We start from the raw sequence: 57,671 nt of genomic DNA, 5'->3' as shown, positions 1-57,671 counted from the left end.
AGGCCCAAGTAAAAAATAATCATCGCCCCATTTTTCGACCATTGCCGGAACCTTGGAGCGGATTACTGTATAAATACCCCCAACCTGATTGCATACTTCCCAGGCTATTTCAATCAGTAGGCGAGGTCGTATCTTGGGCTTAATGGGTTCAACTTCGAAAGCCATAGCCGAGTATTAATGTAAACAATGTGAATTGAAAGTTCTTTGTGCCTAAACTACTTTGAGCTACCAAATATAGAATGGTATTTTTCAAGGGAATTATTCGTCTAAAATAATCTTAAAGTTTTATGCCAAAAGAGTAGGATTTTTTTTGATACACCATACTCTGGCTCATTTTTATTTATTAAAAGGCTATTAATGAACTACGGACGACTAGCTAAAAAAGACTGTAAAATGATAGTAGCCGAAACGCGATCAATAACGCCTTTATCCCGACGATCTTTCTTAGTAGTTCCCATCGCAATTAAAGACTGCATAGCCATGACGGAAGTAAATCGCTCATCGTGTTCATGCACTGGGATTTCCGGAAAGGTTTTCTTCAGAATTCGTAAAAATCCCCGCACATGTGGCGTATTGGAAGTGTCCGAACCATCCAGATTAGTGGGCATTCCTACTACGAAAGCTTCTACCGCTTCCCGCTGGCAGTAGTCTTTCAGAAAAGGGATGACCTGCGTTGAATGCACGGTATCCAGAGCCGTCGCAATGAGTTGCAGAGGATCCGTCACGGCGAGCCCTACGCGTTTGGTTCCATAGTCTATAGCAAGAATTCGTGCCAATAGTTTAAAAAATTAAGGGATTATTTAGTAAACGGTAATGAAAAACCAGATAAAATAACCTCCGGGATTTAACGTAAAAAATTGACTAATAATTAATTAACCCAACAATTCGGATCAGCTAAAATAAATAGCTTCAGGGTTTTTGCTGGGAACCGTTTGAAAGTGTGAAAAGGTAAGAAAGTTTATAAGTATTACAAGTATCTTAAAACCACTATCTCATATCTTTCTTCCAGTCTTTATAACCAACTAGGCAAAGAGCCAGATAAATGGCGTATAAAAGAACCGTCCAGTATAAACTTTTATACGCGTAAACGAAGACGTAGATGCCGTCTACGAACAACCATAACCACCAGTTTTCCAGAAATTTTCGTCCCAGCATCCACTGGGCAATCAAACTGATGGTAGTGGTAAACGAGTCGACCAGGGGCAGACTGGCATCGGTAAACCGACTTAGTAGCCAGTTCAGAAAGGCCGTGCCGCTCAGCGTAATTAGCACCAGCCAGCCGATGAGATTTCGAGGCAAGGTGCGAACCTGGAGTTCCGTATGGCCCTCTCCGCCGTATAGCCACTGGTAAAGTCCATAAACGCTCAGGATGGCAAAAACGATCTGTAAACCCATGTCACCATAGAGCCGGGCTTCCCAGAAAATGACTGCGTAAATCACGACGCTGATGATGCCCCAGAAAAATCCCCATACATTTTGACGGGTATTATACCAGACACAAATGACGCCGGTAATTAAGCCGGCCAGTTCAAGCCAGTTGGTTTTTATGTAGGCTAGAAATACGTCCATTCAGTAGGGCTAATTTGATAAAAATCTGAACTTTGCTCCGGGTCTCAGAGTTTTCTAATAGTCTCCCTGTCGGTACCGAGAAATTCGGCTTACGGCGGGGTTTACTGCGTTCTATTGCGTTTGAAAACCCATGCATACGATTCATAAACGCAGGAACCGGGGGTCCATTTCCAGACAAAGTTGTGTGAAAACCCGGTAGCAAAAAGCGAATTTTTAAAATAAACTCGATGCTAGTTAAAGATTTGTTAACGCTGTATCGCAATGATCCGTTTATCCGTCTCATTAGCGAACGAATTCAAAGTAAACAGCCTAATGATTACCATCTTCAGATCAAAGGATTAGCCGGAAGTCTGGATTCGGTTCTGGTGGCATCCCTCTATCAGCATCAGCCGGCGTCTTCTTTGCTGGTTTTGTCGGATAAAGAAGAAGCGGCCTATTTCTATAATGACCTTCAGAATTTGCTGGGCGAAGACCACGTCCTGTTTTTTCCAATGTCTTATAAAAAGCCCTACGAATACGAAGAGATTGATAATGCGAACGTATTGATGCGGGCCGAAGTTCTGAACCGGTTGAATGAAAAGGGACATCCGTTATTAATCGTTACCTATCCAGAAGCTCTGAGTGAAAAGGTTATCAACCGGAAGTCACTCGTGAAGAATACATTTACGGTTTCGGTGGGCGAAAAAATTGATACTGAATTCCTGACTGAATTTTTAATTAGCCAGGATTTTGAGGGAACCGATTTTGTGTACGAAGCGGGTCAGTTTGCCCTGCGGGGGGGAATTATTGACGTATATAGCTACGCTAACGAATTCCCCTACCGGATTGACCTTTTCGGTGATGAGGTAGAATCCATCCGAACGTTTGATCCCGATACGCAGCTTTCCAAAGAATCCGTTTCCCAGATTAATATCGTTCCCGACGTTCAGACCAAGCTTATTCAGGAGACCCGGGAATCGTTTTTCAGCTTTTTTGGCAAAGAAACCCGACTCTGGTTTAAGGACGTGGAATTAACCCTCGAACTGATCGGAATCTGTTTTGAGAATGTTGAGAAAAGCTTCAACGAAATTGTAGAGCGGAGCGGCGGTATCAAGGTGATTCATGAACCTTCCCAGTTGTTTGAAACCCGTCGCAGTTTCCTCAATCATATCAAGGAATATCCGAGCGTAGAATTTGGGAAACGGTTTTATTTCAAAGCCGCCGATGGGGCAACCGAATCACCAGCAGACCTTCGCGTTAATTATGCTTCGAAACCCCAGCCCAGCTTCAATAAAGATTTCAATCGACTGATTGAAACCCTTCATGAACAACAATACCGGGGGTATACGAACATTATTGTTGCTGAAACCCAGAAGCAACTGGAACGATTAAATACGATCGTAGGAGAATCCAATGACTCGGTTCGTTTTCAGGCCGTGAATGTTTCCCTGCGGGAAGGGTATATTGATGATACCCTGAAAATCGCCTGTTTCACCGATCACCAAATTTTTGATCGGTTTTATCGGTATCGCGTTCGGGATAAGTACAGTAAGTCCAAAGCCCTTACGCTTCGCGAACTCAAAACACTGGCTCCGGGCGATTTTGTTACTCACATTGACCACGGCATTGGCCGTTTCGCTGGACTCGTGAAGATTGATGTAGGTGATCACAAACAGGAAGGAATTCGCCTGGTTTTCAGGGATAATGATACCGTTGTAGTGAACGTGCAGAGTTTGCACAAAATCGCTAAGTATACGGGTAAGGAGGGCACTCAACCCTCGTTGAGTAAGTTAGGGTCACCGGAGTGGGAAAACAAAAAGGCGAAGGTCAAGCGGCAGGTCAAAGACATCGCGGCGGAGCTGATCGAGCTGTACGCCAAGCGGAAATTTGCTCCGGGTTATGCCTATTCGCGGGATAGTTTCTTACAAGTCGAGATGGAGTCGTCGTTCCTTTACGAAGATACCCCCGACCAGGCTTCTTCAACGGCGGCGGTAAAAGAAGATATGGAAAAACCGCACCCTATGGATCGTCTGGTTTGTGGGGATGTTGGGTTTGGTAAGACGGAAGTAGCGATGCGAGCCGCTTTCAAAGCCGCTGCGGATAATAAGCAGGTGGCGGTGCTGGTGCCAACCACGGTATTAGCCATGCAGCATTACCGTACCTTTCGTGACCGTTTTGAGCGTTTTCCGGTGAAAGTCGAATACATTAACCGATTCAAAACCACGCAGCAGATTAAGGAAACGCTGAAGCGGGTGCAGTCTGGCGAAACGAGTATTCTCATCGGAACGCACCGGATTGTAGGAAAGGACGTGAAGTTTAAAGATCTGGGTCTGCTCATCGTTGATGAGGAACAGAAGTTTGGCGTGAAGGTCAAAGATCGGTTGAAGGAATTTAAACTCAATGTGGACGTATTAACCCTCACGGCGACGCCTATTCCCCGAACGCTTCACTTCTCGTTAATGGGAGCCCGTGACTTGTCCGTTATTGCTACGCCACCGCCGAATCGTCAGCCCGTTACGACGCAATTAATGGTATTCGACGAACTAAAAATCCGGGATGCCGTCATGCTTGAACTGAAACGCGGCGGGCAGGTTTTCTTTGTCCATAACCGGATTGGTGATCTGGAAACGCTGGGTAATATGATTCTGAAATTGGTGCCAGACGCTAAAATTGGTATTGCCCACGGCCAGATGGATGGCGATCGTCTGGAAAAGGTAATGATGAAATTTATTGAAGGAGAATATGACGTTCTGATTTCAACGAATATCATCGAAGCCGGACTGGACATCCCGAATGCCAATACGATTCTGATTAATCAGGCCCATTTATTTGGCTTGAGCGATCTTCACCAGATGCGGGGAAGGGTTGGCCGATCCAATAAAAAGGCGTATTGTTACCTGCTGACCCCTGCTCTTTCGTTATTAACCAGTGATTCCCGTAAACGCCTTCAGGCTCTGGAAGAATTCACGGAATTGGGCGATGGATTCAAGGTAGCCATGCGGGATTTGGACATTCGTGGAGCAGGAAATTTGCTTGGAGCTGAACAAAGTGGCTTCATAAACGATTTAGGCTTTGAAACCTATCATAAAATCCTCGACGAAGCCGTCCAGGAGTTGAAGGAAACGAAGTTTAAAGACCTCTTTGCGGACGAATTAGCCAAAGCCGCTAAAAATCTGCGGGTGGAATGTCAGATTGAAACGGATTTGCCCGTCCTGATTCCTGAAAATTACGTATCTAACATATCCGAACGGCTCAGTTTGTATAACCGTCTGGATAATCTGAAAGAGGAAGCCGAGTTACAGAAATTTCAGGCCGAAGTAACGGATCGATTTGGTCCGGCTCCAGAAGAAGTTCGTGATTTGATTGGTTTGGTGAAGGTTCGTTGGAAAGCAGAACAAATTGGTTTTGAAAAATTAACGCTTAAACAAAATACATTGAAAGGAACTTTCGTTTCAGGTGAGCATGAAGCTTACTTCCAATCCGAAAGATTTGGCCGAGTACTTGATTTTGTGAAGGCTCAACCCAAACGCGTTGCTCTGCGGGATGTCAAAGGGAAGTTATTACTACAGGCCGAAAATATCCGGCAGGTAAAAGACCTCGATGAGTTATTGGGCCACATGGTCGCCTCACCCGAAAAAATGAAAGCCTAACGAAGGGCCGATTTGAGTATTTAAACCGATTTTCAAAGATTAGGTAATAGGAATGACTGAACGGTTATCAAGTAATTCCAGCCAATCTTCTATTTTTGTACGATTTTGTAAGCGATTTTAAGTGAACGTCCATCTCTAAAGCAGAATTGGACGTTCACTTAAAACAGAAACCAAAGCGATATTCCAAACCATATACATAGCAATGATGAGAATTGCGTCAGTTTATTATTTGTTGGGGGCGATGGTGCTACTGACAACGGCTTGCAAAAAGAACAAAACGCCTGATAGTGCCCATATCGGGAAGAATAGTACGGCAACAGGCATTGCGTATAACACGAAAGAAGGTTTTTCAACGCCTAAAAGCTTTAAAGGGCAGCCAACGGGTCCTAACCTGGTGTACGTCGAAGGCGGTCGTTTTGTGATGGGTTCGCTGGAAGAAGACGTAGCGGGTGTTCACGATAACGTAGAGCGTACAGTAACGGTACAATCCTTCTTTATGGATGAAACCGAAATTGCTAACGTTCACTACCTCGAATATCTGCACGCCATTCAGAAAGACTCGACTCAGGAGTTTTACGAAGCGGCTTTACCCGATACCACCGTATGGGCGGGCGAAATGGCCTTCAACGATACCTACGTAGATCAATATCTGCGTTACCCTGGTTTCCGCATGTATCCGGTTGTGGGTGTTTCCTGGGTACAGGCACAGGATTACTCAGCCTGGCGTACAGGAGCCGTAAACAATGATCTGGCTCGTAAAGCAACCAGCGGCGGTAAGAAAAAAGGCAAGAAAGGGGAAGAGGCGACAGCAGAAGCTTCTAGCCAACAATATACCGGAGGCCGTGCTGCCATTGAAACGGGCTTCGTCCTGCCGAATTACCGTCTGCCAACAGAGGCTGAATGGGAATACGCAGCGAAAGCTTTGATCGGTACGCAATACCTGGATGAAAACCAGTCGAATCAGCGGATTTATCCCTGGGATGGTTCTTCGATGCGTAAAAGCTCAGGTAAGAAAAAAGGCACGATGTTAGCTAACTACAAACGGGGTCGCGGGGATTATGCGGGTATTGCCGGTAAAACGAACGACGGTGCCATCATCACGGATGAAGTGTATTCATATCCTCCTAACGATTTTGGTCTGTATAACATGGCTGGAAATGTAAATGAGTGGGTATGGGATGTATACCGCCCCACCACCTTCCAGACGTTCAGCGATTTGAACCCTGTTCGTCGGGATGGTTACCTGGATGATGAGAAAAACTACGGTAAAAAAGATAACAACTCCCTGTTGGACAACCGTACGCGGGTGTATAAAGGTGGCTCCTGGGCAGATATTGCCTACTGGTTGGCTCCCGGAACTCGTCGTTACCTAGATCAGGATTCGTCAACGGCTACCATCGGTTTCCGTTGCTCGATGATCGCTTCAGGAAGAAAGAGATAATTTAATTTCCAGTTTAGTTGAAAAGAAGCTGCCCACTTGGGTGGCTTTTTTTTGTTTGAAGTGGTTAGAGAAGGTTTGAGGTGAGAGAATTCTAAAAGCTCAGCAGTCGCTCGGCTCTGCCGAGCGACTGCGGGAGTAGATGCTTTCATTTGAGGAACATTCACGAATGCTAAATAAGGTCCTTCGCTTCGCTCTGAATGACAGGCTGAATAGGTTTGGAATCATTGCTTTTGCAATGACTCCAAACCTATTCAAACGAAAAAAGAGTTGCAAACCCGAAAGTCTGCAACTCTTTTCTTGAGAATATATTCCTCAGAACTATACGCGGAAGTGAGAGAAAGCTTTGTTAGCTTCAGCCATCCGGTGCGTATCGTCTTTCTTCTTCACCGCAGCACCTTCGCCTTTAGCAGCTGCTACGATTTCGCTAGCCAGACGCTCTACCATGGTCTTCTCGTTACGACCACGAGCATATTTAATCAGCCATTTCATGCCTACTGACTGTTTACGCTCGGGACGAACTTCAGTTGGAACCTGGAAGGTAGCACCACCTACACGGCGGCTCTTTACTTCTACCGTAGGCATAACGTTGTTCAACGCCTTTTTGAAAGTCTCCAGACCATTTTCTTTGGTGCGGTTCTCTACTAATTCCAGAGCACCGTAGAAGATGTTATAAGCAGTAGACTTTTTGCCCTCGTACATGAGGTTGTTTACAAATTTCGTTACGAGCGTCTCCTTGAATTTAGGATCTGGTAATACGTACCGTTTTTTTGGTTTTGCCTTACGCATGACTAAGTTACGTTTGAATGTTGATGAGAACGCGTCGCTTCTGCCCGTAACAGTGGCTTACTGCATTCTCGGATGTGTTAAGCCCTCAGTCTTTCGAACTGACGACGATGGATCAGAAAAAGATTACTTCTTCTTACCTTTTGCAGGAGCTGCGGGAGCCTGACCGGGTTTAGGACGTTTCGCACCGTATTTAGAACGAGCTTGCATACGACCTTTAACACCTGCAGTATCCAGAGCACCACGGATGATGTGGTAGCGAACCCCAGGAAGATCTTTCACACGACCACCACGGATCAGTACGATAGAGTGTTCCTGTAAGTTGTGGCCTTCTCCGGGGATATAGGCGTTAACTTCTTTACCATGTGACAAACGCACACGAGCTACTTTACGAAGAGCAGAGTTAGGCTTCTTCGGTGTAGTTGTGTATACACGAGTACACACACCACGTTTTTGAGGGCAAGCGTCAAGAGCTGGAGACTTTGATTTCCAAGTCACACGCTCACGACCCTTACGTACTAGTTGTGAAATAGTTGGCATGATGTAAAAAAATAAAAAATGTTCGTCTTGAAAAACGGACTGCAAAAGTACTCTCTTTTCGTAAAAAAGACAAGCTTGTTTTCGTTTTTTTAGTTCCGGGGCGGATTTAATTAGTCAGACTACCAGACGATTAAGGGTAGTGTTTGGGGTTTTGAGCTTGGAATTTGAAGTTTAGCGTTGAGGGTTTGGGGTTAATTTAGTTAGGGCAGAGAATGATTTTAAAGAAGAAATAAAACCCCAAAGGTGGATCCGTATGAATAACGTGGACATAGCCTAGGGTAACGGTTTCAAATTACGAATCATTAATCCCTTCTAAAGCTGTCTTTCTTTTTTCAAAGATTCCGATCAACTTTGGCTGTACTGTGTTTATTACATCAAATACAATTTCAATAGACCTATGACTTATTTCCTCGAAAATGATTATCTCAAAGTAGCCATCCGCCAGAAAGGGGCGGAATTGGTAAGCCTTTATCATAAAGAAACGCATCTGGAATACCTCTGGAGCGGAGATCCCGCTTTCTGGGCCAAACATTCCCCCATTTTATTTCCAATCGTAGGAGCTTTGAAAAACAACGAGTATCACTACGAAGGGAACTCGTACAAGCTGAGCAGACACGGTTTTGCCCGGGATATGGAGTTTGAACTGGAAGCCGAAGGTGAATCTGACCTGACGTTTTTATTGAAGAGTAATGCCGAAACGATGGCGGTTTATCCCTTTGAATTTCGGCTGCGGGTGATCTATACGTTACGTCAGAATGAATTATCCGTTCAGTACAAGGTAACCAATCACGATTCAAAGGATTTATTTTTCTCCGTGGGTGGACACCCGGCGTTCCGCGTTCCTTTCACCGACGAAACGCAATACACGGATTATTACCTGGAGTTTAATGAAACGGAAGACTTCCATCGTTGGCCGCTGGCCGAAGGGGGCCTGATTGACGTAACCCCCGAACCTGTCGTAGAAAATAGTAACCGCATTGCTTTATCTCATGAGCTTTTTGCGGAAGATGCTTTGGTGTTTAAGCATCTGAAATCTACTTCGGTAACCCTGAAATCAGATCAGGTTCCTTATCAGTTGAAATTTGATTTTGAGGACTTTCCTTACCTCGGCATTTGGGCCGCTCCGAAGGCCCCTTTTGTTTGTATCGAACCTTGGTGCGGTATTGCCGATAGCGTTACACACGATCAGAATTTAGAAACGAAGGAGGGGATTAATCGTCTGGCTGCCGGAGAAGTATTCGAACGCACCTGGAAAGTAACTCTTTCTTAAAAAATGGAGAAGTAAGAGAATCCCAAAAGAATTGAAAATGAATAACTCAGCGTCATGAACCCGGGTTTTCGCAATGGGATGATACAAAAATTGCCAGCCGAGAAGCTGGCAATTTTCATTAAGGGCGTAACTTTAATTCCTTTCCCGCAATGTCCTCCCAGCGGTATAAGTGAAAGGTTCGATCCGTACTCATGACGACAAACAAGCCGTGTTTAAAGTCATTATTCAAAGGCACGGAAACCATTTCAGAGCCATCACTTTCCATGGCCCGCACGTCCACAATTTTAACCAGCTTATGTTCAAAAGGCTTATCCGGCGTTCCTTCGCGGCTGAAAATTTGGAAGCGATTCGCTCCCTGATCCGATACCAGGATATAACCCGTGCTGTCGGTTAGTTCATAAATTGAAATGCCTTCGTGATCGACTTTGAAGTTTTCGGTTGCAAATAAGGCTAACTCTTCGTTACCCTTTTCAGGATCCGCATAGTACTGGCGAACGCCTTTGCCTTCGTCCGAATAATACACATAACCCAGCTTGTCATCCACTACGATGGATTCAATTTCCTTCAGACCGCTATAAGCACCGAATTTCCGAACTAACGTGGCCTTAATTTGGCCCCTTCCGTCATCGTCAAGGCGGTACTGCCAGAGGTAACCTCCCGTAGTAGGACCCGTCTTTCTACCTACGATGGCATAGATTACGCCTGCTTTGTTTTTATACATCGAAATGCCCATTAAATCGCGGTATTCTGGCTGGGTTTCTCCTTCAAAAACTTCGATACCGCCGTTATCCACGGGTTTCAGGTCGGGTAAAGAAAAAATTCGCAGTTGGTGCGTCATGCGTTCGGTGGTAACGGCAATGTCCGTGGCCTTTCCGTTCAGCATCAAACCGTATTCAATGTCAACGTTATTGGGACGCTTCAGTCCTCCTATTTTTTGCTGAATTTTTCCCTGAAGATTGAAGACATACAGTCCTCCCTCTACGTCTTTATCCGTCCCGACAATCAGACTTTTGGCCGGGTCCTGAGGGTTAATCCACACGGCCGGGTCATCAGAATCGTGAGCCAGTTTTTCGGTAATGTACAGCGGTTTTACCGCCTGACGGGAAATCGTATGCCGCTGGCAACTGGTGAACAGAGCCAGTCCGGTTAATAATAACGCACTCGTTTTCAGTAACATCCTTTTATATAGATACAAAAAGTCCCCACGAAAGACCAGCTGACATGGGGACTAGTGATGACTTATTTCGTCCCCAACGCTCCGATGTAAGAACCGGGAGCGGGTGACGTATAGGTTACCCCATTTACACTTAGACCGTTTGCATATAGACGGGTAAAGTCTGTTTTGCCTTTGCCTAACGCTGGAGAGCCCGTTTGTAAGTGAAAATCCCAGGAGGAGTCGTAGCTGGAATTCATGCTGGACGTAGACAGGGGGTAATTCACTAGCTTAGGATCATTTTCTCCCGCTTTCGTACTCAGAATATCATTCGTTCCTTTTACGATTTCGGTTGAAGGCTGAAATTGATCCACGCCCGTCTGCGTGTATCCGTAATAGAAGTTATTTGCAATGACGGAACGGGTATCTTCAGGGGCACCTTTGTCCCGCTTAATACCGAAACGGTCGTTCACCAGTAAGGTATTGTAAACGTCCGCACGAACCGTTTTTTCTAACCAAATAGAACCACCTTTGATGGTTGGACGTCTCCAGCCTGCGTTCACAATCGTGTTGTTGTAAGCCACGATGTAAGCCTGAGGCGTTTTGTCACCCGCGTTGGAAAGCTTCAGAGCATTTGTGTTGGGGCTATAGATGACATTGAAAGCTACCTCAGCCTGTACCCCTGACTTGATGTTAATGGCTTCGCCACCCGAAACGCCGGTAGTGTGGAAGGTGTTGTTCATGATTAACACTTTACCACCTTCGAGGTAAAAACCGTCTTCGTTGAAGTGACGAATGGTGCTGTTGGCCACGACAATTTTAGAGCCTGTGTTTGAAGTATATAATACCGGAACGTGCTCACCCGCTTTCGCTTTGTATAACTGAGCCTTAACCGAAGGAGATTCTTCCGTAGTGACAGCTCCACCGTATTCAAGGACGGTATTTGAAAGGACTAATTCCGTATTGGTGGGGCCGGCAATCAAACCACCCCAAAGGTTACCGAAGTTATTAGCCGCCGTTTTCCAGGCATCAGGCACGGTAAATTTTACGGGGTTGGCCGTCGTTCCCATGCTGTAGAGGTTCCCTCTGATGAGGATCTCAGGCTTCACAATCGAATCGCTCATCAGAACGGTTACGCCTTCTTCAATGGTCAGGGATTTGCCTTCGGCAATCTGGAGGTGTCCCGTCACTTTGTAGGTATTCCCTTTTTTCCAAACGCCTTCCACGTTACCGCTTACGCTTTCTTCGGTAGGGGCTGGGGTAACCTGCGTTTCTTCGGAATTTTTGCTACAACTGGTTAAAAAGGCCATTGCCAGACCGGTTGCAATAAACAGTTTGTTCATGATTGTTTCTGGATAATAAAGATTTTGTAAAAGCTTGAATGCTAGAGTTTAAAGCGTAAACCAAAGACGTAGCTACGCTGGTAATAATCCCGACGGATGAGGGTTTTGCCCGCTTCGGTTTGATAGGGCAATCCTTCGTTAACTGACTCAGCGTTTTTGATGTACACTTCCAGCGGCGTATTGAGCAGGTTATTGGCTTTCGCAAAAACGACCCAACGATGACCCATGGCTTTTTCCAGCGAAGCATCCATTTGAATGAAGGCTTTTTGCCAGAGGTCATTATTGAGGAATTGAGAAACCGTATTAATTCGCTCGCCGGTGTAACTACCCGCTACCTGAGCGTCCCAGCCATCATTTCTGTACAGCACAGTCACGTTACCAATGTGGGCAGACTGACCATACAGAGGACGCGTTTGGTTGACGTACATGGGTACCAAATCCCCGTTTTCGTCACGGGTTCGGATAAATTTGGCGGAGGTAATTCGGGACAGCGTATAGGTATAATTGGCCTTGATTCCCCACTTGCTGAAGTATTTGATGTAGTCTAGTTCAAGCCCGGCGTTCTGAGCATTCCCGAAGTTACCCGGCGTGTAAATGATAGACTGCCCACGAACGGGATCACGTTGTAACGTATACTCGATGGGATTTTGAAGGTATTTGTAGAACAGTCCCACCATGAACTGATCGGTGTGAGTGGGAAAGTGTTCATAACGCAAGTCGATGTTATCCGCAATTGCCCGCTTCAAATCGGGGTTACCCCGCTCCTGATATTCTTCCTGAACGACGTTATAGGGAACGATCTCGAAGAAGCCCGGACGGTTCAGCGAACGGAAGTACGAGGCCCGCCAGTTGGTCTGTCCATTCGGCATGTATTTCAGGTGCAGGCTGGGTAATACATCCGTGTAAATCTGATGACCCGTCGGACGATCTTCTCCCACCTGATTTTTCAGTTCATATCCCTGATCCGTATGCTCTACTCGCACGCCGCCCAGAATTTCCCAGTGTAGAGGCGTTGCCTTGGCCTGTACATAACCCGAAGCCGTTTTCTCGGAGGCATCGTAGGTCATTGCACTACCAACCGAACCTCGCGGGTTCTGAATCGTCCAGTTAATCTGATCGTAGGATGTGAAGTCTTCGCCGTAACGGGCAAACAGGTTGGAGGGACGAAGCTGGTAGTTATTATAGAAATTACTCCGGTTTTTCGTGCGATAGAGCCCACCCGCCTTCCATTCCACGGGCGTTTGACCCAAATGAGAACGATAACTAAAGTTCAGGTAAGCCGCCAGATCGGTGTCTGAATTATGCTCCCAGCGACGGTACGCATCCTGCACGGTTGTTCGGGTTTCGATGAAGTTTTTACGTTCGCCTAGTAACGGAACCTGCGTTTGATCGGGCTGTTGGTTCGTTGCCTTCGAATATACTGCTGACCACTGCACCTCAAAAGGATCGCTGATCTGGTGTTTACCCTGCAAGGTGCTCGTCAAAATCTGCTGCTGCGTCAAGCGGCTCCGGGTGTCATACCCCAGCGTCGCATTTCCGGCAATCGGATCGTACCCGCCAATGGTTAACTGTGTTGATTTGGTATCCCGAATCTGGCTGTTGCTCAGGTTAATAAAGGCATTATATAAGGAGAGTTTATGGCGATCATTCAGCCGGTAATCCAGCTTCGTGTGAACTCCGTAGCGTAACTGCTGCTCGGAATACTGACGCTCGCTTAACTTGGTAAGGGTTACTCCTTTTTGAGTGTTAACGGTTTCAGAGTCAAAAAATAAACTATTACTTCCGCGATAGGTGTTTTGGTAACTTCCGGCTACGATAATGCCTAGTTTTTGATTGAAAAAGCGGTTACCCCAGGAGAATCCACCCAGTACATTCGGTGGCGGCAACTGCTTTCTATAGGTCGAAGTAACTTTCGAAAAATCGGCTGGCGTGGCATTGTACTGATTACCGTTGCGTTCGTAAGGCGATTTTTTAGTAACGGACTTCCAGTCATAACTCATGAAGGGCCGATCCATGAACAATTCGCTGTAACCCGTCGAAACGTTAGCGGTGAACAAATGTTGATTCGGAGCGTCTTTCATAACCAGATTGACGGCTCCTCCAATCGCGTCGCCTTCCATCCTTGGGGTGAGGGCTTTGTAAACTTCAAGCCGATCCAAAAGATCGGAAGGAAAAATGTCGAGCGGAACGTAGCGGTAGCGGTTATCCGGGCTTGGAATTTTCACGCCATTGACCAGCGTGTAATTATACCGCTTGTCCATCCCCCGAACGATGGCGTACTGACCGTCGCCGTTGCTATTTCGTTCGATGGATACCCCCGAAACCCGTTGGATAACGTTGGCAACGGTAAGGTCGGGAGATAACTGGATGGATCGTCCCGAAACGATATTCATCACCTGATCCGCCGAACGTTCCAGGTGACGGGCGGTTTGATCCGTTGCTCCTTCACGGCCCGTCTTTACGACTACTTCCTGTAAATTTTGTTTGTGGGAAGGTTCTAGGAATGCATCAAGAACAACGGTTTCAGTGCCGGAAATTTTAACTTCTTTAGTAGTAGATTGAAAGGTGATAAAACTGATGGTAACCCGGTAGGTTCCGGCTGGTAAGTTTTTAATAGTATAGCTGCCATCATATCCCGAAAGATCATGATACATCGTATTTTCTACGCGAATAACGGCTCCAGTAATAGGTTCACCGGAAGATAATTCAGAAACTTTCCCTTTAATAGATCCAGCCCAACTGTAAAATGAAATAAGGCTGATAAAAACAATAATACTATAAATCTTTCCCATCGAATGAGTACTGATTGAGTAAGCAAAATCAGCACGAGAATCAGCTCGGTATTCTTACTGATTTTCGTTTGATGGGACGAAGGTGCAGGATGAAAAATTAGGAGTCAAGGAAATGGAAAGCCGAAAGAAGTTCGGTGACTGGAGCCTCCGTTAGCACGAAAGCAACAGTGTTAACAAAAAGTAGTTAATCTGTTGATTTTTAAATATTTATACCGTTACAAAACCGCCATTAAGTTTGCGTTATGGCAATATTACCAAAATGTTAAGCCCCTAAATTCCCTGAATAAAGGCTGTGAGGCTTTCACCCGCGGCCAGGTTAAGTTTTTTCCGCAGACGATACCGGGTAACGCGTAAACTGTCCTGCGAGATACCTAATAAAGTGGAAATATCAGATGAAGTCAGATTCATTTTCAATAAGGCTACCAATCGTAAATCAGAAATAGATAATTGATCCGAATGGAGCCTTAACTTTTCAAAAAAGATTGATGTACTTGCTCAAAGGTGCTGCTGAATTCGAGCCAGTATTGATCATGGCTAAAACTATCATTAATTTGCTGAACAATTTTCTTAATCTGCTTTTTGTGATCACGTTTATCGTCTTTTATTAGTTTATCTAGGTTACCTTTCAAATCTTCCAATGCCTGATTTTTCTGAATGATATGTAAAATGTGAGTGGATAATTCTTTCGAACGAATAGCAAGTTCATTCTTTAACTGCTCTTCCTGCAACTGCTGATTCCGTAACTCCGATTGCATGAGTTCCCGCTGCGTTTCGTATACCAATTGATTTTGTCGACTGAGGGTCTGCTCATTTCGAACTTTCATTTTTTGCCGATTGTAAGCCAGACTCACCAAACCAATCAGTAGCAAAAGACCGATAATTACCGCGACGGTCATGAGTTGGTTGAACTGACGTTCATTAGTCAGTCGCTCAATCTCATTATTCTTCTTTTCCGTATCAAAAAGCGTTTGGGTCAGGGCCAGTTGCTGGCTACTTTCGAGTGAATAAATTTCGGCTTCGTAAGCCCGACTCAAGGATACGTAATGGTAGGCACTGTCGTTCAGACCCATCAGGTGATAGGCTTTTCCAATGTCATTGGTCGAACCACTCAGGTAATGGCGTTCATGCGTTTGCAGGGCTAGTGCGTAGGCTTTTCGGCTATAAATTAGGCTTTTCTGAAAGTGACCCGTTTTGCGAAGAATGTCGCCGAGGTTATTATAGATTTCAATGCGGAGTAGCGAATCTTTCGTCTGAAGATTAACTTTTAGTGCCCGCTGAAAGTAAACCTGGGCCGAGTCGTAGCGTTCAAGATCCTCAAAAATGCTCCCCATGTTTTCGTAAATCTTGGCCGTTCCCTCCCGATTGTGAGCGGAGAGGTACTGATGGAGTGCCTGCTGCTGATAATAAAAAGCACTGTCGTAGAGTTGTCTTTTTTCGTACAAATGCCCGATGTTTCCGTAGGTAGTCGCTATACCCGAGGCATCCGATACTGTTTTGAAAAGTAGTAAGGCCTGTTCGTATTGAAGTCGGGCCTGCTGGGGTTGCTTGCTGTAGTAGTAAAGTTCACCGAGTGCATTATGATTTTCAGCGAGCCATTTCTTTTCTCCCAACTGCTCTAGTTTTTGACCTGCCTGAGCATAATAACTGAGCGACTGCGGGTATTGTCCGGCGTGAAAATAAAGTCGTCCGAGCGATTGAAGTGCCTTCGCTGCTACCAGTGGTTTTTCGGACTGAAGAGCTATTGCGTATTCTTCCTTCGCCTGGATGAATGTTGAGTCTGATCGGCCTTGATTTGAACGTATATTTTGTCCAAATCCTGAACCATAAGACAACAAAATTAGTAATAAGCCGCTACGCCAAAGGGCTAAAATCATGGGTCATAGGGATCGTTTGAATCTGGAAGTTAAGACTTTTGAATGGTCGTAGAGATTAACAAATTGTTAAGGGATGGAATGCTGGGCGAATAAGAAGTATATTCAAAAAAGGGTAAATCAGAGATTTTTGAATCAATAACAAAGAATTTGTCTATTTTATTTGTATTTGTTAATTCTAGTTGCCATTTTTGATACACGATATGAGTAAAAAATAAAGTCAATCGTTTCCGCCTATTCCAAACGCCACGATTATGCAGAAGAACTTGGTTCGTAGCAAGGAAGATTACCTTCGCCACATTTTATCGACCAGCTTGCAGCACGAGGAAGAAAGCCCAGGGTGTTCGGTGCCCGAATGGTTACCCATTCCTAAACCGGAACAGTATCCCTGTATCGCCATCACCTCCGATCCGGTTCGGGAGGGAACGGCTTTATTCTTCGAAGTAGAGCTGATTTACTTTACTGATTTTCTGAATCAGAATTAATAGGCATTAACCTTTACCTAAGAGCATTTCCCGTACGAAGCCACCATGATCGCAGCCCGTGTTTCTGATGAGACACGGGCTTATTTTTATTTTAACCTGGTTTCTCGCATTCGCTCGGCTTAGCAACTACTGTGGAGTGGGCGAAGGAACTAGTGCTAAGGCTGCCAGCGTGGCCCGACCAGCTTTTTCGCTGGCAGTCTTAAGATAAACTCACTAACTGTCATCCAGAGCGAAGCGAAGGACCTTACTTAGCTTCGTGAAGGCTTCTTGAAGGCAAGCTGTAAACTTCCGCAGTCACTCGGCAGAGCCAAACGACTACGGAGCGGAGTATGAGCTGGATTTGTTTGAGTCCTTTGACAATAATTTGCGAAGGTTTGATAAGTTTGAATTTCTTTGAACGTGGCTTCCTTGATAAAGGATGTGCCGACAAAATCAGATGAATCTGATCAAGTTACTTTAAACCTGACCAAACGAATTCAAACCCCAAATTCAATACATGCAAGACTTACGCTATCCTATTGGCCTGTTCGTTTACGAAGGCCCTTACTCGCCTGAGCAGCGAAGCGAGTTAATCAAGTCCATCCTTCATGTACCGAGTCAATATCGTCAAGCTTTGGAAGGTTTATCGGAACAGCAACTGAATATGCCTTACCGTGAAGGCGGCTGGACGGTTCGGCAAGTGGTGCATCATGTAGCGGATAGTCACATGAACGGCTATGTTCGTACAAAATTGGCTTTGACCGAAGCCAATCCAAGCATCAAGCCTTATGAAGAAGCCCGCTGGGCCGATCTGGGCGATACTTTCGAAACACCACTGGACGTTTCGCTGTCGCTGCTGGAAGCCTTACACGTTCGCTGGGTCAATGTATTCAAAACCATGCAGGAGGCTGATTATCAGAAGACCTTCTTTCATCCCGGCTCACAGCAAAGCGTAACGCTGGACTATCAGTTGGGTAATTACGACTGGCATGGCCGACATCATCTGGCTCATGTTACCCGTCTGAAAGAGCGGATGGGCTGGTAATAAATAAACTGGGGCGGGTCAATTGACCTCGCCTAGTTTAATTAAAACCAAAATGGGCACTGGCTTTAATTGCGAAATTCTGCGAACGAGTGTCCCGGTAGGTTAATCGGTGGAGGGCCGTTATCTTGATGAATTTGAAGATATTGTCAATGCCGTACCCAATTTCCATGTAAGGGATGCTTGGATCCAGAGAGCCATAGTCATAGTGCGTACGGGATGGAAGTTTATGGTGATCGATGAATTCGTGGTTTTGAAGACTTTGCTGACCCACTAAGGCATTGAAAAGCATAAAACTTCTCAGTTTTAACTTCTGGATGACCGGAATACGGTTGGTGAGAAGCCCTTCGAAGGAATGGTTAAACTGTAGAGAAACATAGCGATCGGAGACGAATTCAAAAAAGTCCATCAGGTTAAAGGCATTCCGGTTGAACAGCCAGGTTGGATTGCCCAAATGAGGAAATAGTAACATGGGAGGGACAACCGATGGCGTATAACCCATCGAAAAGGAATAATTAGATCGTCCCCATAATCCCATTTGTAATGTCTGGTAGGCTGATAACTGGAAGCGGTGGTAATTAAAATTGCCATGTACTAAGCCCGCAAAACCCCTTACGTACCGGAACGAAATCACTGGAATTCGTTTAGTGCCCAGTGTGATCCGTTCGTTGCCATCCATTAAGTATTGCTCATTTTTGGCATAACGGGCTTCCAGGGTGACGAAGGTATCGTAGAAGTTGGTTTGGCGGGGTGAATTTTCACCCAGATGCGGGGTAGTTTTATAGAAGAAAGGAAATTGTGGCTCGTACTTACGATTGTCTATGGAACCCGAAAGCGTAAGATTACGAATAACATCGGACTTGAAAAAGAGCTCATAATCGGTTTGCATATAAGAGCCACGGACTTTCCCAAAACGCGTAAATGCATAAAACAGCTTGTTATCGCCAATTTTATCAGGCGTTAAACCGATGCGTTCAAGGTCGTGGTAATAGCGAATTCCGGCAACGGTCCATCTTTTTCGTGAGAACAGATAGTTCACCTCTCCGCTATACTTAAATCGCTGATCGAGCGTACCGTAGGCCAGATGGCCGCGTAAAATCCAGTGCTTACTGAAATCAGAATTGGTGCGGACGCCCATTCGTAACCGCAGGCCTTCAATTCGGTTCCAGGCAGCGGAATACAGGTAAGGGCCAAATTCCACGTAAGGATACTTTTTCCAGCCCGTGGAAATAAGCTCTGCTACATCCACATACGTTCGGACGATGGGCAGATTCTGAAGGGTATCAATCAGTTTTCTAGCGAGGAGATCCTCCGAACTAAGGTTTTCAGGGCGGGTTTTGGCCCAGAATTCAGGCGTCACTTCCTTGAAATCTTCGGCTACTTCCAGATTTGGATTGTAGAAACTGAGCGGATGTTTCTTATTAAGGACAAAATCCTGATTGTACAGATCAAACTTAGCCAGCATCCCCGCGGATTTATTGGTAAGCTGAGCAACGTCAATCATAAAGCGGGTTTTGTTGGGTAACCACGTGGAGTCAGCCCCGTTAACCACCATCGTTAATTCCTGATCTATTTTTAATTTGTCAATAAAATTCAGGTTAGCTTCTTTGCCAATGGTAGCTTCCACTTCCCGCAAGGCATAACGTGTAGTATCAATGTAGATCTTCCCCGTGAAGGCCAGGTCAGAGCTGCGTCGGGGTTTGAACTCAATGGCGTAGCATACTTCATTACCCACCGCCAGGGTATCTTCCAGATAAAAGTCATACGTACTTTTCCAGTGTTCACCCATGGGGGAAAGCAAGTCCTTTCCTAAAAACGTAATGTAGTTATGTGTGAAATTTAAACTCTGAAGAAAGCTCCCGCCGGTGATTTGTGAAATGAAATTTCCGTCCTTAACACCTACCCCTTTCGTAGCTGTTTTAAGGATATGTTCTTTGCGTAACTCCGGCGAATGCAGGTAGTAAAAACGTGAAAAAGTTTCGGAAACAAACATGGGTAAGATGGGCTGACCGTCCTCGCCTGCCAGAAACTCGGCTTGCTCAATTGCCTCAGTCATCTTGCGGACTATTCTACGCTTACGAAACTTCTCGGAGACATTGTCTACATCCAGTTCGATTTTGGTGTAACTGGTATACTCATAAGCTTCAACGGGTTGCCGATGTTTGAACTGACTACGAGCGTTTCGAATGATGGCGTAGGCCGGATTTTCGCCAGCATGAATCACTACTTCTCTTAACTGAGCCGTGCCGGGTTCTAACTGAATATTAATCTCCTGTTCGGTTACCTGAGTTTGTAAAGCTTTCGAACGCATGCGATAGCCGATGTTCGTGGCAATCAGAGAATCACTCAACTGACTGGTTTTGAATGAATAGTAGCCTTCAAAATTGGTAGTTGTACCAATGGCTTTCCCTCGTAGGGCCACATTGGCAAAAGGAATAGGTTCTCCCGAAGAGGCGTCTGTAACCCGACCTTTGATGAGGTACTGCCCAAAAGCAACGGAGGGTACGCAGAAGGCACACAGAATGAATATTCCTTTTGAGAATAAAGAAAACATAAACTCTGATTGATAAAGTAATGGGGTGTCTTATATAGGTAATTTTTACTAAAAATACACTATATAAATGAGCAGCCAATTTACTGATAAATTAACTTGAATGTAGATTTTTAACATTAATTGACAATTAAATACTACCAAGTAGTAGGATTAGGAGGTATGTATTTTATTACGTTTAGCGGATGTATTTCTAAGAATTTTTACTCTTATTCTGCTCAAATAGCTTAGATAGGCAGGGTATAATTAAGACTTTAAAAAATATACGATTTATAGCTTGAATGAATGAGTCGACCCATTAAAATTCGATTGAAAAATCGAGAGCGAAGTGGTGCCTTTAAGGAAGGCTTTGCGGAGGAATATTAGCTTAATCTCGCAGAATTAAGTAACTAGCCGAACCTATTAGACGAAGTAATCAAACTCCTCTGAACACTATGAAAAAATTCCTCTTCCTGGGCTTGCTAGTTCTAACCAGCACTATTGCGATAGCTCAGAAACCCGTTCGCGTGGCCGTAGCGGGTATTACCCACGGACACGTTCCCTGGATTTTAGGCCGAAAACCTGTGGGCGATATTGAACTTGTCGGTATTGCTGAAAGTAATCAGGAGTTATCTCAGCGTTACGCGTCCCGGTATAAGCTCGACCCGAAGCTGTTTTATAAAGACCTGGCAACCATGCTCGATCAGACGAAGCCCGAAGCGGTGGTAGCCTTTGGGTCGATTTATGAACATAAAGTCGTTGTGGAAGCTTGTGCTCCGCGAGGTATTCATGTCATGGTGGAGAAACCGCTTTCAACGAACGTGAAAGATGCTGAGCGAATGGCGGAGTTAGCAAGGAAACACCATACCTTACTACTCACTAATTACGAAACCTCGTGGTACCCAAGCATTGAGAAAACGTATCAACTAGTGATGGACAGCACAGCGGTTGGGAAATTCAAAAAAATGGTGGTGCATACGGGGCACGAAGGGCCCAAAGAAATCAACGTTAATCCAGAGTTTTTTGAATGGCTAACCGACCCCGTGCAAAACGGCGGTGGGGCCCTCATTGATTTTGGTTGTTATGGAGCCAATTTGATGACTTACTTCATGAAGAATGAAAAGCCGCTTTCGGTAACAGCCGTTACGCATCAATTCAAACCTCATATGTATCCCAAAGTAGACGACGATGCCACCATTGTGATTGAATACCCCCATGCCCAATGCATCGTGCAGGCCTCCTGGAACTGGCCGTATAGCCGTAAAGATTTAGAAGTATACGGCGATGGTGGGTATGTAATTACCGAAAATCAGGAGAAATATAAAGTTAGAAGTGGTAAAAAGAAGGAGGAAAAACGGAATATTACCAAGCAGGATCTACCCGTTTACGACGATCCTTTCGCCTACTTTGCGGATTTAATTCGCGGCAAAATAAAGCCTCATCCCTTGTATTCGCTGGAGAATAATCTCATAGTCGTACGCATTCTGGAAGCCGCCCGGGAATCGGCCAAGACAGGGAAAATGGTGAAGTTATGAAATTATCTATCCCCTGTCATTTAGAGCAAAGTGAAGGACCTTACTGGCTTTGCGAACGTAATTGGTCATGCAGCAACTCTACTAACTCTATCATCGTATCATTTTATCAGAAGGTCTCTCGCCTGCCGGTGCGAAATTCCCTCTCGTTTCTACCGCAGTAGCTCGGCTCTGCCGAGTGAGGAAGTGGAATTCAGTGCTAGGTATTTCAAAGTAGGTCAGTCCGTCGTTTTGTATTAGATTTCTTTGCCTGAGACGGCCAGAGGCCTACAACCATGGGGTCACTCGGCAGAGCCGAGCGACTGCGAGTATTGGTTATTAATTTACCCAAAGACGGTGTACCTCCTTTAGTGCGTTTTTAAAACGCGGATACGTGAGAAAAGCGTTTGTAATGCTGAGCGTCGCAGACGCTTTCCTCAGGCATCCGTGACACAGTCTCGGACGAACAGTTGCGATTTACGTTTTCCTGTTTCCATCATTAGTGGTATTTATCGAAATCTCACTATCGAATTTAGGCACATACAAGGCTGACCATTTCAGCCGAATAGCAGGTGAAAATTACTCAAAAGCCAGTGCCGATTGCGTTTTGTGCAATAACAGAGGGTCCGCTGCTGACCTCAATATGGTAGGCATTCATTGCTACATTGCGGGCATTTTGTAGAACTAATCCCGTACGGGCGTTGATGTGCAGGTTTGACAACGTCAGGTTCTGAAGCAGGCTGTTCGTCAATCCCACCAGACTACCCGCGTTTTTGGCACCCGTTACCGTCAATTGGTCAATAGTTAGGCCCGAGACCGATGGTATATCATTGGGATACCCATTATTACTGTTGAGTGAATACGCCAGGTCGATAATCAGCGGATTGGGCACGTCGGTCATGGTAATCTGCTTATAAGACAGGCCCTGAATAGGCCCACCGAGTCCTGACTGCGATTTAATGCGAATACCATTGGTCGTTCCGGTGAACGTACAATTCGTCACCGATACACCCGTTACGCCGCTAGAGGTTTCACTCCCTATTGACAAGCCGTGCCCATGCAGAAACTGACAATTTCGAATCTGAATGTCCTGACTGGGCTGGATGATCTGCCCATTGCTGCGTCCACCTTTGATGGCAATATTGTCGTCACCATTGTCAATAGTACAGTTCTGAATCAGCACATGTGTGCAGTTAGCCGGGTCGATGCCGTCCGTATTGGGTGAGTCAAGCGGAGCGGTGATGGTCAGATTCTGAATCGTTACATACCGACACTGGCTAGGAACCAGGTGAAATGACGGTGAATTAATGAGTGTGAGCCCATCAATCAATAGGTTTGTAGAGCGGGTTATGTAAATCAGACGGGGGCGGCTAAGGGTTTTACCACTGTCCCGAAACCGTTGCCACCAGATGGCCCCGTTCCCGTCGATGGTGCCTCGTCCCTTCAGGCTCACATCGGTCAATGAATCGCCATTGATCAGGTTGGGGAGTTTACTGGTGTAGTCAGCAGCGTTGGTGCTGGCCAGCAGCGTGGCCCCAGATTCAGTTGCAGAGTTACCCGGCTACGTAGAATGATGGGACTGATCAGATACTTTCCGGCGGGCAAAATCAGCGTACCGCCCCCGGTTGCTCCGCAGGAGTCAATGGCCCATTGTAGGGGCTTAGCCTGGTCGGTAACGCCATCGGCTAGCAACTGGAGGGTTACCGATGGGTTCGTGGGATGGGGCTGATCCTGCGGCTTACAGGCCAAGAATACTCTTAACAGACTACTAATGATGAGCGTGAGAAACAGGGCAATTAAACTGTTTCGGTTGTTCATTACTATTTGTTTTTTGAATCCTTCGCAGTGCCCTTATCTAGCAAGGGAAGTAAATAGGGCACGTTTGATGATTGTTCCTCAGGTCGTGGTATGACTCATCAGCTAGTCATTGGTTTAGTAACCATGAACACAGATTTAGAGGGTATGCATTGCTGACCAAAAAGCAAAGAGGAGTTATTAATCTTTGGATGACTTTAGACGGGTCCGGGTATTCATTTCGAAGAGTATTCCATGCCAGGTATCACTCGACATGGTAGATGCATTCAGTTACCAGTTGTAAACGCTCACGGCTCTAAAATTTAAGGGGCTCCTATTTAAAGTTAATACTTGAATTAGATCGGATGTTATATAGACAGTTTTTAAATTTATCTTACTAGCATTTGACTTTACCTGATTTTAATAGCTCTAAAATAGTTCAGCTTGTGTCTCAGTTTTATATAAGACACAAGTTCTAAGTCTTTCGTTATTGGTTAACAACGGGTGCTCAAATTCATATTGTTTTTCTAGCCCTATTTTTACCATAATACGTTCTGATTTTGTATTGATTTTTGGTGTAACTGAATATATGTTTTCAAGTTTTAATTCATTTAAAGCATATTGAAGACATTTCTTCGCCCCTTCTGTTGCGAAACCTTTATTCCATTCACTGCTTGTTATTCTCCAGCCGATGTCAATACAGGGAGTGAATTCAGCTTCATACGTTTGCTCACAAAGTCCTATGAAACCAATAAATTCATTAGTCTCAAGTTTATCCACTGCAAAGTAGCAAAATCCTTTATCGTCAAATTGCTTTTTCATTCGACCAATAAATTCAGTGGTCTGTTCTTTTGTTGGAATACCTGGGAAAAATTCCATTACTTTTTCATCTGAATTTATTTCGTGCATTTTGTCAATGTCTGCCAGTTCCCAATTCCTAAATCCAAGTCGTTCGGATGTGAATAGGTATTTCTTGTCGTGTTCCATTTTTGAGTATAGGTTAGTTTGAAATAAGGTCTAGCTGTTGAACATATACAAGCCCAAACAAATAGCTTTACTGGCTTTGGTGAATAAGTTAACTGTAAGGATTTATTATTTCCTTAGATACGCTAATACTCTATTCTGAATATATTCCCGCTCTGTTGGCCTGGCATCATTATCCATATCATTGTGCTTAATAGGGGTGAACTGAATCCTAATACCGAGTTGTTGAGCTTCTGTATCCGTAGGTAACACTCCATCATCGGCAGGATAATCTGCGGATCGTAAGGTAAATATTTGAGGTTTAGATGTTCTGGGTAATTCCATTCTTCGATTGTCCAGGGTAATAACCTTGCTTACAAAATCAGGATATTGATGAGCAAATAAAGCCGTCATATCGCCTCCATTGGAATGACCCATTAGTGCTAATTTAGCATAATTCAATGTCGGATATTTGGTTTTCATTTCCTGTAAGACGAAATGAATATTCTGAACTCCTCTTTCCCAGTTGGATCGTCTAACTAGTTGCGGTTTTCCAGTGCTCGGTAGAAGACTATCCGTTGGTAATTCATGCTGGATGCTAACGATAAAATATCCCTTTGATGCTAAAAATTCGGTCAGGTACGAATATTCTAAATACGCTCCACCCTTATTCTGTCCATACCCATGACTGAAGATTATAGGAATACCATTTAGGTCACTTTTAGGCTGATATATAGCAATTGGAATACTTCTGTTTCTGCTCGTATCAAATAGAGTTAATGTATCAAATTGAACATTTTTTTTGGTATTAGCTAAGGGCTTTTGTTTGCTGCATTGAGCGAAAATAAAAAGAGCAAGGGCTATGATAAAATATCTCATTTCTAAATAAAGAATCAGGAAAAGTATACGTATTGCCAAAGGTAATAGAGTGGGTAAACTCTTCAAAGCCCGTGAAACCTCAAGCTTACTAAATGATTTAATGATCGTACAAAAATCAGAATAGCTTCATCGAAGATTCATTAACCTGTCCTCTCGAACGAAGACCTTCTGTAGAATCAGGCGACTTCAGCATTACTAAAGTTCCCTCATGATCAAGTACGTTCGAAAAGTAAGTAAGTTCCTTTGCTTCGCTCTGGATGACAGGTACAATAAAAAGCATCTGGGGCAGGAGATCGAAGCAACCTATTCGACAAAACAGACATCTTCGGACAAACTAACAACTTGATAAGCATGAAGTTCATCACCTGTATCTTACTTATGATGAGTCTGGCAACGGTTGAAGGCCTGGCTCAGAGCCATCCTACGGTGAGTGTGGTTCGTATGCAGACTTTACTCCAGCAAACCTCGGATACTGCAAAAGTCTATGTACCTGAAAAGCAGTATGCGGTGCAGATCAACCAGTGGATTATTCCGCTGGATGAAACGACGTTAATGGATTGGAAAAAGCAGGATGGAGCGTATGCTGTCCAGTTTTTTCTGCAAAAAGGGACGGCTATAACAATGGAACAGGACCCGGGCTTTCGACGAGCTTATGGTGAGGTAAAGCTGGCTTCCAAACAAGCGTGTCAGGAATTCATCCGTTTGTTTGATCGACTACGGGTGGAAAGAAAACGATCCTGATAACGTTAATGAGATTTTATAGAAAAGGTCCTTCGCTTTGCTCTGTATACCAACTAGCAGGTCAGGGAAATGAATAGCAACAAAAAAGCTCTTCCATTCGAAGAGCTTTTTTGTTGCTATTGGATGAGTGATTAAGCTAACTCCATCTTTAGGAACTTCGCCGTGTGGCTACCTTTTACTTTGGCTACGGTTTCGGGTGTTCCTTCGGCGATGATCTGGCCGCCGCCGTTACCACCTTCGGGGCCTAAGTCAATCACCCAGTCGGAAACCTTAATTACGTCTAGGTTATGCTCGATAATAAGGACGGTGTTTCCTTTCGTAACCAGCTTTTGAAGCACGTTGAGCAAATGCTCGATGTCTTTAAAGTGCAAGCCCGTGGTAGGTTCGTCGAGGATATACAGCGTCTTGCCCGTGTCTTTTTTCGATAACTCTTCGGCCAGCTTCACTCGTTGAGCTTCACCGCCGGAAAGGGTAGTCGCTTGCTGCCCGAGCGTCAGGTAACCTAAGCCTACTTCGTTCAGGGTCTGAACTTTACGGAGGATCTTGGGCTGGTTTTCAAAAAACTCTACGGCCTGTTCTACGGTCATGTCCAGCACGTCGGAAATGGATTTACCTTTGAAACGTACTTCCAGGGTTTCGCGGTTAAAACGCTTGCCTTTACACACTTCGCAAGGGACGTAAACATCCGGCAGAAACTCCATTTCGATCTTTTTCATCCCGCTCCTTCGCAACCTTCGCAGCGACCGCCTTTGACGTTAAAACTGAAGCGACCGGCTTTGTATCCCCGAATTTTTGCTTCGGGTAACTCCGAAAACAAAGTACGAATGTCGCTGAACATACCTGTATACGTAGCAGGGTTCGAACGCGGTGTACGACCAATCGGCGACTGATCAACTTCGATTACTTTATCCAAATGCTCCAGTCCTTCAACGGATTTGTAAACCATCGGTTCGCGTTTGGAGCGGTAAAAATGTTGATTCAGAATCGGGAATAAGGTTTCGTGAATCAGCGTACTTTTCCCCGAACCCGAAACACCCGTGATGGAAATCATTGTGCCGAGCGGCAACTTGAGGGTTACATTTTTCAGGTTATTACCGTTCGCTCCGCTAATCTTCAGTGTTTTGCCGTTTCCTTTTCGACGTTCCGCCGGAATCTCAATGCTCCGGCGTCCGCTCAGGTAGTCGGAAGTAGTGGAATGATTTTCGAGGAATTGCTGCGGTGTTCCTTGTCCAACGACCGAGCCGCCGTGGCGACCGGCACCGGGTCCAATATCAACCAGATAATCCGATTCGAGCATCATGTCTTTGTCGTGTTCGACGACCAGAACCGTATTACCCAAATCGCGTAAATCTTTAAGCGACTGAATCAGTTTGACGTTATCCCGCTGGTGAAGGCCAATGCTAGGTTCATCCATAATGTACAGAACACCAACGAGTTGAGTGCCGATTTGCGTGGCCAGACGAATCCGCTGAGCCTCGCCACCCGACAAGCTTCGTAGGGGCCGATTAAGCGTCAGGTAATCCAGCCCGATGTTGAGCAGAAAGCCAATTCGTTTGCGAATCTCTTTCAATACTTCTTTACCGATTACCTGCTGACGATCACTGATGCGGTCTTCCAGCCCCATGGTCCAGGACGCCAGCTCTGAAATTTGCATGTTTGCCAGTTCGGCAATGTTTTTGTTATCAATCTTGAACCAAAGGGCTTCTTTCTTCAGTCGGGCACCGTTACATTCAGGGCAGGATTTAATCACCAGAAAGTCTTTGAGCCAGTCCTGAATCTTGTCCGAACCACTTTCCTGTTGACGTTTCAGGAAGTTAATGATTCCTTCGTACTTAGTATTCCACTCGGTTCCTTCGTACTTTTTAGATGGTACGGGTACGGGTTCATCCGTTCCATACATCATCATTTCCAGAGCTTCGGGCGGGAATTTTTCAATGGGTGTCGTCAAACCAACCTTGAAGGGCTTCAGTAACACTTCCAGTTGTTTGAAAATCCAGAGTTCCCGGTATTCGCCAATGGGAGCGATGGCTCCACGACTGATACTCAGTTTTTTATCGGGAATGATCGAATCAATGGTAATTTCTTCAATCACGCCCAAACCCTGACACGTCGGGCACCAGCCGTAAGGGGAGTTAAACGAGAAAGCATTTGGAGCAGGCTCATCATAACTGATGCCTGAAACGGGGTCCATCAGGTTTTTCGAGAACCAGCGGGTTTGATCCTGGTCATCCTGAAGCAACATCAAACCTTTACCCATTTGCAGAGCTTTTCCTACGGACTGACTCAGCCGGAAGCGGTCTTCGTCTTTGGGAATAATGCGGTCAATTACTACTTCAATGTCGTGGATTTTGAAGCGGTCGAGCTGCATTTTCGGTACGATGTCCTGAATTTCGCCATCGACCCGAACTTTGGTATAACCCTGTTTGGCAATCTGAACAAATAGCTCGCGGTAATGTCCTTTCCGGCCCCGAATGACGGGAGCCAGTAAGATCGTTTTACGGTTCTCGTAGTCTCTCAAAATCTGGTCAATGACCTGATCCTGTGAAAACTGCACCATTTTATCGCCCGTTACATAACTAAAGGCTTCACCCGCACGAGCGTAAAGCAGACGCAGAAAATCGTAAATTTCCGTCGTGGTGCCTACCGTTGACCGTGGGTTTTTGGAAGTCGTTTTCTGTTCAATGGAAATAACGGGGGAGAGGCCTTCAATTTTGTCGACATCGGGCCGCTCCATCGAGCCAATAAATCCCCGGGCATAGGCCGAGAAGCTTTCCATGTACCGACGCTGGCCTTCCGCGTAGATGGTATCAAATGCCAGCGAAGATTTTCCCGAACCACTGATGCCCGTAATGACCACCAGTTTGTTTCGGGGAATGGTTAAATCAACGTTTTTGAGATTGTGCTCGCGGGCACCTAAAATTTCGATAAGTTCCTGACCGTTGGATTCGGTGGATATTGTGGGAAGAGTGGTTTCTGCCATGAGGTCCTAACAACGTAAAAACAAGTAAAGTTACCGCTTTTAAGTATTTTTTTCAGTGTCCAAACCGAAACGAATTCGGGTAAATAGATACCTTCGTAGATTAATAAAATTTTTTATTATTGGATAGAGTCTGAAACGCCACCTTTGCTCTTCTAATCATAAAAAAGCGATGCTTCACTGCTTAGCCCACTATTCCTCCAAGAACGAATGAAAAAGCTCGTCATACCTATTCTAGGCTGTTTCTTGAGCCTCAGCAGTCTTGCCCAGCAAGCCCCTAAACCCTACGGAGCCGTCCCTTCTGCCCGTCAATTGAAATGGCATGAGACGGAAGTCTACAACATCGTCCACTTTACGCCCACAACTTTTGAGGACAAAGAATGGGGCTATGGGGATGCCAATCCTACTACCTTTAATCCTACGAATTTCGATGCCGAGCAAATTGTTCGTTCGGCTAAAGCAGGGGGATCTAAAGGAATTGTCTTCGTAGCGAAACACCACGACGGTTTTTGCCTTTGGCCTACCAAAACGACGGACTATAACATCTCAAAAAGTCCGTTCCGCAACGGCAAGGGTGATATGGTGCGGGAAATGATGCTGGCTTGTCAAAAATATGGTATGAAGCTGGGCCTGTATTGCTCGCCCTGGGATCGGAATAATGCGGCTTATGGAACAGATCAATACCTCGCTATTTATCAGGCTCAACTGAAGGAATTATATACGAACTATGGTCCGCTCTTTATGTCCTGGCACGATGGAGCGAACGGGGGGGACGGCTATTACGGCGGTGCCCGCGAATCCCGGAAAATTAATAACCTGACGTATTACGATTGGGATAATACCTGGCAGATTACCCGGAAACTACAGCCTAATGCCAACATTTTCAGCGATGTAGGCTGGGATGTTCGCTGGGTGGGCAACGAAAAAGGTTTTGCCAACGAAACGTCATGGGCAACGTTTACGCCAACTTCTGCCGATGGTAAAAGCAAAGGCGTACCCGGCAACGCTAACGACTACGATGCTCCCACAGGAACGCGGAATGGTGAGAAATGGATTCCGGCTGAATGTGACGTTCCCCTGCGTCCGGGCTGGTTTTATCATGCCAGTCAGGATGGGAAATCCAAAACGCCTCAGCAGTTACTTGAACTGTATTACAAAAGCGTAGGTCGCGGAGCGGCTTTGGATTTAGGGTTATCGCCTGATAAAACCGGACAACTGCATAATGACGATGTAGTCATTCTGAAAGCTTTTGGTGATATACTTCGCAAAACCTTCGCAACAAATCTGGCGAAAACGGCTCAGGTTTCGGCTACAGAAGGTCGCGGAGCGGCTTTCCCTACGAAAAATATTCTCGATAATAACCGTCAGACCTATTGGGCCAGCAAAGACCAGGCAACCACCCCGGGAATCATCCTGACCTGGAAAACACCCGTTACATTCAATATTCTGAGTCTTCGGGAGGCGATTGCTTTAGGGCAGCGAATCGAGGAGTTTAAGCTGGATGTTTGGGAAAACGGACAGTGGAAAGAAATACATACCGGAACAAGCGTGGGTGCTTTACGACTAGTGCGTTTGTCGAAGTATTACTCCACGGAAAAAGTCCGCATTCGTGTGACGAAATCACCCGTTGCCGTAACGATTAGTGAACTAGGCGTTTACGCAGAACCCGAACAGTTAGTAGCTCCGGTCATTCAGCGTAATCAGAAAGGGATGGTGAGTATTGAATCACCCGTTTCGGTGCGTGAAATTCGGTATACGCTGGACGGTTCAGAGCCCAGGGCTAGTTCGGCTTTATACACGGAGAGCTTCTTATTACCGCAGGCGGCAACGGTCAAAGCCCGAGCGTTTGGTAAGGCTCAGAGCGGTCCGGTAGCCTCGATTGATTTTGACATTCCTTCGACGAAATGGAGCATTGATCAAAAAGCAGATCGGGCCATTGATGGAGATGTGAAGACCATCTGGGTTTCGGATAAAAATGAAAAATATCCCCATACCCTAACGCTGAATCTGGGAGAAAAAATGACGCTGAAAGGTTTCACGTACACGCCGGATGCTTCGGATCATCGTCGTGGTACCGTGTATAAATATCAGGTTTTCCTGTCGGATGATGGACAAAACTGGGGGCAGGCGGTAGCGGAAGGACGTTTCGACAATATTCAGAATAACCCGCTGGAACAACGCGTGTTATTTAAAAAAGCTCATTCGGCACAATACCTGCGTTTTGTAGCGGTTGAAGCCACAGATACCAGCGAGACGGTAGCTAACGTAGCTGAACTCGGCGTTATTACTAAGTAGTTAGGAGGGGATCGTTAAGGATCGCCGGGAAATGATCCTTAACGATCTGAGTTTGAAAAGGGGTTTCCGAACTATATTTCCTGAAACTCTAAACGGAAAACAGTCAAATTAATCATGAATCGTAGAGATTTTATACAAAACACGGCTCTGGCCGGAGCGGGTCTGATGCTTCCCCTGTCGGGTATGGCCGCCAGTTTCCCCGAAGTGCGGGTTCCGGCTTCCAAGCGGAATTTCACGAGTAAAGCAGTAGAAGCCACTATTCAACGGGTACAAAAAATGATTGCCGATGAAGAACTGGCCTGGTTGTTCGGCAACTGCTTCCCTAATACGCTGGACACTACGGTTCATTACAGCGAGAAAAACGGCAAGCCCGATACGTTCGTCATCACGGGTGACATCGATGCCATGTGGCTGCGGGATAGTACGGCTCAGGTGTGGCCTTACCTTTCACTGGTGAAAGACGATGAGCCTCTGAAAAAACTGATTGAAGGGGTAGTTCGTCGGCAAACGAAGTGTATCCTGATTGATCCTTACGCGAACGCCTTTTACAACGGTCCTGGGCATAGTGAGTGGTATTCGGATAACACCAAAATGAAGCCCGAACTGCACGAGCGGAAATGGGAAATTGATTCGCTGTGTTACCCCATTCGGCTGGCGTACGGGTATTGGAAAACGACGGGCGATACCAGTCCGTTTGATAATGAGTGGAAACAGGCGATTCGACTGATCGTTCAGACGTTCAAAGAACAGCAACGCAAAGAAAATCGCGGACCTTACAGTTTTACCCGTAAAACGGCCTGGGCTACGGATACTGTTCCTGGAGATGGATGGGGTAACCCAACGAAGCCTGTAGGATTGATTACCAGTATTTTCCGTCCTTCGGATGACGCTACGACGTTTCCTTTCCTGGTGCCTTCTAACTTTTTCGCGGTAGCATCCTTACGTCAGGCAGCCGAAATTAGCCAGAAAATTGGTGACGCGGCCTTGGCAAAAGAATGTAAGACGCTGGCGGATGAAGTGGATCAGGCTCTGAAGAAATATGCTATTGTGGAGCACCCGAAATTCGGTAAGGTGTATCCTTTCGAAGTAGATGGTTTTGGTAACGCCCTGTTCATGGACGACGCAAATGTGCCTAGTTTACTGGCCTTACCTTACCTGGATTCAGTTTCAGTCAAAGATCCGATTTATCAGAATACGCGTAAACTGATTTTAAGCGATTCAAATCCTTACTTCGCGAAAGGGAAAGCAGGTGAAGGAATTGGTAGCCCTCACACGCTAGTAGACAGCATCTGGCCGATTGCGGTAACGATGCGTGCGTTAACTTCAACAAGTGATACGGAGATTCGCGATCAGTTACGCCAACAAAAAGCGACGCATGCCGGAACGGGCTTTATGCACGAATCATTCAATAAAGATGATGCGGCTAAGTTCACCCGGAAGTGGTTTGCCTGGTCAAACACGCTGTTCGGTGAGATGGTATTGAAAGTAGCCAACGAACGCCCTGCGATTTTGAAAGGGAAGTTATAGTGGGTAATGGTGTAATCATTAAACCCTTCCGGAATTAGGCATAGGTCTGATTTTGGGAGGGTTTTTGATTTGGGCATACTAACTACTAACCCTGGAGGGGGTAATTTGGGTAGCCTCGGATGATAATTTGGGGACTCCTATTTCCCCGGGTTAGCACCCGGGGCTATTCGTATTTGACCCCGCTGGGGTCTTTTTCCAAATATGAAGATATAAAAATTGAGTATAATTGCTTATTTTTTTTGATTGATTTTAATATCTTGCGTTAACCTTCAATCAAAAAATAATGCATACTTATACGCAGACCTTATATCAGATTGTATTTTGTACTAAGCATAGAGAACCTACACTTCTTAAAGAAAATCGGCGTAGTCTATTTTCTTATATGTGGGGAGTGCTGAAAAAGTATAACTGCCATGTGTACCGAATCAATGGTGTTGAAGATCATTTACACTTAGCTATTAATCTTCACCCCTCCGTTGCATTAGCAGCATTGGTCAAGAACTTAAAACTCTCCAGTTCAAGCTATATTAAAGAACAAAATCTATTCAAAGATTTTCGGGGCTGGCAGGTGGGTTACGGAGCTTTTACCTATTCTCAAACAGAGAAATGGATTTTAATCGAATACATTAAAAATCAGGAAGAACACCATCAGGGAAAAACTTTCACAGATGAATATAAGGAGTTACTAAAAATCCACGGAATTGACTTTGACGAAAAATACCTGCTATAAAGCCCAGATGGGTGGAATATGAATATCCCCGGTATGGATGGATTTGGATGATACCAAGGGAAAACAGCCACGATATTCAGGATAAACCCATTTAAACTTATTTATGCAACAAGACCCCAGCGGGGTCAAATATAAATAGCCCCGGGTGTTAAGCCGGGGAAATAGGAGTCCCCAAATTATCATCCGGGGCTACCCAAATTCACCCCGCTGGAATTAGCATGTTTCAACCAAAAAAGACTACACAGCTAATCATCAATTCCAGACCAAACTCAATCCACGATCTTCACCCGAATGCTATGCGGAGCGGGGCGATTGCCGCCAAAGTATAAACCCGTCTTATACGCAAACTTCTTGTTATGCGTAAAGCGTACAGGTTCGCCTTCCATGACGCGGTATTCTTTCTTGTGATAATCAATCTTGATACTCAAATGAACGGGCTGGTTAATCGCAGTTTCACCTACTTTGAAAGCCGTCCGTTGGCCGTCTACATAGGCATAGCAGGCAGATCAATTTTCTGCGTTTCCGGATTCCACCGCCAGCCTACGCGAGCTCCATCCACTTGATGGGGGGCTGAACCTAAACTCTGATTTTTAGAACCTACAAAGCCCAACCCAATGACCTTATTCCAGTCGTTTTGATCTACGCTTTGCAAATCATAAATGCAGGAACTATCAAACGTAACCGTAGCAGAAACCTCCCGCGGGCTGATCAAAACCCCCGTTTTTCGCTTGAAAGTAGGTTCATGATTAAAGGCTTCAATCACTACCCAGTCTGGATTAGACAATAGAAAGTCAGGGACGCAGGACTGGAAAAGCAGTCCTATCCCCAGAAAGAAGCTCAAATACAGGGCAAAATATGGAAAACGCATAGAAGGTCGGTTGAAGTAATGTAACGCTAAAAGCGGGAATTTATGTTTTCAAGACCGTAAGCACAAATTCATTCTTTCTCCTTTTCGCAGAAAAAACCTCATTCCTGAAAACGATTAGTCGATAAGTAATGACCAAAATACATCAGCAATTTCTTCGGTTCAGTTTGTTCATCTATGCAAGAATTGTATTTCCGCTAGCTGCTTAGAAATGGTACCCCATTCAATTAGCCAAAGAGAACTGTCATAAAGAATTACCGACCCGACGGCGAAGAATTTGTCATCATAAACGGCACCCGCCAAGGTACATGTGGCCTCCTCTTTTTTCTACCGGAGCCGTCCATTTACCTCGATTGCATCTAAAAACGGTTGGAGTAATGGATGGTGCAAAAGCAGGGGAATTCAATGGAAAGCGGAGCCGCGACGATTCTGGATCTACCGCTAAACCCTGCGAAAACTTTGAAGGAACTGAGATTAACCGCTCTGCGAATGACGTAGTGATTGGGTTAATGAGCATAACATTTGATTAGGGCTGAGTAACCATTCAAAACGGGTTCAGGTACTCGGACCACTGCATGGATTCCGGTAAGGGGCTGTTACTACATTCAATGTGAATGACCCGACGTCGTTGCTGATTCGTTGTTCGGCTGGAGGCGTGTAGTAACAGGGGTTTCATGAACATAACGGCTCCTGCGGAAACCGAACAAACTGCTTCGGTTTCCTGAGTCCAGTCAATGGTATCTGGCCGATAAATTCCTTTCAAATGCGAACCCGGAATTACTTTCAAGGCTCCGTTTTGCTCGTGAGTATCGTCCAGATGAATGCGGATGGTGAAGTTGTTTTCCAGAATAGTCAGGGGCGGTTGTACCGCAAACTGGTTCTGTTTCACCGTCCAGGGGCCAAACCCTTTTTCCTCTACTTTCCGATCTACTGAAATCGTTAAATCCTGATGATAGGCAACAAACCAGTTGGATTGCTCGGGCTTATCAAAGTAAATGGATTTAACGATGAAAAAATCCTTACCGAAAGTTTGTGTTACTAACGTCTTTAATTTTTCATTGAAAACGGTTGCCAGGGTTTCGGGAGCCTCTTTAAAAAACTGACGAATCGCAAATAAATCATTCGTCTTACGAAATGTCGATTTATCGGTGTCTAACTCCGCAATTTGTTCTAAAAGCGTATGAATTTCCGAGGGTTCAAAAATCGGTTCAGTAACGGCAAAGCCCTTATGGGCAATCTGTTTCTGTAAGGCATTCATACGTTTTATTATTTCTGCGAAAGCGTCGTTTTTTCGATGGCTTCGTAAGCCGCATCCATAATCCGCCGACGGATGCGAAGGCTGGTAATGAGGTTATTGTTCGCATTAGGATGCACCCGATTGGAGAGAAATATAACGACTAGTTCCTGAGCCGGATCAGCCCAAACGAGTGTACCCGTAAAACCGGAGTGTCCGAAACTGCGATTGGATGCGTACGAAGAAATATAGGCATTCCCATTCCCATCGGGGTTTCGATCCCAGCCTAGGCCACGGTAACTGCGTAGGGTATAGTTGTAGGAAAACATTGGAACCGTGTTGGGCAGGAAATAGCGGCGACCTCCGTAATACCCATTTTGCAGGTTCATCTGCATCAAAATGGCGAGATCATTGGCGGTACTGAACAAACCCGCGTGACCGGAAACACCGCCCTGAATGGCGGCATTCTGATCGTGAACGGTGCCGCGAAGAAGCGTCTCTCGAAAAACCCGATCATCTTCGGTTGGAGCAATTTTCCAGTCAATGACTCCGTGCATCAACGGACTGAAGAGGGTATTATACATGCCCAGCGGCTCGTAAAAATTCTGCTGTACAAATGCATCAAGGGGCTGATTAGAAATTTTTTCAACCAGACGACGCAGCATAATCAGGCCCAAATCCGAGTAAATGTATTTGTATCGACCACTGCGATCCCGCTGGGTAGTCATGGGGCTTTGTACAACCCATTTCCAGACGGAATCAATGGTGGCGGGTTTGGTCCACAAGTCGCGGGCAACCATTAAGGTATAGTTCAGCGTATCAACCCGTAAATCAAAATCAGGACTAAAAATGCCTTCGGGTTTCGTTTTTTCCCAGAAAGGTAAATACGCCAGCAAGCCTGACTGGTGCATTAATACGTCGCGAACGATGAGGTTTTCTTTTGTCGTCCCTTTCAAATCAGGCAGGTAATACGAAAGTTTTTGATTTAAGTCCAGATCCCCGTTTTCGTTCAGCAGCATAAGGGCTTGCAGGGTTGCCGCCACTTTAGTGACGGACGCGAGATCGTATAGCGTGGTGTCTCGCACGGGTTCGAACGGCGTGAGAGCGTAGGTGAGTTTTCCGTAATTTTTTTCCCAAACGACCCGGCCTTTTCGAGCGATCACCACCTGCCCGCCGGGAAAAGCCCCCTTTCGGATGGACTCGTTCATAATGTTATCTATCGTCTGAAGCTTGCCACTATTCATGCCTACCTCCTCCGGTAGGCCATAGGTAAGTCGACCGATAGCCTGCGTCGTTAATCCATGCCCAACCGGGAAAAGTCCTTCCACCGAAACGGGTAACTTACCCAGGGCGGGTAAAGCTCCGAACACTACTTCTGCGGTGGCTTTCTGAGCGAAGGGATCGCCTTCATAACCGCAGAGTAAGGTAGGCACTTCCGGGAAATTTTTCAGGCTGTAAGGGTTACCAAACGCACAAACTATAACCTGATTACCTCGCTTGACTAGTTTCTTCACAAAGTCAACAGAAGCCCAGGATACGCCGTAATTCTGAGCTACTTTCTGCCGCATTTCGTGCAAACTCACAATCACAACCTCACTGGAATCAAGCTTGCTAAGCATTTCGGCGTAAAAACGTTCGTCGGTTTTGGTGCCATTGGTATAACACTTCACGTTGGCGTATTTACGTAAGGTATTCTGAAAAACGTTGTTTTCGCTTTCACCCACCGCAACCGCACTAATTTTTAAAGTATCTAACTGAACCAGCGGTACCAGCTTTCGGTCATTTTTAACCAGCGTGATGGCATTTTCGTACAAGCGTTCCCGTAGGGCTTCCGACTGCGGCGTTTTCAATTCCTTCACCAGGTTTTTGTCCACAGGAATGGTCTGGAAAGGAACGAGTCCGGCATTGTATTTGGCGTAAAGAATTTTCTGAACGCGGCGATTAATCTCGTCTTCCGTAATCTGTCCGCTGGTAATAGCCTGCTTGATTTTCACAATGGAAGCACCCACACTTTCTGGTTGTAACAAAAGATCATTACCCGCCAGTAGGGCCTGTAAATTGGCATCGGGAGCTGGTTTCCCTTTCGTAACACCCCGCATGTTCATGGCATCGGTAACGACTAAGCCATTGAATTTGAGCTGATTTTTCAGTAAATCAGTTACAATAGGAGCAGAGAGCGTAGAAGCAATAGGCCGGGATTCATACGCTGGAACTTCCAGGTGAGCTACCAGAATGCTGGCAACCCCATCGTCAATCAAAGCTTTAAAAGGCGGTAATTCAAACTGATTCAGACGAGTCTGATCGTGCCCAACCTTGGGTAAGGTGCGGTGCGAATCGGTCTGCGTATCGCCGTGACCAGGAAAGTGTTTGGCACAGGCCAGTACACCTGCCGCTTGCAATCCCCGGGCATACGCTTTCCCTTTTTCGGCAACGTTATTCGGATCTTCTCCGAAGGAACGATACCCGATAATCGGATTAAGGGGGTTAGAATTTACATCTACCACCGGAGCAAAATTCATCTGAACGCCAATGCGTTTGCACTGACGCCCAATTTCCATGCCCATGTCATAGATCAGGTTATTATCCTGAATTGCTCCGAGCGTCATCTGGTGCGGAAAAGAGGTGCCCAGAGCTAATCGCATGCCCAGCCCATTCTCAGCATCCAGAGAGACCAGTAGGGGTACTTTAGAAAGGTTTTGGTAACGATTGCTCAGCTCCGCCTGCGAGTAAGGATCGCCCTGAAAGAAAATGACGCCACCGATATGATAAGCCTTAATCAATCGATCGATGCTGGCATAATACGATTCATAACGATTGGAGTAAGTCCCAATCACAAAAAACTGGCCGATTTTTTCGTCCAGGTTCATGCCGGCAAGCGTACTGTCTACCCACAACTGTGCCGCAGAAACTTTGGTGACATCCGCGTTTGAGCGAACTTCATGGGTAGAGTCGGCAAGCATTACTTCACTAAAACTAGAGGTATCTATCGGAGATTTCCAGGCTGTCAGAGCCAGCAGGCCACACATTCCCAGAAAAACTAACTTATTCTTCAACATCCTGATCATCAATACGTACTACGAGAACGCGAAATTATCTCTAAACAATTGCATCAAAACATATATATTTAAAAAAATAGGCTCGCTTTTCCGGGGGATTTGGGCGAAATTCGCGTTCCTACATTATCCAACACGCCCGGTTTAGAATTTATTCAGATTCTTACCGAAGAAATAAGTTTAAATCGGAATTCGTTTTTATAGACTCCGAACACACTTTCATGCAAGATATTATTCAACTCCTACCCGACTCCATTGCGAATCAGATTGCGGCTGGCGAGGTCGTTCAGCGACCGGCTTCGGTGGTGAAGGAGTTGCTTGAAAATTCCATTGATGCCCAGGGTACGCAGATTCAACTGCTGGTAAAAGACGCAGGGCGAACGCTGATTCAGGTCATTGATAACGGGCTTGGCATGTCAGAAACCGATGCCCGTATGTGTTTTGAGCGACATGCGACTTCTAAAATTCGCACGGCTGAAGACCTTTTCAAAATTCGTACCATGGGTTTTCGCGGTGAAGCTATGGCTTCCATCGCTGCCGTGGCTCAGGTAGAGTTACGGACGCGTCGGGAAGCCGACGAATTGGGAACACACCTGAAAATTGAAGCTTCTGAACTCAAACTTCATGAACTGCCAAACGCTGACGGGGACGAATATTTGCGTAAAGAATTTATTTTTTAACGTTCCAGCTCGACGTAACTTTCTGAAATCCAATCCTGTTGAAATGCGTCATATTCTCGACGAATTTCAACGCGTAGCTCTTTCGTACCCTGATGTAACATTTACGCTGCATCACGGCGAAACGGAAGTGTATAACTTACCTGCCGGGAAAATGTCCCGACGGATTGTTGATTTATTCGGAAAGAATTACCGTGAGCAACTGGCCGATACCCGCGAAGAAACACCCTTTGTGAAGGTGAGCGGATTTATTGGTAAGCCTGAGTTTGCCAAAAAGGTGAGGGGAGAGCAGTTTTTCTTCGTGAACCAGCGGTTCATCCGTCATGCTTATTTACACCACGCCGTTCTGAGTGGTTTTGAAGGACTGATTCCCGATGGAAGCCATCCGTTTTATGTTTTAAATATTGAAATCGATCCGGCCCATATTGATATTAACGTTCACCCCACAAAAACAGAAATTAAGTTTGATGATGAACGTTCGGTCTATGCCATCGTTCGGGCGGCGGTCAAACGGGCGACGGGAGTGTACGGACTTGCTCCAGCAATTGATTTCGAGATGGACGTAAATTTGCTGAGCCCGGCAAAGTCACTTTCGTTTGAGAAAAAAGATTACGCCGTTCATTTCGAAGCCTCTGCTAATGAAAATCGGAAGGTAACTGACGAGGAAAATGAGCATTCTCCCCGTGATACCTACCACGCTCGATCGGCGGCTCCGAAGCGGAATATTAACAGTTGGGAAAAGCTATTTGAAGGACTGGAAGGCCCGGTCAAAAATGAACGTCACAGTATTTTTGACCTTCCCGAAGAGGTATTACCTACGGTGAAACCTTTCACGCCGCCCGTTTCCGAAGAAGCAGAAACATTGCCAGCGACGTCGAGCATTACCTTTCAGAGTAAAGCTAATCGCATCCAGACGGAGGAAACTTTTCCGGAAGAATCGCCTACGCCAGAATCTGAACCGCAGGAAACGGTTAGCTTAGGACAGACGTTTAGTTCGAAAGCCATTCCATCCAAAGCATCAGCGAAACCTTCTTTGCTGGATTACGAACGAATGCTGTTTCAGGTACATAACCGTTACGTACTCTCGCAGGTAAAGTCAGGATTAATGGTCATTGATCAGAAAGCGGCTTATGAACGCATTCTGTACGATAAATACCGGGTTTCGCTGGATAAACGTAATGCGGCCTCCCAGCAGCTATTGTTCCCGAAAACGGTTAGTCTAAATCCCGTTGATTTTCAGTTGGTGCTTGAAATTGAGCACGAGATTAAAGCATTGGGTTTTGACTTTGCGGAGATTGGTAAAGATGCTTTTATTCTTTATGGCATTCCGGCGGATGTCACGGATGAAAACGAAGAGGACTTATTCGAAGGACTGTTGTCTCAGTTTCGTCAGCATTACTCAGAATTGAAATTGGATCGCCCCGAAGCATTGGCTCGTTCGTTTGCCAAACGTTCGGCGGCTCGTTACTTAACCCGACTATCAGCGGAAGAAATGAGTGCTCTGGTTGATCAGTTATTTGCATCTAGTAATCCGTCTTACACACCCAGCGGCGACCCTACTTTTACGATTTTAGGCTTGGATAAAATCGCGGGATTATTACGGTAATACATTGCCTGTCAAATATTTACAAAAGACCTCTTTTGGCAAAGAGGTCTTTTTTTAGGTATATGTAAAAGGTTAAAAGTCCGAAGAGCAGTTTCTGTGAACAATGTAGAGACGCGATGAAGTCGCGTCTAGGTAAGAGGTGATTTTTAGTAGTAGCTAACTCCACCACCCAAATGTTGATCCGCGACGCAATTGTGGATGCTGGAAAAAGTGTTTTTAACGCTTTAGCGTCGCAGACGCTATTTCCAAAATCCGCGTTGAAAACGCGGGCTAACACTAACTATTTCTAAAACTCACAAACCCCAGCAGGGTTGAACTCATGTATTAGCCCCGGGTGACAACCCGGGGATGGCTATGTATTAACTCCGGTCTGGATGGACCCGGTCTGGATGGACCCGTCTGGATGATAACCCAGAGCAGAGCATTTTGATGATAATAATCTGCGAAATTCTCAGAAGTAAGTCTTACAAAGAAAATAGGAAACATTAAATCTTATTATTTGCAACCATGTTGCAAATAATGAATATATTTGTCTTCAGAATTGAGAAGCAACTCCAGAAGGCTGGAGCATCTGTAAAAATGACAAAGGCATGAAACGTACGTATTGGCTTTATCTTCCTTTAGTGGCACTGGTCACTTTATCTTCCTGTAAAAAAGATAACAAAGATCCAGAACCCGATGAAAATGAGTTGATTACTACTGTAGAATTAACGCTAAAGGCAGGTAATGAAACAGCAAAGGTATTTACCTGGAATGATCCCGATGGTGATGGTGGTAATGCTCCGGTTATTACTCCCATCAGTTTAGATAAGGGCAAAACCTATACCTATTCGCTGCGATTCCTGGATGAATCAAAATCACCGATAGAAGATATTACTGAAGAAATTCAGGAGAAAAAAGATGAACACCTGGTGATTTTTACACCTACACCCTCCAGCTTATTAACGGTTACGATTACCGATAAAGACAGCAAAAACCTGAATGTCGGTTTAGCCGGAACGATTCAGACGCAGTCTTCTGCTGGTACTGGAAAACTAAAGATACAATTGCGTCACCAACCCGGAACTAAAGACGGCACTGCTACGCCAGGTTCGGATGATGCAAATATTGATTTTGATGTGGAAATCAAATAATCAGAATGATTGGCACGAACCCTGAAGGTTCTGATTAAAAACGCTAGAAACAGTGGCTTCTCTGGGGCCGCTGTTTTTTTGTTTCGAAGCGTATTCATTAACCGTCAAAACGTACCTTTGTCGAACTTTCTTGTTGAATAGATCGTATACTTTTAGTACCGAAGCCTGTGATTTTCAGGCTCTATAAAATTTTGACTGACGTGGTCTTACCGTATAAAGAAGAACAGAATAGCAGTAAAAAGGAACAGGTTGCCAAAATGTTCGATAACATTTCGCACCGCTATGATTTCCTGAATCACTTTCTGAGCATGGGTATTGATATTCTCTGGCGGAAAAAAGCAATTCGCTTATTGAAAGCCGAGAAACCTCAAACCATTCTTGATATTGCGACCGGAACGGGTGATTTTGCTCTGGAGGCTCTGGCTCTGAAGCCTAAAAAAATTATCGGTGTTGATATTTCGGAAGGAATGTTGGCTCATGGCCGTGAGAAGATCAAGAAGATGGGGCTTGAAGGAATCATTGAGTTGCAGAAGGGCGATTCAGAAAAGCTTCCCTTCTCGGACAATTCCTTTGATGCGGTGATCGTTTCATTCGGAGTACGGAATTTCGAGAATCTTGAAAAAGGCCTGACGGACATGAACCGCGTGTTAAAACCGGGCGGAACCTGCGTGGTTCTGGAGTTTTCTAAACCCCGTGGTTTTTTCTTTAAGCATTTGTATAGTTTTTATTCCAACCGTATTCTGCCGGTAATTGGCTCCTGGTTTTCCAAAGACAATTCAGCGTATACGTATTTACCCGAGTCTGTTCAGGCTTTTCCCGATGGCGATGATTTCCTGGCCGTTTACAAAAAGGCAGGGTTTAGTCAGACCCGGGCGATTCCATTAACCTTCGGCATCAGTTCCATTTATATCGGTAAGAAATAGTAACGTATGAAGCGTAAGCTACAAGCGAATAACTTTTTGAAGTCAACAGATGTCCAATCTGTGGTTTTATACATCAGTAAAGCCGTACCCAATCCTCAGAAGCTTCCGCTCTGGATTGCTCTGCTGGGGTGTACGCTAATGGTTCAGAAAACCTTCGCTCAGAATACGCTTTACAAGCGGAAGCACCTGGAGTTTTATGACGACAAAATGGTGCATTACGGTTTCTTTTTTGGCGTACCGAATACACGTTTTCAAATTAAACATAACGAGGCCTATAATAGCCCTCCTCAGGATTCAATCCGTTCGATGAATACACCCAACTCGATTGGCTTTCGAATGGGTTTCCTGATGAACGTTTACATGAGCCCCCGGCTGGATTTTCGTTTTTCACCCTTAACGATTTCCATTTACAGCCGTCCGGTTGACTATACGTTTGTTAGTGGGAAGGAACAGGAACTCATTCGGGAATCGACTTGGGTTGAGTTTCCGTTTATGTTAAAGTATAAATCCATTCGTCGGGGGAATACACGAATGTATGCGGTAGCCGGGTTTCGGGCGGGGCTGGAAGCCAACGTGCGGAGAAGACAGAATATAAATCGGGGTAATGGACAAATGTCAACGAAGTCGGCTGATTTTGCTGTGGAATATGGAGTAGGGTTGGAACGCTTTTTCGAATACTTCAAATTTACGCCGGAGTTACATTTCTCGCATGGCATTGCCAATATGATTCAGCCCAGTAATTCCATTTATAACGCCGGAATCCGCCGCATGACTACGCATACCGTAACACTTTACCTGATGTTCGAATAAGAGCTGTTAGAAAAAAGCCATATAAAAAAGACCCCTCAGAAAGCTTTCTGAGGGGTCTTTTTTATATGGCTTTTTTCTAACAGCTCTTATTCGAACATCAGGTAAAGTGTTACGGTATGCGTAGTCATGCGGCGGATTCCGGCGTTATAAATGGAATTACTGGGCTGAATCATATTGGCAATGCCATGCGAGAAATGTAACTCCGGCGTAAATTTGAAGTATTCGAAAAAGCGTTCCAACCCTACTCCATATTCCACAGCAAAATCAGCCGACTTCGTTGACATTTGTCCATTACCCCGATTTATATTCTGTCTTCTCCGCACGTTGGCTTCCAGCCCCGCCCGAAACCCGGCTACCGCATACATTCGTGTATTCCCCCGACGAATGGATTTATACTTTAACATAAACGGAAACTCAACCCAAGTCGATTCCCGAATGAGTTCCTGTTCCTTCCCACTAACAAACGTATAGTCAACCGGACGGCTGTAAATGGAAATCGTTAAGGGTGAAAAACGAAAATCCAGCCGGGGGCTCATGTAAACGTTCATCAGGAAACCCATTCGAAAGCCAATCGAGTTGGGTGTATTCATCGAACGGATTGAATCCTGAGGAGGGCTATTATAGGCCTCGTTATGTTTAATTTGAAAACGTGTATTCGGTACGCCAAAAAAGAAACCGTAATGCACCATTTTGTCGTCATAAAACTCCAGGTGCTTCCGCTTGTAAAGCGTATTCTGAGCGAAGGTTTTCTGAACCATTAGCGTACACCCCAGCAGAGCAATCCAGAGCGGAAGCTTCTGAGGATTGGGTACGGCTTTACTGATGTATAAAACCACAGATTGGACATCTGTTGACTTCAAAAAGTTATTCGCTTGTAGCTTACGCTTCATACGTTACTATTTCTTACCGATATAAATGGAACTGATGCCGAAGGTTAATGGAATCGCCCGGGTCTGACTAAACCCTGCCTTTTTGTAAACGGCCAGGAAATCATCGCCATCGGGAAAAGCCTGAACAGACTCGGGTAAATACGTATACGCTGAATTGTCTTTGGAAAACCAGGAGCCAATTACCGGCAGAATACGGTTGGAATAAAAACTATACAAATGCTTAAAGAAAAAACCACGGGGTTTAGAAAACTCCAGAACCACGCAGGTTCCGCCCGGTTTTAACACGCGGTTCATGTCCGTCAGGCCTTTTTCAAGATTCTCGAAATTCCGTACTCCGAATGAAACGATCACCGCATCAAAGGAATTGTCCGAGAAGGGAAGCTTTTCTGAATCGCCCTTCTGCAACTCAATGATTCCTTCAAGCCCCATCTTCTTGATCTTCTCACGGCCATGAGCCAACATTCCTTCCGAAATATCAACACCGATAATTTTTTTAGGCTTCAGAGCCAGAGCCTCCAGAGCAAAATCACCCGTTCCGGTCGCAATATCAAGAATGGTTTGAGGTTTCTCGGCTTTCAATAAGCGAATTGCTTTTTTCCGCCAGAGAATATCAATACCCATGCTCAGAAAGTGATTCAGGAAATCATAGCGGTGCGAAATGTTATCGAACATTTTGGCAACCTGTTCCTTTTTACTGCTATTCTGTTCTTCTTTATACGGTAAGACCACGTCAGTCAAAATTTTATAGAGCCTGAAAATCACAGGCTTCGGTACTAAAAGTATACGATCTATTCAACAAGAAAGTTCGACAAAGGTACGTTTTGACGGTTAATGAATACGCTTCGAAACAAAAAAACAGCGGCCCCAGAGAAGCCACTGTTTCTAGCGTTTTTAATCAGAACCTTCAGGGTTCGTGCCAATCATTCTGATTATTTGATTTCCACATCAAAATCAATATTTGCATCATCCGAACCTGGCGTAGCAGTGCCGTCTTTAGTTCCGGGTTGGTGACGCAATTGTATCTTTAGTTTTCCAGTACCAGCAGAAGACTGCGTCTGAATCGTTCCGGCTAAACCGACATTCAGGTTTTTGCTGTCTTTATCGGTAATCGTAACCGTTAATAAGCTGGAGGGTGTAGGTGTAAAAATCACCAGGTGTTCATCTTTTTTCTCCTGAATTTCTTCAGTAATATCTTCTATCGGTGATTTTGATTCATCCAGGAATCGCAGCGAATAGGTATAGGTTTTGCCCTTATCTAAACTGATGGGAGTAATAACCGGAGCATTACCACCATCACCATCGGGATCATTCCAGGTAAATACCTTTGCTGTTTCATTACCTGCCTTTAGCGTTAATTCTACAGTAGTAATCAACTCATTTTCATCGGGTTCTGGATCTTTGTTATCTTTTTTACAGGAAGATAAAGTGACCAGTGCCACTAAAGGAAGATAAAGCCAATACGTACGTTTCATGCCTTTGTCATTTTTACAGATGCTCCAGCCTTCTGGAGTTGCTTCTCAATTCTGAAGACAAATATATTCATTATTTGCAACATGGTTGCAAATAATAAGATTTAATGTTTCCTATTTTCTTTGTAAGACTTACTTCTGAGAATTTCGCAGATTATTATCATCAAAATGCTCTGCTCTGGGTTATCATCCAGACGGGTCCATCCAGACCGGGTCCATCCAGACCGGAGTTAATACATAGCCATCCCCGGGTTGTCACCCGGGGCTAATACATGAGTTCAACCCTGCTGGGGTTTGTGAGTTTTAGAAATAGTTAGTGTTAGCCCGCGTTTTCAACGCGGATTTTGGAAATAGCGTCTGCGACGCTAAAGCGTTAAAAACACTTTTTCCAGCATCCACAATTGCGTCGCGGATCAACATTTGGGTGGTGGAGTTAGCTACTACTAAAAATCACCTCTTACCTAGACGCGACTTCATCGCGTCTCTACATTGTTCACAGAAACTGCTCTTCGGACTTTTAACCTTTTACATATACCTAAAAAAAGACCTCTTTGCCAAAAGAGGTCTTTTGTAAATATTTGACAGGCAATGTATTACCGTAATAATCCCGCGATTTTATCCAAGCCTAAAATCGTAAAAGTAGGGTCGCCGCTGGGTGTGTAAGACGGATTACTAGATGCAAATAACTGATCAACCAGAGCACTCATTTCTTCCGCTGATAGTCGGGTTAAGTAACGAGCCGCCGAACGTTTGGCAAACGAACGAGCCAATGCTTCGGGGCGATCCAATTTCAATTCTGAGTAATGCTGACGAAACTGAGACAACAGTCCTTCGAATAAGTCCTCTTCGTTTTCATCCGTGACATCCGCCGGAATGCCATAAAGAATAAAAGCATCTTTACCAATCTCCGCAAAGTCAAAACCCAATGCTTTAATCTCGTGCTCAATTTCAAGCACCAACTGAAAATCAACGGGATTTAGACTAACCGTTTTCGGGAACAATAGCTGCTGGGAGGCCGCATTACGTTTATCCAGCGAAACCCGGTATTTATCGTACAGAATGCGTTCATAAGCCGCTTTCTGATCAATGACCATTAATCCTGACTTTACCTGCGAGAGTACGTAACGGTTATGTACCTGAAACAGCATTCGTTCGTAATCCAGCAAAGAAGGTTTCGCTGATGCTTTGGATGGAATGGCTTTCGAACTAAACGTCTGTCCTAAGCTAACCGTTTCCTGCGGTTCAGATTCTGGCGTAGGCGATTCTTCCGGAAAAGTTTCCTCCGTCTGGATGCGATTAGCTTTACTCTGAAAGGTAATGCTCGACGTCGCTGGCAATGTTTCTGCTTCTTCGGAAACGGGCGGCGTGAAAGGTTTCACCGTAGGTAATACCTCTTCGGGAAGGTCAAAAATACTGTGACGTTCATTTTTGACCGGGCCTTCCAGTCCTTCAAATAGCTTTTCCCAACTGTTAATATTCCGCTTCGGAGCCGCCGATCGAGCGTGGTAGGTATCACGGGGAGAATGCTCATTTTCCTCGTCAGTTACCTTCCGATTTTCATTAGCAGAGGCTTCGAAATGAACGGCGTAATCTTTTTTCTCAAACGAAAGTGACTTTGCCGGGCTCAGCAAATTTACGTCCATCTCGAAATCAATTGCTGGAGCAAGTCCGTACACTCCCGTCGCCCGTTTGACCGCCGCCCGAACGATGGCATAGACCGAACGTTCATCATCAAACTTAATTTCTGTTTTTGTGGGGTGAACGTTAATATCAATATGGGCCGGATCGATTTCAATATTTAAAACATAAAACGGATGGCTTCCATCGGGAATCAGTCCTTCAAAACCACTCAGAACGGCGTGGTGTAAATAAGCATGACGGATGAACCGCTGGTTCACGAAGAAAAACTGCTCTCCCCTCACCTTTTTGGCAAACTCAGGCTTACCAATAAATCCGCTCACCTTCACAAAGGGTGTTTCTTCGCGGGTATCGGCCAGTTGCTCACGGTAATTCTTTCCGAATAAATCAACAATCCGTCGGGACATTTTCCCGGCAGGTAAGTTATACACTTCCGTTTCGCCGTGATGCAGCGTAAATGTTACATCAGGGTACGAAAGAGCTACGCGTTGAAATTCGTCGAGAATATGACGCATTTCAACAGGATTGGATTTCAGAAAGTTACGTCGAGCTGGAACGTTAAAAAATAAATTCTTTACGCAAATATTCGTCCCCGTCAGCGTTTGGCAGTTCATGAAGTTTGAGTTCAGAAGCTTCAATTTTCAGGTGTGTTCCCAATTCGTCGGCTTCCCGACGCGTCCGTAACTCTACCTGAGCCACGGCAGCGATGGAAGCCATAGCTTCACCGCGAAAACCCATGGTACGAATTTTGAAAAGGTCTTCAGCCGTGCGAATTTTAGAAGTCGCATGTCGCTCAAAACACATACGGGCATCGGTTTCTGACATGCCAAGCCCGTTATCAATGACCTGAATCAGCGTTCGCCCTGCGTCTTTTACCAGCAGTTGAATCTGCGTACCCTGGGCATCAATGGAATTTTCAAGCAACTCCTTCACCACCGAAGCCGGTCGCTGAACGACCTCGCCAGCCGCAATCTGATTCGCAATGGAGTCGGGTAGGAGTTGAATAATATCTTGCATGAAAGTGTGTTCGGAGTCTATAAAAACGAATTCCGATTTAAACTTATTTCTTCGGTAAGAATCTGAATAAATTCTAAACCGGGCGTGTTGGATAATGTAGGAACGCGAATTTCGCCCAAATCCCCCGGAAAAGCGAGCCTATTTTTTTAAATATATATGTTTTGATGCAATTGTTTAGAGATAATTTCGCGTTCTCGTAGTACGTATTGATGATCAGGATGTTGAAGAATAAGTTAGTTTTTCTGGGAATGTGTGGCCTGCTGGCTCTGACAGCCTGGAAATCTCCGATAGATACCTCTAGTTTTAGTGAAGTAATGCTTGCCGACTCTACCCATGAAGTTCGCTCAAACGCGGATGTCACCAAAGTTTCTGCGGCACAGTTGTGGGTAGACAGTACGCTTGCCGGCATGAACCTGGACGAAAAAATCGGCCAGTTTTTTGTGATTGGGACTTACTCCAATCGTTATGAATCGTATTATGCCAGCATCGATCGATTGATTAAGGCTTATCATATCGGTGGCGTCATTTTCTTTCAGGGCGATCCTTACTCGCAGGCGGAGCTGAGCAATCGTTACCAAAACCTTTCTAAAGTACCCCTACTGGTCTCTCTGGATGCTGAGAATGGGCTGGGCATGCGATTAGCTCTGGGCACCTCTTTTCCGCACCAGATGACGCTCGGAGCAATTCAGGATAATAACCTGATCTATGACATGGGCATGGAAATTGGGCGTCAGTGCAAACGCATTGGCGTTCAGATGAATTTTGCTCCGGTGGTAGATGTAAATTCTAACCCCCTTAATCCGATTATCGGGTATCGTTCCTTCGGAGAAGATCCGAATAACGTTGCCGAAAAAGGGAAAGCGTATGCCCGGGGATTGCAAGCGGCAGGTGTACTGGCCTGTGCCAAACACTTTCCTGGTCACGGCGATACGCAGACCGATTCGCACCGCACCTTACCCAAGGTTGGGCACGATCAGACTCGTCTGAATCAGTTTGAATTACCGCCTTTTAAAGCTTTGATTGACGATGGGGTTGCCAGCATTCTGGTAGCTCACCTGGAAGTTCCAGCGTATGAATCCCGGCCTATTGCTTCTACGCTCTCTGCTCCTATTGTAACTGATTTACTGAAAAATCAGCTCAAATTCAATGGCTTAGTCGTTACCGATGCCATGAACATGCGGGGTGTTACGAAAGGGAAACCAGCTCCCGATGCCAATTTACAGGCCCTACTGGCGGGTAATGATCTTTTGTTACAACCAGAAAGTGTGGGTGCTTCCATTGTGAAAATCAAGCAGGCTATTACCAGCGGACAGATTACGGAAGACGAGATTAATCGCCGCGTTCAGAAAATTCTTTACGCCAAATACAATGCCGGACTCGTTCCTTTCCAGACCATTCCTGTGGACAAAAACCTGGTGAAGGAATTGAAAACGCCGCAGTCGGAAGCCCTACGGGAACGCTTGTACGAAAATGCCATCACGCTGGTTAAAAATGACCGAAAGCTGGTACCGCTGGTTCAGTTAGATACTTTAAAAATTAGTGCGGTTGCGGTGGGTGAAAGCGAAAACAACGTTTTTCAGAATACCTTACGTAAATACGCCAACGTGAAGTGTTATACCAATGGCACCAAAACCGACGAACGTTTTTACGCCGAAATGCTTAGCAAGCTTGATTCCAGTGAGGTTGTGATTGTGAGTTTGCACGAAATGCGGCAGAAAGTAGCTCAGAATTACGGCGTATCCTGGGCTTCTGTTGACTTTGTGAAGAAACTAGTCAAGCGAGGTAATCAGGTTATAGTTTGTGCGTTTGGTAACCCTTACAGCCTGAAAAATTTCCCGGAAGTGCCTACCTTACTCTGCGGTTATGAAGGCGATCCCTTCGCTCAGAAAGCCACCGCAGAAGTAGTGTTCGGAGCTTTACCCGCCCTGGGTAAGTTACCCGTTTCGGTGGAAGGACTTTTCCCGGTTGGGCATGGATTAACGACGCAGGCTATCGGTCGACTTACCTATGGCCTACCGGAGGAGGTAGGCATGAATAGTGGCAAGCTTCAGACGATAGATAACATTATGAACGAGTCCATCCGAAAGGGGGCTTTTCCCGGCGGGCAGGTGGTGATCGCTCGAAAAGGCCGGGTCGTTTGGGAAAAAAATTACGGAAAACTCACCTACGCTCTCACGCCGTTCGAACCCGTGCGAGACACCACGCTATACGATCTCGCGTCCGTCACTAAAGTGGCGGCAACCCTGCAAGCCCTTATGCTGCTGAACGAAAACGGGGATCTGGACTTAAATCAAAAACTTTCGTATTACCTGCCTGATTTGAAAGGGACGACAAAAGAAAACCTCATCGTTCGCGACGTATTAATGCACCAGTCAGGCTTGCTGGCGTATTTACCTTTCTGGGAAAAAACGAAACCCGAAGGCATTTTTAGTCCTGATTTTGATTTACGGGTTGATACGCTGAACTATACCTTAATGGTTGCCCGCGACTTGTGGACCAAACCCGCCACCATTGATTCCGTCTGGAAATGGGTTGTACAAAGCCCCATGACTACCCAGCGGGATCGCAGTGGTCGATACAAATACATTTACTCGGATTTGGGCCTGATTATGCTGCGTCGTCTGGTTGAAAAAATTTCTAATCAGCCCCTTGATGCATTTGTACAGCAGAATTTTTACGAGCCGCTGGGCATGTATAATACCCTCTTCAGTCCGTTGATGCACGGAGTCATTGACTGGAAAATTGCTCCAACCGAAGATGATCGGGTTTTTCGAGAGACGCTTCTTCGCGGCACCGTTCACGATCAGAATGCCGCCATTCAGGGCGGTGTTTCCGGTCACGCGGGTTTGTTCAGTACCGCCAATGATCTCGCCATTTTGATGCAGATGAACCTGCAAAATGGGTATTACGGAGGTCGCCGCTATTTCCTGCCCAACACGGTTCCAATGTTTTCCTACAACTATACCCTACGCAGTTACCGTGGCCTAGGCTGGGATCGAAACCCCGATGGGAATGGGAATGCCTATATTTCTTCGTACGCATCCAATCGCAGTTTCGGACACTCCGGTTTTACGGGTACACTCGTTTGGGCTGATCCGGCTCAGGAACTAGTCGTTATATTTCTCTCCAATCGGGTGCATCCTAATGCGAACAATAACCTCATTACCAGCCTTCGCATCCGTCGGCGGATTATGGATGCGGCTTACGAAGCCATCGAAAAAACGACGCTTTCGCAGAAATAATAAAACGTATGAATGCCTTACAGAAACAGATTGCCCATAAGGGCTTTGCCGTTACTGAACCGATTTTTGAACCCTCGGAAATTCATACGCTTTTAGAACAAATTGCGGAGTTAGACACCGATAAATCGACATTTCGTAAGACGAATGATTTATTTGCGATTCGTCAGTTTTTTAAAGAGGCTCCCGAAACCCTGGCAACCGTTTTCAATGAAAAATTAAAGACGTTAGTAACACAAACTTTCGGTAAGGATTTTTTCATCGTTAAATCCATTTACTTTGATAAGCCCGAGCAATCCAACTGGTTTGTTGCCTATCATCAGGATTTAACGATTTCAGTAGATCGGAAAGTAGAGGAAAAAGGGTTTGGCCCCTGGACGGTGAAACAGAACCAGTTTGCGGTACAACCGCCCCTGACTATTCTGGAAAACAACTTCACCATCCGCATTCATCTGGACGATACTCACGAGCAAAACGGAGCCTTGAAAGTAATTCCGGGTTCGCATTTGAAAGGAATTTATCGGCCAGATACCATTGACTGGACTCAGGAAACCGAAGCAGTTTGTTCGGTTTCCGCAGGAGCCGTTATGTTCATGAAACCCCTGTTACTACACGCCTCCAGCCGAACAACGAATCAGCAACGACGTCGGGTCATTCACATTGAATGTAGTAACAGCCCCTTACCGGAATCCATGCAGTGGTCCGAGTACCTGAACCCGTTTTGAATGGTTACTCAGCCCTAATCAAATGTTATGCTCATTAACCCAATCACTACGTCATTCGCAGAGCGGTTAATCTCAGTTCCTTCAAAGTTTTCGCAGGGTTTAGCGGTAGATCCAGAATCGTCGCGGCTCCGCTTTCCATTGAATTCCCCTGCTTTTGCACCATCCATTACTCCAACCGTTTTTAGATGCAATCGAGGTAAATGGACGGCTCCGGTAGAAAAAAGAGGAGGCCACATGTACCTTGGCGGGTGCCGTTTATGATGACAAATTCTTCGCCGTCGGGTCGGTAATTCTTTATGACAGTTCTCTTTGGCTAATTGAATGGGGTACCATTTCTAAGCAGCTAGCGGAAATACAATTCTTGCATAGATGAACAAACTGAACCGAAGAAATTGCTGATGTATTTTGGTCATTACTTATCGACTAATCGTTTTCAGGAATGAGGTTTTTTCTGCGAAAAGGAGAAAGAATGAATTTGTGCTTACGGTCTTGAAAACATAAATTCCCGCTTTTAGCGTTACATTACTTCAACCGACCTTCTATGCGTTTTCCATATTTTGCCCTGTATTTGAGCTTCTTTCTGGGGATAGGACTGCTTTTCCAGTCCTGCGTCCCTGACTTTCTATTGTCTAATCCAGACTGGGTAGTGATTGAAGCCTTTAATCATGAACCTACTTTCAAGCGAAAAACGGGGGTTTTGATCAGCCCGCGGGAGGTTTCTGCTACGGTTACGTTTGATAGTTCCTGCATTTATGATTTGCAAAGCGTAGATCAAAACGACTGGAATAAGGTCATTGGGTTGGGCTTTGTAGGTTCTAAAAATCAGAGTTTAGGTTCAGCCCCCCATCAAGTGGATGGAGCTCGCGTAGGCTGGCGGTGGAATCCGGAAACGCAGAAAATTGATCTGCCTGCTATGCCTATGTAGACGGCCAACGGACGGCTTTCAAAGTAGGTGAAACTGCGATTAACCAGCCCGTTCATTTGAGTATCAAGATTGATTATCACAAGAAAGAATACCGCGTCATGGAAGGCGAACCTGTACGCTTTACGCATAACAAGAAGTTTGCGTATAAGACGGGTTTATACTTTGGCGGCAATCGCCCCGCTCCGCATAGCATTCGGGTGAAGATCGTGGATTGAGTTTGGTCTGGAATTGATGATTAGCTGTGTAGTCTTTTTTGGTTGAAACATGCTAATTCCAGCGGGGTGAATTTGGGTAGCCCCGGATGATAATTTGGGGACTCCTATTTCCCCGGCTTAACACCCGGGGCTATTTATATTTGACCCCGCTGGGGTCTTGTTGCATAAATAAGTTTAAATGGGTTTATCCTGAATATCGTGGCTGTTTTCCCTTGGTATCATCCAAATCCATCCATACCGGGGATATTCATATTCCACCCATCTGGGCTTTATAGCAGGTATTTTTCGTCAAAGTCAATTCCGTGGATTTTTAGTAACTCCTTATATTCATCTGTGAAAGTTTTTCCCTGATGGTGTTCTTCCTGATTTTTAATGTATTCGATTAAAATCCATTTCTCTGTTTGAGAATAGGTAAAAGCTCCGTAACCCACCTGCCAGCCCCGAAAATCTTTGAATAGATTTTGTTCTTTAATATAGCTTGAACTGGAGAGTTTTAAGTTCTTGACCAATGCTGCTAATGCAACGGAGGGGTGAAGATTAATAGCTAAGTGTAAATGATCTTCAACACCATTGATTCGGTACACATGGCAGTTATACTTTTTCAGCACTCCCCACATATAAGAAAATAGACTACGCCGATTTTCTTTAAGAAGTGTAGGTTCTCTATGCTTAGTACAAAATACAATCTGATATAAGGTCTGCGTATAAGTATGCATTATTTTTTGATTGAAGGTTAACGCAAGATATTAAAATCAATCAAAAAAAATAAGCAATTATACTCAATTTTTATATCTTCATATTTGGAAAAAGACCCCAGCGGGGTCAAATACGAATAGCCCCGGGTGCTAACCCGGGGAAATAGGAGTCCCCAAATTATCATCCGAGGCTACCCAAATTACCCCCTCCAGGGTTAGTAGTTAGTATGCCCAAATCAAAAACCCTCCCAAAATCAGACCTATGCCTAATTCCGGAAGGGTTTAATGATTACACCATTACCCACTATAACTTCCCTTTCAAAATCGCAGGGCGTTCGTTGGCTACTTTCAATACCATCTCACCGAACAGCGTGTTTGACCAGGCAAACCACTTCCGGGTGAACTTAGCCGCATCATCTTTATTGAATGATTCGTGCATAAAGCCCGTTCCGGCATGCGTCGCTTTTTGTTGGCGTAACTGATCGCGAATCTCCGTATCACTTGTTGAAGTTAACGCACGCATCGTTACCGCAATCGGCCAGATGCTGTCTACTAGCGTGTGAGGGCTACCAATTCCTTCACCTGCTTTCCCTTTCGCGAAGTAAGGATTTGAATCGCTTAAAATCAGTTTACGCGTATTCTGATAAATCGGATCTTTGACTGAAACTGAATCCAGGTAAGGTAAGGCCAGTAAACTAGGCACATTTGCGTCGTCCATGAACAGGGCGTTACCAAAACCATCTACTTCGAAAGGATACACCTTACCGAATTTCGGGTGCTCCACAATAGCATATTTCTTCAGAGCCTGATCCACTTCATCCGCCAGCGTCTTACATTCTTTTGCCAAGGCCGCGTCACCAATTTTCTGGCTAATTTCGGCTGCCTGACGTAAGGATGCTACCGCGAAAAAGTTAGAAGGCACCAGGAAAGGAAACGTCGTAGCGTCATCCGAAGGACGGAAAATACTGGTAATCAATCCTACAGGCTTCGTTGGGTTACCCCATCCATCTCCAGGAACAGTATCCGTAGCCCAGGCCGTTTTACGGGTAAAACTGTAAGGTCCGCGATTTTCTTTGCGTTGCTGTTCTTTGAACGTCTGAACGATCAGTCGAATCGCCTGTTTCCACTCATTATCAAACGGACTGGTATCGCCCGTCGTTTTCCAATACCCGTACGCCAGCCGAATGGGGTAACACAGCGAATCAATTTCCCATTTCCGCTCGTGCAGTTCGGGCTTCATTTTGGTGTTATCCGAATACCACTCACTATGCCCAGGACCGTTGTAAAAGGCGTTCGCGTAAGGATCAATCAGGATACACTTCGTTTGCCGACGAACTACCCCTTCAATCAGTTTTTTCAGAGGCTCATCGTCTTTCACCAGTGAAAGGTAAGGCCACACCTGAGCCGTACTATCCCGCAGCCACATGGCATCGATGTCACCCGTGATGACGAACGTATCGGGCTTGCCGTTTTTCTCGCTGTAATGAACCGTAGTGTCCAGCGTATTAGGGAAGCAGTTGCCGAACAACCAGGCCAGTTCTTCATCGGCAATCATTTTTTGTACCCGTTGAATAGTGGCTTCTACTGCTTTACTCGTGAAATTCCGCTTGGAAGCCGGAACCCGCACTTCGGGGAAACTGGCGGCCATACCCGACAGGGGAAGCATCAGACCCGCTCCGGCCAGAGCCGTGTTTTGTATAAAATCTCTACGATTCATGATTAATTTGACTGTTTTCCGTTTAGAGTTTCAGGAAATATAGTTCGGAAACCCCTTTTCAAACTCAGATCGTTAAGGATCATTTCCCGGCGATCCTTAACGATCCCCTCCTAACTACTTAGTAATAACGCCGAGTTCAGCTACGTTAGCTACCGTCTCGCTGGTATCTGTGGCTTCAACCGCTACAAAACGCAGGTATTGTGCCGAATGAGCTTTTTTAAATAACACGCGTTGTTCCAGCGGGTTATTCTGAATATTGTCGAAACGTCCTTCCGCTACCGCCTGCCCCCAGTTTTGTCCATCATCCGACAGGAAAACCTGATATTTATACACGGTACCACGACGATGATCCGAAGCATCCGGCGTGTACGTGAAACCTTTCAGCGTCATTTTTTCTCCCAGATTCAGCGTTAGGGTATGGGGATATTTTTCATTTTTATCCGAAACCCAGATGGTCTTCACATCTCCATCAATGGCCCGATCTGCTTTTTGATCAATGCTCCATTTCGTCGAAGGAATGTCAAAATCAATCGAGGCTACCGGACCGCTCTGAGCCTTACCAAACGCTCGGGCTTTGACCGTTGCCGCCTGCGGTAATAAGAAGCTCTCCGTGTATAAAGCCGAACTAGCCCTGGGCTCTGAACCGTCCAGCGTATACCGAATTTCACGCACCGAAACGGGTGATTCAATACTCACCATCCCTTTCTGATTACGCTGAATGACCGGAGCTACTAACTGTTCGGGTTCTGCGTAAACGCCTAGTTCACTAATCGTTACGGCAACGGGTGATTTCGTCACACGAATGCGGACTTTTTCCGTGGAGTAATACTTCGACAAACGCACTAGTCGTAAAGCACCCACGCTTGTTCCGGTATGTATTTCTTTCCACTGTCCGTTTTCCCAAACATCCAGCTTAAACTCCTCGATTCGCTGCCCTAAAGCAATCGCCTCCCGAAGACTCAGAATATTGAATGTAACGGGTGTTTTCCAGGTCAG

At 45.4% G+C, this 57,671-nt stretch carries 44 protein-coding genes and 3 pseudogenes (2 of these 47 cut by a window edge); 19 read left to right on the top strand and 28 right to left on the bottom strand.

The features are described 5' to 3' along the window. From BWI96_RS14210 to pnuC, 3 genes are all read right to left on the bottom strand, one after another. Positions 1–165: the 5' portion of a glycogen/starch synthase gene (locus BWI96_RS14210; protein WP_106637282.1), read on the bottom strand. 1,665 nt of this gene lie to the left of the window's left edge; the window shows 165 of its 1,830 coding nt (coding positions 1–165); it begins with the start codon at positions 163–165; the stop codon falls past the left edge of the window. A 197-nt stretch (positions 166–362) separates the two neighbouring features. After that, positions 363–776, bottom strand: a complete 414-nt coding sequence (gene ruvX, locus BWI96_RS14215) for a Holliday junction resolvase RuvX (RefSeq protein WP_106637283.1) — start codon at positions 774–776, stop codon at positions 363–365. A gap of 211 nt (positions 777–987) precedes the next feature. Then, on the bottom strand, positions 988–1,569 hold the full coding sequence (pnuC, locus tag BWI96_RS14220; protein ID WP_106637284.1) for a nicotinamide riboside transporter PnuC: 582 nt from the start codon (positions 1,567–1,569) through the stop codon (positions 988–990). Between the two features lie 227 nt (positions 1,570–1,796). Between pnuC and mfd the strand changes: the two genes are divergently transcribed. Both mfd and gldJ read left to right on the top strand, forming a co-directional pair. Next, complete coding sequence (mfd, locus tag BWI96_RS14225) at positions 1,797–5,198, top strand: transcription-repair coupling factor (protein WP_106637285.1); 3,402 nt, start codon at positions 1,797–1,799, stop codon at positions 5,196–5,198. A 202-nt stretch (positions 5,199–5,400) separates the two neighbouring features. Next, positions 5,401–6,639, top strand: a complete 1,239-nt coding sequence (gene gldJ, locus BWI96_RS14230) for a gliding motility lipoprotein GldJ (RefSeq protein ID WP_106637286.1) — start codon at positions 5,401–5,403, stop codon at positions 6,637–6,639. Between the two features lie 318 nt (positions 6,640–6,957). Here the strand turns inward: gldJ and rpsG are convergent, their stop codons facing one another. Further along, entirely contained in the window at positions 6,958–7,425 is a 468-nt protein-coding gene (gene rpsG, locus BWI96_RS14235) for a 30S ribosomal protein S7 (protein ID WP_106637287.1), read from the bottom strand. 123 nt (positions 7,426–7,548) lie between these two features. Beyond that, positions 7,549–7,962: a 30S ribosomal protein S12 gene (gene rpsL / locus BWI96_RS14240; protein ID WP_106637308.1), complete on the bottom strand. Its 414-nt coding sequence runs from the start codon at positions 7,960–7,962 to the stop codon at positions 7,549–7,551. A gap of 397 nt (positions 7,963–8,359) precedes the next feature. Here rpsL and BWI96_RS14245 point away from each other — a divergent pair, with 397 nt between their 5' ends. Continuing rightward, complete coding sequence (locus BWI96_RS14245) at positions 8,360–9,232, top strand: aldose 1-epimerase family protein (RefSeq protein ID WP_106637288.1); 873 nt, start codon at positions 8,360–8,362, stop codon at positions 9,230–9,232. A 118-nt stretch (positions 9,233–9,350) separates the two neighbouring features. On the opposite strand, the gene BWI96_RS14250 is transcribed toward BWI96_RS14245, so the two are convergent. The 5 genes from BWI96_RS14250 to BWI96_RS14265 form a co-directional block, all read right to left on the bottom strand. Beyond that, positions 9,351–10,409: a phytase gene (locus BWI96_RS14250; RefSeq protein ID WP_106637289.1), complete on the bottom strand. Its 1,059-nt coding sequence runs from the start codon at positions 10,407–10,409 to the stop codon at positions 9,351–9,353. Between the two features lie 62 nt (positions 10,410–10,471). Further along, positions 10,472–11,728 (bottom strand): right-handed parallel beta-helix repeat-containing protein, encoded by a 1,257-nt coding sequence (locus BWI96_RS14255; RefSeq protein WP_106637290.1) that lies wholly within the window; start codon positions 11,726–11,728, stop codon positions 10,472–10,474. Between the two features lie 41 nt (positions 11,729–11,769). Next, on the bottom strand, positions 11,770–14,520 hold the full coding sequence (locus BWI96_RS14260; protein ID WP_106637291.1) for a TonB-dependent receptor: 2,751 nt from the start codon (positions 14,518–14,520) through the stop codon (positions 11,770–11,772). A 270-nt stretch (positions 14,521–14,790) separates the two neighbouring features. Continuing rightward, the gene (locus tag BWI96_RS21645; protein WP_157830375.1) at positions 14,791–14,928 is read right to left on the bottom strand and encodes a hypothetical protein; all 138 of its coding nucleotides are present in this window, start codon (positions 14,926–14,928) and stop codon (positions 14,791–14,793) included. 56 nt (positions 14,929–14,984) lie between these two features. Beyond that, positions 14,985–16,394, bottom strand: coding sequence for a tetratricopeptide repeat protein (locus BWI96_RS14265; protein ID WP_106637292.1), 1,410 nt, complete (start codon positions 16,392–16,394; stop codon positions 14,985–14,987). A gap of 251 nt (positions 16,395–16,645) precedes the next feature. On the opposite strand from BWI96_RS14265, the gene BWI96_RS14270 reads away from it, so the two are divergent. Further along, on the top strand, positions 16,646–16,876 hold the full coding sequence (locus tag BWI96_RS14270; protein WP_106637293.1) for a hypothetical protein: 231 nt from the start codon (positions 16,646–16,648) through the stop codon (positions 16,874–16,876). Between the two features lie 496 nt (positions 16,877–17,372). Then, the gene (locus BWI96_RS14275) at positions 17,373–17,900 is read left to right on the top strand and encodes a YfiT family bacillithiol transferase (protein WP_106637294.1); all 528 of its coding nucleotides are present in this window, start codon (positions 17,373–17,375) and stop codon (positions 17,898–17,900) included. Positions 17,901–17,937: 37 nt separating this feature from the next. Here the strand turns inward: BWI96_RS14275 and BWI96_RS14280 are convergent, their stop codons facing one another. Beyond that, positions 17,938–20,451 carry a DUF5686 and carboxypeptidase-like regulatory domain-containing protein gene (locus BWI96_RS14280; protein ID WP_106637295.1) on the bottom strand — a complete coding sequence of 838 codons (2,514 nt, stop codon included), beginning with the start codon at positions 20,449–20,451 and terminating at the stop codon, positions 17,938–17,940. 431 nt (positions 20,452–20,882) lie between these two features. Here BWI96_RS14280 and BWI96_RS14285 point away from each other — a divergent pair, with 431 nt between their 5' ends. Further along, positions 20,883–21,962, top strand: a complete 1,080-nt coding sequence (locus BWI96_RS14285) for a Gfo/Idh/MocA family protein (protein WP_106637296.1) — start codon at positions 20,883–20,885, stop codon at positions 21,960–21,962. A gap of 559 nt (positions 21,963–22,521) precedes the next feature. Here the strand turns inward: BWI96_RS14285 and BWI96_RS14290 are convergent. From BWI96_RS14290 to BWI96_RS14305, 4 genes are all read right to left on the bottom strand, one after another. Next, complete coding sequence (locus tag BWI96_RS14290) at positions 22,522–23,400, bottom strand: glycoside hydrolase family 28 protein (protein WP_369804175.1); 879 nt, start codon at positions 23,398–23,400, stop codon at positions 22,522–22,524. A gap of 14 nt (positions 23,401–23,414) precedes the next feature. Then, entirely contained in the window at positions 23,415–23,756 is a 342-nt protein-coding gene (locus BWI96_RS14295; protein ID WP_106637298.1) for a glycosyl hydrolase family 28-related protein, read from the bottom strand. Positions 23,757–24,161: 405 nt separating this feature from the next. Further along, entirely contained in the window at positions 24,162–24,719 is a 558-nt protein-coding gene (locus BWI96_RS14300; RefSeq protein WP_106637299.1) for a GNAT family N-acetyltransferase, read from the bottom strand. Between the two features lie 105 nt (positions 24,720–24,824). Next, entirely contained in the window at positions 24,825–25,613 is a 789-nt protein-coding gene (locus tag BWI96_RS14305; RefSeq protein WP_198555263.1) for an alpha/beta hydrolase, read from the bottom strand. Between the two features lie 312 nt (positions 25,614–25,925). Here BWI96_RS14305 and BWI96_RS14310 point away from each other — a divergent pair, with 312 nt between their 5' ends. Beyond that, positions 25,926–26,315, top strand: a complete 390-nt coding sequence (locus BWI96_RS14310; protein WP_106637300.1) for a hypothetical protein — start codon at positions 25,926–25,928, stop codon at positions 26,313–26,315. 131 nt (positions 26,316–26,446) lie between these two features. On the opposite strand, the pseudogene uvrA reads toward BWI96_RS14310, so the two are convergent. Then, positions 26,447–29,295, bottom strand: a pseudogene (uvrA, locus tag BWI96_RS14315) (excinuclease ABC subunit UvrA). A gap of 207 nt (positions 29,296–29,502) precedes the next feature. Between uvrA and BWI96_RS14320 the strand changes: the two are divergent. From BWI96_RS14320 to tnpA (BWI96_RS14330), 3 genes are all read left to right on the top strand, one after another. Further along, complete coding sequence (locus BWI96_RS14320; protein ID WP_106637301.1) at positions 29,503–31,587, top strand: alpha-L-fucosidase; 2,085 nt, start codon at positions 29,503–29,505, stop codon at positions 31,585–31,587. Positions 31,588–31,701: 114 nt separating this feature from the next. After that, entirely contained in the window at positions 31,702–33,114 is a 1,413-nt protein-coding gene (locus tag BWI96_RS14325) for a glycoside hydrolase family 125 protein (RefSeq protein ID WP_106637302.1), read from the top strand. A gap of 283 nt (positions 33,115–33,397) precedes the next feature. Continuing rightward, the gene (tnpA, locus tag BWI96_RS14330) at positions 33,398–33,844 is read left to right on the top strand and encodes an IS200/IS605 family transposase (RefSeq protein ID WP_106637303.1); all 447 of its coding nucleotides are present in this window, start codon (positions 33,398–33,400) and stop codon (positions 33,842–33,844) included. Positions 33,845–34,113: 269 nt separating this feature from the next. On the opposite strand, the gene BWI96_RS22460 is transcribed toward tnpA (BWI96_RS14330), so the two are convergent. Further along, positions 34,114–34,272 (bottom strand): hypothetical protein, encoded by a 159-nt coding sequence (locus BWI96_RS22460; RefSeq protein ID WP_232793736.1) that lies wholly within the window; start codon positions 34,270–34,272, stop codon positions 34,114–34,116. A 56-nt stretch (positions 34,273–34,328) separates the two neighbouring features. Beyond that, positions 34,329–34,712, bottom strand: coding sequence for a hypothetical protein (locus BWI96_RS22465; protein WP_232793737.1), 384 nt, complete (start codon positions 34,710–34,712; stop codon positions 34,329–34,331). A gap of 305 nt (positions 34,713–35,017) precedes the next feature. On the opposite strand from BWI96_RS22465, the gene BWI96_RS14340 reads away from it, so the two are divergent. Beyond that, on the top strand, positions 35,018–35,239 hold the full coding sequence (locus BWI96_RS14340) for a hypothetical protein (RefSeq protein WP_106637304.1): 222 nt from the start codon (positions 35,018–35,020) through the stop codon (positions 35,237–35,239). Positions 35,240–35,253: 14 nt separating this feature from the next. Here BWI96_RS14340 and BWI96_RS14345 read toward each other — a convergent pair whose 3' ends face one another. Together BWI96_RS14345 and BWI96_RS14350 are read right to left on the bottom strand one after the other, a co-directional pair. After that, positions 35,254–35,967 carry a phytanoyl-CoA dioxygenase family protein gene (locus tag BWI96_RS14345; RefSeq protein WP_106637305.1) on the bottom strand — a complete coding sequence of 238 codons (714 nt, stop codon included), beginning with the start codon at positions 35,965–35,967 and terminating at the stop codon, positions 35,254–35,256. An 8-nt stretch (positions 35,968–35,975) separates the two neighbouring features. Continuing rightward, on the bottom strand, positions 35,976–38,999 hold the full coding sequence (locus BWI96_RS14350; protein ID WP_232793738.1) for a glycoside hydrolase family 3 N-terminal domain-containing protein: 3,024 nt from the start codon (positions 38,997–38,999) through the stop codon (positions 35,976–35,978). Between the two features lie 218 nt (positions 39,000–39,217). Between BWI96_RS14350 and mutL (BWI96_RS14355) the strand changes: the two are divergent. From mutL (BWI96_RS14355) to BWI96_RS14375, 4 genes and pseudogenes are all read left to right on the top strand, one after another. Then, a pseudogene (gene mutL, locus BWI96_RS14355) lies at positions 39,218–41,279 on the top strand (DNA mismatch repair endonuclease MutL). 590 nt (positions 41,280–41,869) lie between these two features. Further along, positions 41,870–42,412: a hypothetical protein gene (locus BWI96_RS14365; protein WP_106637307.1), complete on the top strand. Its 543-nt coding sequence runs from the start codon at positions 41,870–41,872 to the stop codon at positions 42,410–42,412. Between the two features lie 191 nt (positions 42,413–42,603). Next, the gene (gene ubiE / locus BWI96_RS14370; protein WP_255400697.1) at positions 42,604–43,335 is read left to right on the top strand and encodes a bifunctional demethylmenaquinone methyltransferase/2-methoxy-6-polyprenyl-1,4-benzoquinol methylase UbiE; all 732 of its coding nucleotides are present in this window, start codon (positions 42,604–42,606) and stop codon (positions 43,333–43,335) included. Positions 43,336–43,341: 6 nt separating this feature from the next. Further along, positions 43,342–44,145 (top strand): porin family protein, encoded by an 804-nt coding sequence (locus BWI96_RS14375; protein ID WP_232793739.1) that lies wholly within the window; start codon positions 43,342–43,344, stop codon positions 44,143–44,145. An 86-nt stretch (positions 44,146–44,231) separates the two neighbouring features. Here BWI96_RS14375 and BWI96_RS14380 read toward each other — a convergent pair whose 3' ends face one another. From BWI96_RS14380 to mutL (BWI96_RS14400), 4 genes and pseudogenes are all read right to left on the bottom strand, one after another. After that, the gene (locus BWI96_RS14380) at positions 44,232–45,035 is read right to left on the bottom strand and encodes a porin family protein (protein ID WP_232793739.1); all 804 of its coding nucleotides are present in this window, start codon (positions 45,033–45,035) and stop codon (positions 44,232–44,234) included. Positions 45,036–45,041: 6 nt separating this feature from the next. Continuing rightward, positions 45,042–45,773 (bottom strand): bifunctional demethylmenaquinone methyltransferase/2-methoxy-6-polyprenyl-1,4-benzoquinol methylase UbiE, encoded by a 732-nt coding sequence (ubiE, locus tag BWI96_RS14385; protein WP_255400697.1) that lies wholly within the window; start codon positions 45,771–45,773, stop codon positions 45,042–45,044. 191 nt (positions 45,774–45,964) lie between these two features. Next, positions 45,965–46,507: a hypothetical protein gene (locus BWI96_RS14390; protein ID WP_106637307.1), complete on the bottom strand. Its 543-nt coding sequence runs from the start codon at positions 46,505–46,507 to the stop codon at positions 45,965–45,967. Between the two features lie 590 nt (positions 46,508–47,097). Next, positions 47,098–49,159 (bottom strand): annotated as a pseudogene (mutL, locus tag BWI96_RS14400) (DNA mismatch repair endonuclease MutL). Positions 49,160–49,377: 218 nt separating this feature from the next. Here mutL (BWI96_RS14400) and BWI96_RS14405 point away from each other — a divergent pair. Together BWI96_RS14405 and BWI96_RS14410 are read left to right on the top strand one after the other, a co-directional pair. Continuing rightward, the gene (locus BWI96_RS14405) at positions 49,378–52,401 is read left to right on the top strand and encodes a glycoside hydrolase family 3 N-terminal domain-containing protein (protein WP_232793738.1); all 3,024 of its coding nucleotides are present in this window, start codon (positions 49,378–49,380) and stop codon (positions 52,399–52,401) included. Between the two features lie 8 nt (positions 52,402–52,409). After that, positions 52,410–53,123 (top strand): phytanoyl-CoA dioxygenase family protein, encoded by a 714-nt coding sequence (locus tag BWI96_RS14410; protein ID WP_106637305.1) that lies wholly within the window; start codon positions 52,410–52,412, stop codon positions 53,121–53,123. Positions 53,124–53,137: 14 nt separating this feature from the next. On the opposite strand, the gene BWI96_RS14415 is transcribed toward BWI96_RS14410, so the two are convergent. Then, a complete protein-coding gene (locus tag BWI96_RS14415) occupies positions 53,138–53,359 on the bottom strand; it encodes a hypothetical protein (protein ID WP_106637304.1) in 222 nt (73 codons plus the stop codon). Positions 53,360–53,664: 305 nt separating this feature from the next. On the opposite strand from BWI96_RS14415, the gene BWI96_RS22470 reads away from it, so the two are divergent. Both BWI96_RS22470 and BWI96_RS22475 read left to right on the top strand, forming a co-directional pair. After that, the gene (locus BWI96_RS22470; RefSeq protein ID WP_232793737.1) at positions 53,665–54,048 is read left to right on the top strand and encodes a hypothetical protein; all 384 of its coding nucleotides are present in this window, start codon (positions 53,665–53,667) and stop codon (positions 54,046–54,048) included. A 56-nt stretch (positions 54,049–54,104) separates the two neighbouring features. After that, positions 54,105–54,263, top strand: a complete 159-nt coding sequence (locus tag BWI96_RS22475) for a hypothetical protein (protein ID WP_232793736.1) — start codon at positions 54,105–54,107, stop codon at positions 54,261–54,263. A gap of 269 nt (positions 54,264–54,532) precedes the next feature. On the opposite strand, the gene tnpA (BWI96_RS14425) is transcribed toward BWI96_RS22475, so the two are convergent. The 3 genes from tnpA (BWI96_RS14425) to BWI96_RS14435 form a co-directional block, all read right to left on the bottom strand. Beyond that, positions 54,533–54,979 (bottom strand): IS200/IS605 family transposase, encoded by a 447-nt coding sequence (tnpA, locus tag BWI96_RS14425; RefSeq protein WP_106637303.1) that lies wholly within the window; start codon positions 54,977–54,979, stop codon positions 54,533–54,535. A 283-nt stretch (positions 54,980–55,262) separates the two neighbouring features. After that, positions 55,263–56,675: a glycoside hydrolase family 125 protein gene (locus BWI96_RS14430; protein WP_106637302.1), complete on the bottom strand. Its 1,413-nt coding sequence runs from the start codon at positions 56,673–56,675 to the stop codon at positions 55,263–55,265. A gap of 114 nt (positions 56,676–56,789) precedes the next feature. Next, a protein-coding gene (locus tag BWI96_RS14435) for an alpha-L-fucosidase (protein ID WP_106637301.1) crosses the window boundary here: on the bottom strand, positions 56,790–57,671 show its end. It continues 1,203 nt past the right edge of the window; 882 of the gene's 2,085 nt are visible here — the last part of the coding sequence; its start codon lies beyond the right edge, outside the window; it ends in the stop codon at positions 56,790–56,792.

Source organism: Siphonobacter sp. SORGH_AS_0500, from assembly GCF_002838835.1.
In the GTDB taxonomy this organism is placed as follows: Bacteria; Bacteroidota; Bacteroidia; order Cytophagales; family Spirosomataceae; genus Siphonobacter.
The sequence above is the reverse complement of the archived record's forward strand: the minus strand, read 5'-3'. Positions and strand labels throughout refer to the sequence as shown.

What these genes read in the sequence shown, in the direction of transcription:
- pnuC (WP_106637284.1), bottom strand. Translation starts at nt 1,569, where the DNA reads ATGGACGTATTTCTAGCCTACATAAAAACCAACTGGCTTGAACTGGCC.
- mfd (WP_106637285.1), top strand. Translation starts at nt 1,797, where the DNA reads ATGCTAGTTAAAGATTTGTTAACGCTGTATCGCAATGATCCGTTTATC.
- gldJ (WP_106637286.1), top strand. Translation starts at nt 5,401, where the DNA reads ATGATGAGAATTGCGTCAGTTTATTATTTGTTGGGGGCGATGGTGCTA.
- rpsG (WP_106637287.1), bottom strand. Translation starts at nt 7,425, where the DNA reads ATGCGTAAGGCAAAACCAAAAAAACGGTACGTATTACCAGATCCTAAA.
- rpsL (WP_106637308.1), bottom strand. Translation starts at nt 7,962, where the DNA reads ATGCCAACTATTTCACAACTAGTACGTAAGGGTCGTGAGCGTGTGACT.
- BWI96_RS14245 (WP_106637288.1), top strand. Translation starts at nt 8,360, where the DNA reads ATGACTTATTTCCTCGAAAATGATTATCTCAAAGTAGCCATCCGCCAG.
- BWI96_RS14250 (WP_106637289.1), bottom strand. Translation starts at nt 10,409, where the DNA reads ATGTTACTGAAAACGAGTGCGTTATTATTAACCGGACTGGCTCTGTTC.
- BWI96_RS14255 (WP_106637290.1), bottom strand. Translation starts at nt 11,728, where the DNA reads ATGAACAAACTGTTTATTGCAACCGGTCTGGCAATGGCCTTTTTAACC.
- BWI96_RS14260 (WP_106637291.1), bottom strand. Translation starts at nt 14,520, where the DNA reads ATGGGAAAGATTTATAGTATTATTGTTTTTATCAGCCTTATTTCATTT.
- BWI96_RS21645 (WP_157830375.1), bottom strand. Translation starts at nt 14,928, where the DNA reads ATGAATCTGACTTCATCTGATATTTCCACTTTATTAGGTATCTCGCAG.
- BWI96_RS14265 (WP_106637292.1), bottom strand. Translation starts at nt 16,394, where the DNA reads ATGATTTTAGCCCTTTGGCGTAGCGGCTTATTACTAATTTTGTTGTCT.
- BWI96_RS14270 (WP_106637293.1), top strand. Translation starts at nt 16,646, where the DNA reads ATGCAGAAGAACTTGGTTCGTAGCAAGGAAGATTACCTTCGCCACATT.
- BWI96_RS14275 (WP_106637294.1), top strand. Translation starts at nt 17,373, where the DNA reads ATGCAAGACTTACGCTATCCTATTGGCCTGTTCGTTTACGAAGGCCCT.
- BWI96_RS14280 (WP_106637295.1), bottom strand. Translation starts at nt 20,451, where the DNA reads ATGTTTTCTTTATTCTCAAAAGGAATATTCATTCTGTGTGCCTTCTGC.
- BWI96_RS14285 (WP_106637296.1), top strand. Translation starts at nt 20,883, where the DNA reads ATGAAAAAATTCCTCTTCCTGGGCTTGCTAGTTCTAACCAGCACTATT.
- BWI96_RS14295 (WP_106637298.1), bottom strand. Translation starts at nt 23,756, where the DNA reads ATGAACAACCGAAACAGTTTAATTGCCCTGTTTCTCACGCTCATCATT.
- BWI96_RS14300 (WP_106637299.1), bottom strand. Translation starts at nt 24,719, where the DNA reads ATGGAACACGACAAGAAATACCTATTCACATCCGAACGACTTGGATTT.
- BWI96_RS14310 (WP_106637300.1), top strand. Translation starts at nt 25,926, where the DNA reads ATGAAGTTCATCACCTGTATCTTACTTATGATGAGTCTGGCAACGGTT.
- BWI96_RS14320 (WP_106637301.1), top strand. Translation starts at nt 29,503, where the DNA reads ATGAAAAAGCTCGTCATACCTATTCTAGGCTGTTTCTTGAGCCTCAGC.
- BWI96_RS14325 (WP_106637302.1), top strand. Translation starts at nt 31,702, where the DNA reads ATGAATCGTAGAGATTTTATACAAAACACGGCTCTGGCCGGAGCGGGT.
- tnpA (WP_106637303.1), top strand. Translation starts at nt 33,398, where the DNA reads ATGCATACTTATACGCAGACCTTATATCAGATTGTATTTTGTACTAAG.
- BWI96_RS22465 (WP_232793737.1), bottom strand. Translation starts at nt 34,712, where the DNA reads ATGCGTTTTCCATATTTTGCCCTGTATTTGAGCTTCTTTCTGGGGATA.
- BWI96_RS14340 (WP_106637304.1), top strand. Translation starts at nt 35,018, where the DNA reads ATGTGGCCTCCTCTTTTTTCTACCGGAGCCGTCCATTTACCTCGATTG.
- BWI96_RS14345 (WP_106637305.1), bottom strand. Translation starts at nt 35,967, where the DNA reads ATGAATGCCTTACAGAAACAGATTGCCCATAAGGGCTTTGCCGTTACT.
- BWI96_RS14350 (WP_232793738.1), bottom strand. Translation starts at nt 38,999, where the DNA reads ATGTTGAAGAATAAGTTAGTTTTTCTGGGAATGTGTGGCCTGCTGGCT.
- BWI96_RS14365 (WP_106637307.1), top strand. Translation starts at nt 41,870, where the DNA reads ATGAAACGTACGTATTGGCTTTATCTTCCTTTAGTGGCACTGGTCACT.
- BWI96_RS14375 (WP_232793739.1), top strand. Translation starts at nt 43,342, where the DNA reads ATGAAGCGTAAGCTACAAGCGAATAACTTTTTGAAGTCAACAGATGTC.
- BWI96_RS14380 (WP_232793739.1), bottom strand. Translation starts at nt 45,035, where the DNA reads ATGAAGCGTAAGCTACAAGCGAATAACTTTTTGAAGTCAACAGATGTC.
- BWI96_RS14390 (WP_106637307.1), bottom strand. Translation starts at nt 46,507, where the DNA reads ATGAAACGTACGTATTGGCTTTATCTTCCTTTAGTGGCACTGGTCACT.
- BWI96_RS14405 (WP_232793738.1), top strand. Translation starts at nt 49,378, where the DNA reads ATGTTGAAGAATAAGTTAGTTTTTCTGGGAATGTGTGGCCTGCTGGCT.
- BWI96_RS14410 (WP_106637305.1), top strand. Translation starts at nt 52,410, where the DNA reads ATGAATGCCTTACAGAAACAGATTGCCCATAAGGGCTTTGCCGTTACT.
- BWI96_RS14415 (WP_106637304.1), bottom strand. Translation starts at nt 53,359, where the DNA reads ATGTGGCCTCCTCTTTTTTCTACCGGAGCCGTCCATTTACCTCGATTG.
- BWI96_RS22470 (WP_232793737.1), top strand. Translation starts at nt 53,665, where the DNA reads ATGCGTTTTCCATATTTTGCCCTGTATTTGAGCTTCTTTCTGGGGATA.
- tnpA (WP_106637303.1), bottom strand. Translation starts at nt 54,979, where the DNA reads ATGCATACTTATACGCAGACCTTATATCAGATTGTATTTTGTACTAAG.
- BWI96_RS14430 (WP_106637302.1), bottom strand. Translation starts at nt 56,675, where the DNA reads ATGAATCGTAGAGATTTTATACAAAACACGGCTCTGGCCGGAGCGGGT.